Annotated in this window: 56 protein-coding genes and 1 other RNA gene (1 of these 57 running past the window's edge); 27 read left to right on the top strand and 30 right to left on the bottom strand. The window is 66.0% G+C overall.

What is annotated here, in order from left to right; genetic code table 11:
* The first annotated feature begins 208 nt into the window (after positions 1–208).
* The gene (locus tag U5A57_RS17320; protein ID WP_321912813.1) at positions 209–2212 is read left to right on the top strand and encodes an acyltransferase family protein; all 2004 of its coding nucleotides are present in this window, start codon (positions 209–211) and stop codon (positions 2210–2212) included.
* Positions 2213–2238: 26 nt separating this feature from the next.
* Here U5A57_RS17320 and ureG read toward each other — a convergent pair whose 3' ends face one another.
* From ureG to U5A57_RS17285, 7 genes are all read right to left on the bottom strand, one after another.
* The gene (gene ureG, locus U5A57_RS17315; protein ID WP_321912811.1) at positions 2239–2880 is read right to left on the bottom strand and encodes an urease accessory protein UreG; all 642 of its coding nucleotides are present in this window, start codon (positions 2878–2880) and stop codon (positions 2239–2241) included.
* Between the two features lie 14 nt (positions 2881–2894).
* Entirely contained in the window at positions 2895–3575 is a 681-nt protein-coding gene (locus tag U5A57_RS17310; protein ID WP_321912996.1) for an urease accessory protein UreF, read from the bottom strand.
* Positions 3562–4215, bottom strand: coding sequence for an urease accessory protein UreE (ureE, locus tag U5A57_RS17305; RefSeq protein WP_321912809.1), 654 nt, complete (start codon positions 4213–4215; stop codon positions 3562–3564). The genes U5A57_RS17310 and ureE overlap by 14 nt, the downstream gene beginning before the upstream one ends.
* Before the next feature lie 10 nt (positions 4216–4225).
* Positions 4226–5932, bottom strand: coding sequence for an urease subunit alpha (gene ureC / locus U5A57_RS17300; protein WP_321912807.1), 1707 nt, complete (start codon positions 5930–5932; stop codon positions 4226–4228).
* A 41-nt stretch (positions 5933–5973) separates the two neighbouring features.
* Positions 5974–6279 carry an urease subunit beta gene (locus tag U5A57_RS17295; protein WP_321912806.1) on the bottom strand — a complete coding sequence of 102 codons (306 nt, stop codon included), beginning with the start codon at positions 6277–6279 and terminating at the stop codon, positions 5974–5976.
* 17 nt (positions 6280–6296) lie between these two features.
* Positions 6297–6599, bottom strand: coding sequence for an urease subunit gamma (gene ureA / locus U5A57_RS17290; RefSeq protein WP_017773123.1), 303 nt, complete (start codon positions 6597–6599; stop codon positions 6297–6299).
* A 234-nt stretch (positions 6600–6833) separates the two neighbouring features.
* A complete protein-coding gene (locus tag U5A57_RS17285; protein ID WP_321912804.1) occupies positions 6834–7739 on the bottom strand; it encodes an urease accessory protein UreD in 906 nt (301 codons plus the stop codon).
* Between the two features lie 251 nt (positions 7740–7990).
* Here U5A57_RS17285 and U5A57_RS17280 point away from each other — a divergent pair, with 251 nt between their 5' ends.
* Positions 7991–9058, top strand: coding sequence for a purine nucleoside permease (locus U5A57_RS17280; protein ID WP_321912802.1), 1068 nt, complete (start codon positions 7991–7993; stop codon positions 9056–9058).
* Positions 9059–9125: 67 nt separating this feature from the next.
* Here the strand turns inward: U5A57_RS17280 and urtE are convergent, their stop codons facing one another.
* The 7 genes from urtE to U5A57_RS17245 form a co-directional block, all read right to left on the bottom strand.
* A complete protein-coding gene (gene urtE / locus U5A57_RS17275) occupies positions 9126–9821 on the bottom strand; it encodes an urea ABC transporter ATP-binding subunit UrtE (protein WP_321912799.1) in 696 nt (231 codons plus the stop codon).
* Positions 9822–9842: 21 nt separating this feature from the next.
* On the bottom strand, positions 9843–10694 hold the full coding sequence (urtD, locus tag U5A57_RS17270) for an urea ABC transporter ATP-binding protein UrtD (RefSeq protein WP_415774641.1): 852 nt from the start codon (positions 10692–10694) through the stop codon (positions 9843–9845).
* A gap of 26 nt (positions 10695–10720) precedes the next feature.
* Complete coding sequence (urtC, locus tag U5A57_RS17265; protein WP_321912795.1) at positions 10721–11938, bottom strand: urea ABC transporter permease subunit UrtC; 1218 nt, start codon at positions 11936–11938, stop codon at positions 10721–10723.
* Between the two features lies 1 nt (position 11939).
* Positions 11940–13580 carry an urea ABC transporter permease subunit UrtB gene (gene urtB, locus U5A57_RS17260; protein ID WP_321912794.1) on the bottom strand — a complete coding sequence of 547 codons (1641 nt, stop codon included), beginning with the start codon at positions 13578–13580 and terminating at the stop codon, positions 11940–11942.
* A gap of 109 nt (positions 13581–13689) precedes the next feature.
* Positions 13690–14994 (bottom strand): urea ABC transporter substrate-binding protein, encoded by a 1305-nt coding sequence (gene urtA / locus U5A57_RS17255; protein WP_321912792.1) that lies wholly within the window; start codon positions 14992–14994, stop codon positions 13690–13692.
* Positions 14995–15449: 455 nt separating this feature from the next.
* The gene (locus U5A57_RS17250; protein ID WP_321912790.1) at positions 15450–15773 is read right to left on the bottom strand and encodes a rhodanese-like domain-containing protein; all 324 of its coding nucleotides are present in this window, start codon (positions 15771–15773) and stop codon (positions 15450–15452) included.
* Positions 15774–15843: 70 nt separating this feature from the next.
* Positions 15844–16497 carry a protein-L-isoaspartate O-methyltransferase gene (locus tag U5A57_RS17245; RefSeq protein ID WP_321912788.1) on the bottom strand — a complete coding sequence of 218 codons (654 nt, stop codon included), beginning with the start codon at positions 16495–16497 and terminating at the stop codon, positions 15844–15846.
* A 284-nt stretch (positions 16498–16781) separates the two neighbouring features.
* Between U5A57_RS17245 and U5A57_RS17240 the strand changes: the two genes are divergently transcribed.
* From U5A57_RS17240 to U5A57_RS17205, 8 genes are all read left to right on the top strand, one after another.
* The gene (locus U5A57_RS17240; RefSeq protein WP_321912786.1) at positions 16782–17855 is read left to right on the top strand and encodes a LacI family DNA-binding transcriptional regulator; all 1074 of its coding nucleotides are present in this window, start codon (positions 16782–16784) and stop codon (positions 17853–17855) included.
* A 111-nt stretch (positions 17856–17966) separates the two neighbouring features.
* Positions 17967–19454: a sugar ABC transporter ATP-binding protein gene (locus U5A57_RS17235; RefSeq protein WP_321912784.1), complete on the top strand. Its 1488-nt coding sequence runs from the start codon at positions 17967–17969 to the stop codon at positions 19452–19454.
* Positions 19435–20457, top strand: a complete 1023-nt coding sequence (locus U5A57_RS17230; protein ID WP_321912782.1) for an ABC transporter permease — start codon at positions 19435–19437, stop codon at positions 20455–20457. Before U5A57_RS17235 ends, U5A57_RS17230 begins: the two co-directional genes overlap by 20 nt.
* A 102-nt stretch (positions 20458–20559) precedes the next feature.
* Positions 20560–21528: a substrate-binding domain-containing protein gene (locus U5A57_RS17225; RefSeq protein ID WP_321912781.1), complete on the top strand. Its 969-nt coding sequence runs from the start codon at positions 20560–20562 to the stop codon at positions 21526–21528.
* Between the two features lie 14 nt (positions 21529–21542).
* The gene (locus tag U5A57_RS17220; RefSeq protein ID WP_321912778.1) at positions 21543–22592 is read left to right on the top strand and encodes a sugar phosphate isomerase/epimerase family protein; all 1050 of its coding nucleotides are present in this window, start codon (positions 21543–21545) and stop codon (positions 22590–22592) included.
* Between the two features lie 25 nt (positions 22593–22617).
* A complete protein-coding gene (locus U5A57_RS17215; RefSeq protein WP_321912777.1) occupies positions 22618–23766 on the top strand; it encodes a Gfo/Idh/MocA family oxidoreductase in 1149 nt (382 codons plus the stop codon).
* A 163-nt stretch (positions 23767–23929) separates the two neighbouring features.
* Positions 23930–24253, top strand: coding sequence for a type II toxin-antitoxin system RelB/DinJ family antitoxin (locus U5A57_RS17210; RefSeq protein WP_321912776.1), 324 nt, complete (start codon positions 23930–23932; stop codon positions 24251–24253).
* Positions 24250–24537 carry a type II toxin-antitoxin system RelE/ParE family toxin gene (locus U5A57_RS17205; protein ID WP_321912774.1) on the top strand — a complete coding sequence of 96 codons (288 nt, stop codon included), beginning with the start codon at positions 24250–24252 and terminating at the stop codon, positions 24535–24537. Before U5A57_RS17210 ends, U5A57_RS17205 begins: the two co-directional genes overlap by 4 nt.
* Positions 24538–24567: 30 nt before the next feature.
* Here U5A57_RS17205 and U5A57_RS17200 read toward each other — a convergent pair whose 3' ends face one another.
* Together U5A57_RS17200 and U5A57_RS17195 are read right to left on the bottom strand one after the other, a co-directional pair.
* The gene (locus tag U5A57_RS17200) at positions 24568–25746 is read right to left on the bottom strand and encodes an ABC transporter substrate-binding protein (RefSeq protein ID WP_321912772.1); all 1179 of its coding nucleotides are present in this window, start codon (positions 25744–25746) and stop codon (positions 24568–24570) included.
* Positions 25747–25832: 86 nt separating this feature from the next.
* Entirely contained in the window at positions 25833–26774 is a 942-nt protein-coding gene (locus U5A57_RS17195; protein ID WP_321912771.1) for a CysB family HTH-type transcriptional regulator, read from the bottom strand.
* 246 nt (positions 26775–27020) lie between these two features.
* On the opposite strand from U5A57_RS17195, the gene U5A57_RS17190 reads away from it, so the two are divergent.
* The 6 genes from U5A57_RS17190 (at position 27021) to cobA (ending at position 33263) form a co-directional block, all read left to right on the top strand.
* Positions 27021–28700, top strand: coding sequence for a nitrite/sulfite reductase (locus U5A57_RS17190; protein ID WP_321912770.1), 1680 nt, complete (start codon positions 27021–27023; stop codon positions 28698–28700).
* Between the two features lie 30 nt (positions 28701–28730).
* The gene (locus U5A57_RS17185) at positions 28731–29267 is read left to right on the top strand and encodes a DUF934 domain-containing protein (protein WP_321912769.1); all 537 of its coding nucleotides are present in this window, start codon (positions 28731–28733) and stop codon (positions 29265–29267) included.
* Positions 29264–30031 (top strand): phosphoadenylyl-sulfate reductase, encoded by a 768-nt coding sequence (locus U5A57_RS17180; protein ID WP_321912768.1) that lies wholly within the window; start codon positions 29264–29266, stop codon positions 30029–30031. The genes U5A57_RS17185 and U5A57_RS17180 overlap by 4 nt, the downstream gene beginning before the upstream one ends.
* A 99-nt stretch (positions 30032–30130) precedes the next feature.
* Positions 30131–31093, top strand: a complete 963-nt coding sequence (gene cysD / locus U5A57_RS17175) for a sulfate adenylyltransferase subunit CysD (protein WP_321912767.1) — start codon at positions 30131–30133, stop codon at positions 31091–31093.
* Between the two features lie 26 nt (positions 31094–31119).
* Positions 31120–32436: a sulfate adenylyltransferase subunit 1 gene (locus U5A57_RS17170; RefSeq protein WP_321912766.1), complete on the top strand. Its 1317-nt coding sequence runs from the start codon at positions 31120–31122 to the stop codon at positions 32434–32436.
* A 53-nt stretch (positions 32437–32489) separates the two neighbouring features.
* Positions 32490–33263: a uroporphyrinogen-III C-methyltransferase gene (cobA, locus tag U5A57_RS17165; RefSeq protein ID WP_321912765.1), complete on the top strand. Its 774-nt coding sequence runs from the start codon at positions 32490–32492 to the stop codon at positions 33261–33263.
* A gap of 76 nt (positions 33264–33339) precedes the next feature.
* Here cobA and U5A57_RS17160 read toward each other — a convergent pair whose 3' ends face one another.
* The 3 genes from U5A57_RS17160 to lptF are packed head-to-tail and all read right to left on the bottom strand — an operon-like array spanning position 33340 to position 36041.
* Positions 33340–33717: a CbiX/SirB N-terminal domain-containing protein gene (locus U5A57_RS17160; protein WP_321912763.1), complete on the bottom strand. Its 378-nt coding sequence runs from the start codon at positions 33715–33717 to the stop codon at positions 33340–33342.
* A gap of 59 nt (positions 33718–33776) precedes the next feature.
* Positions 33777–34925: an LPS export ABC transporter permease LptG gene (gene lptG, locus U5A57_RS17155; protein ID WP_321912761.1), complete on the bottom strand. Its 1149-nt coding sequence runs from the start codon at positions 34923–34925 to the stop codon at positions 33777–33779.
* A 15-nt stretch (positions 34926–34940) separates the two neighbouring features.
* Positions 34941–36041, bottom strand: a complete 1101-nt coding sequence (gene lptF / locus U5A57_RS17150) for an LPS export ABC transporter permease LptF (RefSeq protein ID WP_321912759.1) — start codon at positions 36039–36041, stop codon at positions 34941–34943.
* Between the two features lie 134 nt (positions 36042–36175).
* Between lptF and U5A57_RS17145 the strand changes: the two genes are divergently transcribed.
* Genes U5A57_RS17145 through U5A57_RS17135 form a run of 3 tightly spaced genes read left to right on the top strand, consistent with a single transcriptional unit; the run spans position 36176 to position 38614 of the window.
* Entirely contained in the window at positions 36176–37687 is a 1512-nt protein-coding gene (locus U5A57_RS17145; RefSeq protein WP_321912757.1) for a leucyl aminopeptidase, read from the top strand.
* Between the two features lie 52 nt (positions 37688–37739).
* Entirely contained in the window at positions 37740–38156 is a 417-nt protein-coding gene (locus U5A57_RS17140) for a DNA polymerase III subunit chi (RefSeq protein WP_158757228.1), read from the top strand.
* A 59-nt stretch (positions 38157–38215) separates the two neighbouring features.
* Positions 38216–38614 carry a DUF2486 family protein gene (locus tag U5A57_RS17135; protein ID WP_321912754.1) on the top strand — a complete coding sequence of 133 codons (399 nt, stop codon included), beginning with the start codon at positions 38216–38218 and terminating at the stop codon, positions 38612–38614.
* Between the two features lie 58 nt (positions 38615–38672).
* Here the strand turns inward: U5A57_RS17135 and U5A57_RS17130 are convergent, their stop codons facing one another.
* Positions 38673–39032 carry a c-type cytochrome gene (locus U5A57_RS17130; protein ID WP_321912752.1) on the bottom strand — a complete coding sequence of 120 codons (360 nt, stop codon included), beginning with the start codon at positions 39030–39032 and terminating at the stop codon, positions 38673–38675.
* Positions 39033–39178: 146 nt separating this feature from the next.
* Complete coding sequence (gene ilvD / locus U5A57_RS17125; RefSeq protein ID WP_321912750.1) at positions 39179–40852, bottom strand: dihydroxy-acid dehydratase; 1674 nt, start codon at positions 40850–40852, stop codon at positions 39179–39181.
* A 170-nt stretch (positions 40853–41022) separates the two neighbouring features.
* Here ilvD and U5A57_RS17120 point away from each other — a divergent pair, with 170 nt between their 5' ends.
* Positions 41023–41982, top strand: a complete 960-nt coding sequence (locus tag U5A57_RS17120; protein WP_321912749.1) for a LysR family transcriptional regulator — start codon at positions 41023–41025, stop codon at positions 41980–41982.
* 234 nt (positions 41983–42216) lie between these two features.
* Positions 42217–43140, top strand: coding sequence for a prolipoprotein diacylglyceryl transferase (gene lgt / locus U5A57_RS17115; RefSeq protein ID WP_321912748.1), 924 nt, complete (start codon positions 42217–42219; stop codon positions 43138–43140).
* Positions 43141–43233: 93 nt separating this feature from the next.
* Here the strand turns inward: lgt and U5A57_RS17110 are convergent, their stop codons facing one another.
* The 5 genes from U5A57_RS17110 to U5A57_RS17090 form a co-directional block, all read right to left on the bottom strand.
* The gene (locus tag U5A57_RS17110; RefSeq protein ID WP_321912747.1) at positions 43234–43968 is read right to left on the bottom strand and encodes an SIMPL domain-containing protein; all 735 of its coding nucleotides are present in this window, start codon (positions 43966–43968) and stop codon (positions 43234–43236) included.
* A 176-nt stretch (positions 43969–44144) separates the two neighbouring features.
* Positions 44145–44603, bottom strand: a complete 459-nt coding sequence (locus U5A57_RS17105; RefSeq protein WP_201693722.1) for an EVE domain-containing protein — start codon at positions 44601–44603, stop codon at positions 44145–44147.
* A 102-nt stretch (positions 44604–44705) separates the two neighbouring features.
* Positions 44706–44887, bottom strand: a non-coding RNA gene (gene ssrS, locus U5A57_RS17100) — 6S RNA.
* A 116-nt stretch (positions 44888–45003) separates the two neighbouring features.
* Positions 45004–45318: a cell division protein ZapA gene (locus U5A57_RS17095; protein ID WP_042268772.1), complete on the bottom strand. Its 315-nt coding sequence runs from the start codon at positions 45316–45318 to the stop codon at positions 45004–45006.
* Complete coding sequence (locus U5A57_RS17090) at positions 45315–45668, bottom strand: ATPase (protein ID WP_321912746.1); 354 nt, start codon at positions 45666–45668, stop codon at positions 45315–45317. The genes U5A57_RS17095 and U5A57_RS17090 overlap by 4 nt, the downstream gene beginning before the upstream one ends.
* A gap of 397 nt (positions 45669–46065) precedes the next feature.
* Here U5A57_RS17090 and U5A57_RS17085 point away from each other — a divergent pair, with 397 nt between their 5' ends.
* The 5 genes from U5A57_RS17085 to cobC are packed head-to-tail and all read left to right on the top strand — an operon-like array spanning position 46066 to position 50428.
* Positions 46066–47124 carry an iron ABC transporter permease gene (locus U5A57_RS17085; RefSeq protein ID WP_321912745.1) on the top strand — a complete coding sequence of 353 codons (1059 nt, stop codon included), beginning with the start codon at positions 46066–46068 and terminating at the stop codon, positions 47122–47124.
* A complete protein-coding gene (locus U5A57_RS17080) occupies positions 47121–47966 on the top strand; it encodes an ABC transporter ATP-binding protein (protein ID WP_321912744.1) in 846 nt (281 codons plus the stop codon). The genes U5A57_RS17085 and U5A57_RS17080 overlap by 4 nt, the downstream gene beginning before the upstream one ends.
* Positions 47967–48010: 44 nt before the next feature.
* Positions 48011–49072 carry a nicotinate-nucleotide--dimethylbenzimidazole phosphoribosyltransferase gene (gene cobT / locus U5A57_RS17075; RefSeq protein WP_415765567.1) on the top strand — a complete coding sequence of 354 codons (1062 nt, stop codon included), beginning with the start codon at positions 48011–48013 and terminating at the stop codon, positions 49070–49072.
* 10 nt (positions 49073–49082) lie between these two features.
* A complete protein-coding gene (locus U5A57_RS17070; protein WP_321912995.1) occupies positions 49083–49856 on the top strand; it encodes an adenosylcobinamide-GDP ribazoletransferase in 774 nt (257 codons plus the stop codon).
* Complete coding sequence (gene cobC, locus U5A57_RS17065) at positions 49841–50428, top strand: alpha-ribazole phosphatase (protein ID WP_321912742.1); 588 nt, start codon at positions 49841–49843, stop codon at positions 50426–50428. Before U5A57_RS17070 ends, cobC begins: the two co-directional genes overlap by 16 nt.
* Before the next feature lie 21 nt (positions 50429–50449).
* Here cobC and U5A57_RS17060 read toward each other — a convergent pair whose 3' ends face one another.
* The 4 genes from U5A57_RS17060 to cobU are packed head-to-tail and all read right to left on the bottom strand — an operon-like array spanning position 50450 to position 53865.
* Positions 50450–51358: a cobalamin-binding protein gene (locus U5A57_RS17060; protein WP_321912740.1), complete on the bottom strand. Its 909-nt coding sequence runs from the start codon at positions 51356–51358 to the stop codon at positions 50450–50452.
* The gene (cobD, locus tag U5A57_RS17055; RefSeq protein ID WP_321912739.1) at positions 51358–52383 is read right to left on the bottom strand and encodes a threonine-phosphate decarboxylase CobD; all 1026 of its coding nucleotides are present in this window, start codon (positions 52381–52383) and stop codon (positions 51358–51360) included. Before cobD ends, U5A57_RS17060 begins: the two co-directional genes overlap by 1 nt.
* Positions 52376–53311: an adenosylcobinamide-phosphate synthase CbiB gene (gene cbiB, locus U5A57_RS17050; protein ID WP_321912993.1), complete on the bottom strand. Its 936-nt coding sequence runs from the start codon at positions 53309–53311 to the stop codon at positions 52376–52378. Before cbiB ends, cobD begins: the two co-directional genes overlap by 8 nt.
* Entirely contained in the window at positions 53311–53865 is a 555-nt protein-coding gene (gene cobU / locus U5A57_RS17045; RefSeq protein WP_321912738.1) for a bifunctional adenosylcobinamide kinase/adenosylcobinamide-phosphate guanylyltransferase, read from the bottom strand. The genes cbiB and cobU overlap by 1 nt, the downstream gene beginning before the upstream one ends.
* A 161-nt stretch (positions 53866–54026) precedes the next feature.
* Between cobU and U5A57_RS17040 the strand changes: the two genes are divergently transcribed.
* Positions 54027–55249, top strand: partial view of a cobyric acid synthase gene (locus U5A57_RS17040; RefSeq protein WP_321912737.1) — the 5' portion only. It continues 301 nt past the right edge of the window; only the first 1223 of its 1524 coding nucleotides appear in the window; its start codon is at positions 54027–54029; the stop codon falls past the right edge of the window.

The following is a 55249-nucleotide window of genomic DNA, read 5'->3' as shown; positions in this document are numbered from 1 at the left end:
GTATGGGCGCATGAAAGGGTCGCGCCTTTGCGTTGCTTGATACGAAACGATGCGTACGCGTGCGCACATACGCTCAATCCTGAGCGCAGGTGTACTGGGTTCACGTGGTTGATTTGCGTTCGAGCCACGTGTGCGTAAGGAACGCGTTGCTCAATATCGGTGTCATTGGTGTTCGACTCGCCGATATGCAGTCATCGAAGGACAGCCCATGTCACCGACGACTACCCCGCAAGTGCTGCCGGTTCCGTCCGCGACGGAGATCGTCGACAGATCGCCGGATCGAGCCGTGATCCGCAGCGCAGCGGCGCATGAATATCGTCCCCACGTCGACGGATTGCGAGCGATCGCAGTGATAGGAGTGATTCTCTTTCATGCGTTTCCAAGCCGAATGGCAGGCGGTTTTATCGGGGTTGATATTTTCTTCGTCATATCCGGATATCTCATTACCACCATCATCCTGTCCAATCTCGAGCGAGAAAAATTTAGCATTGCAGAGTTTTACGGGAAACGAGTTCGGCGAATTTTCCCGGCACTGCTTGTTGTGTTGCTCTTCTGTGCGTCTGCGGGTTGGCTTGTGCTCTTGCGTGACGAATACCGGCAACTCGGGAAACACCTTGTCGGTGGGACGTCCTTCGTCCAGAACTTTGTCTTGTGGGGCGAGAGCGGTTACTTCGATAGCGGCCACGAGGCAAAACCGTTGTTGCACCTCTGGAGTCTTGCGGTCGAAGAGCAATACTACATATTCTGGCCCCTGCTTTTGAGTTACGCATGGACGCATCGCTGGCGATTCACGGTCGTGAATGGCGTGATCATTGCAATGTCCTTTGGCATTAGCGTATGGCTTGCCTCGCGGGATCCGGTTGCTGCCTTCTACTCACCGCTTTCCCGCTTCTGGGAACTCATGGTCGGGGGCTCGCTTGCCTATATCGCTTTGCGTCGCCCGGAACTGATCGCCCGGCACGGCAACGTGCTCTGTGCGCTCGGAGCGGGTCTCTTGCTGTCGGGCTTCCTGCTGATCAATCACGAGCGCCCGTTCCCGGGATTGTGGGCATTGCTGCCGACGATGGGCACTTTCCTCGTCATTGCAGCGGGCTCAGGCGCGTGGATCAATCGCACGCTGCTATCGAGCCGACCCTTCGTGACTTGCGGTCTGATTAGCTACCCGCTTTATTTGTGGCATTGGCCATTGTTGTCGTTTGCGCATCTGGTCTGGCCGGATAATGGCCACCTCACGAAGATTGCGGTGGTGTTGGTTTCAGTCTTGCTGGCCTGGCTCACGCACCGTTATGTCGAGAGGACAATTCGCTGGCATCGCTCTGCGAATCGAATGGCGCTTCTCTTGTCCCTCGGCCTCGCGCTGATGCTGGCTAGCGGCGTGGCGATCAAGAACGCGCTCATCCAACCCCGCATCGACGCTGTCAACCTTGCAACGCGCACGGGTTGGGACTTCCTCGCGTCGCGGACACCCGATGGACAGGTTCGAGACGGCATCTATGCGTTGCACGACGACCGAAAGTCCACAACGCTTTTTCTCGGCGATTCGCATGTCGCTCAGTATGCCGAGCGAATCTACGACGATGAAGCGCGCAACGCTACGCGAAACGGCGCCGTCTTTGCCGTTGCTGCCGCTTGCCCGCCCATTGCGCATGTCTTCAATCACGATTTACCGGCGGATTCAGAATGCTGGTCGGTCCGGCGCGAGGCGCTGGAGCAGGCCGCGAATAGCCGGATTACGACGGTTGTGATCGGCGGGTATTGGAGTTACTACTTCAACACTGCGGCTTACTACGTGGCGAGCGGCCGGAGGGAAGTGAGTCTGGCTACGCCCGAAGGAAGGGCGGCAGCATTCGCCGAGCTTGATCGGGAAATCAGGGAGTTGCAGGCGCAGCACAAGCGGGTCTACGTGTTGCTCGACAATCCGATAGGTGACCCGTTTGACCCACATGTATTCCTGGCGAGAATCGGGCGTTTCGACCCAGGCCAGGCTGAGCAACGGGTAAAAATAGACGGTCTGCAACAGAGCGTTCGCAAGGAACTGATCGCGCTCGCCAAGCGCGATCACGCCTTGATCATCGACCCCGACGCAGACCTGTGTGTGGATGAGGCGTGCATCCGCGTGACGGGAAAATGGTCGGCACTCTATGAGGACAGGTCACACCTGAACCCGGACTGGATCGTAAAGAACGCCGCCTACATCGACCCGTCGATCTGAGAGACCGGCGGTGTTGCGTTAGCGTTTTATGCGACCAGGAGGCCGTGCTTTTCAATAAACGCGATCACCTGATCGAGTCCGTCGAGCGCCTTCAGGTTGCACATCACGAAGGGCCGCTCGCCGCGCATTTTCTTCGCGTCGGAGGCCATGATGTCGAGATTTGCGCCCACGAGCGGCGCGAGGTCGGTCTTGTTGATGACGAGCAGGTCCGACTTCGTGATGCCGGGGCCGCCCTTGCGCGGGATCTTTTCGCCGCCCGCCACGTCGATCACGTAGATCGTGAGGTCAGAAAGCTCGGGGCTGAAGGTCGCCGCGAGATTGTCGCCGCCCGATTCGATGAAGACGATGTCCGCATCGGGAAAGCGCGTGAGCATCTGGTCGACGGCTTCGAGGTTGATCGACGCGTCTTCGCGGATCGCCGTGTGCGGGCAGCCGCCGGTTTCCACGCCCATGATGCGCTCGGCGGGTAGCGCGCCCGCAACGGTCAGGAGGCGCTGGTCTTCCTTCGTGTAGATGTCGTTCGTAATGGCGACGAGGTCGTAGCGCTCGCGCATGGCCTTGCAGAGCATTTCGAGCAAGGTCGTCTTGCCGGAGCCGACGGGGCCGCCCACGCCGACGCGTAGCGGCGGCAGTTTCTTCGTTCGTTTGCTGGGTGCGTGCGAATTCATGGTTGGTATCAGGTTCAGGAGCGGAAAAGCCGCGAGTATTGCGATTCATGGCGCGCGGAGAGCACGCCGAGTTGCGGCGCAAACGTGTTGAGCGCCTCGGGCGGCGTGGCGAGCGCGCGCGCCACGGCTTTTTCGATTTCGGGCCGCAGCGCGACGATAATGCGCTGCCCCGCAAGCTGGCCGAGCGGCACCGCCTTGAGGGCGGCGGCCGTTTGATTTTCGATCCAGCTGAACGCGTAGGCGGCGAGCGCGGCGTCGGGCGCGGCCTCGTGCGCCCACGCTGCGAATGCGAAGGCTGTGGGTTGCGCAATGGGCGTCATCCGCTCCAGCGTGGCGCGCCGCTCTGCATCGCCCCATTCGAGCTGTGCGCAGAGCTGACGCAGCGACCAGCCCATCTGCGCGGTTTCGCGCCGCAGTTCCGCCGACTCGCGGCTCGCGACGAATTCGTCGTTCGCCACGATGAGCGCGTGCGCGTCATGCGTGCGCCAGCGTTCCATCTGGTGCGCCAAAAAGGGCAGCTCGCCGCAAGCGAGCACGTTCGCGAGGCCACCCGCTATCCAATGCGCGGCGTCGTCGCCGTCCTTCACGAGTTGCGCATCGATTGCGGCTTCGAGGCCCTGCGAGTAGCTGAACGCGCCAATGGGCAGTGCCGGCGAAGCCAGATGCAGCAGGGCAGTGAGTTCAGCGATGTTCATGGCTGTGGTCGTGCGCGTGGCCGTCGCAATGACCGTGATCGTGTCCGCATTCGTGGTCGTGCGCGTGATCATCGCCATGAGCGTGATGGTGCGCGTGACCCTGCGAATGGTCGTGAGAATGCGCGTGTCCGTGATGTTCGTCGTACACGCGTTGCGCAAGTGCGTAGTCGTCGGCGAAGGTTTCGTCGTGGCCGTGGCGGTGGCCGCCGCCGTACGCGCCCGATTCGGGCTGGAACGGCAATTGCACGCGCTCGACTTGCGCGCCGAGGCGCTTGAGCATGTCTTCGAGCACGGGGTCCGCTTCGAGCTTGAGTTCCTCCGCGCCGACTTCCACCGGGGTATGACGATTGCCGAGGTGATACGCAGCGCGCGTGAGCGTGAGGCGATCGGGCGCGCGTACACGCAGCACGCTCTCGGCCGCCGCGATCACGCGTACGAGGCCGCCGTCGTCGGCCACGAGCATGTCGCCGTCGCGCAGCACGGTGCCGCGCGGCATGACCACGCCCACTTCCTCGCCGGTGTCGAGCGTGGCCGCGAAGCGGCTCTTGCAGCGCGCGTCATAAGGCAGCGTGAGCGTGGGCGCGCGCTGCCTGAGCACCGGCGCGAGCTTCGCGTTGAGTCGTTTGTCGATCGTGCGCATGGCTAAAACTTTAGAACAGGAAGTAACGCTGTGCCATCGGCAGCACCGTGGCGGGCTCGCAGGTGAGCAACTGGCCGTCGGCGACGACCTGGTACGTTTCGGGATCGACGCTGATCGTGGGCTGCCAGGCATTGTGAATCATGTCGGCCTTCGTCACGCTGCGGCAGTTGCGGACCGCCACCACGCGCTTTTGCAGACCATAGCGCTCGGGAATGCGCTTGTCGAGCGAGAGCTGCGATACGAAGGTGAGCGACGTTTGCGCGAGCGCCCGCCCGCGCGTGGCGAACATCTCGCGGTAATGCACGGGCTGCGGCGTGGGAATCGAGGCGTTCGGGTCGCCCATCTGCGCGAGCGCGATCATGCCGCCCTTGAGGATGAGCGAAGGCTTGATGCCGAAGAACGCCGGCTCCCAGAACACGAGGTCGGCCCATTTGCCTGGCTCGAGGGACCCTACTTCATGCGCAATGCCATGCGTGAGCGCAGGGTTGATCGTGTACTTCGCCACGTAGCGCTTCACGCGGAAGTTGTCGTGGCGCGCGTTATCACCGGGCAGCGCGCCGCGCTGCACCTTCATCTTGTGCGCGGTCTGCCACGTACGAATGATGACCTCGCCCACGCGGCCCATTGCCTGGGAATCCGAAGAGAGCATCGACAGTGCGCCGAGATCGTGCAGGATGTCCTCGGCGGCGATGGTCTCGCGGCGGATGCGCGACTCGGCGAACGCAATGTCTTCAGCAATGGACGGGTCGAGGTGATGGCACACCATCAGCATGTCGAGATGCTCGTCGAGCGTGTTGATCGTGTACGGGCGCGTGGGGTTCGTCGAGGAGGGCAGGACGTTCGCTTCGCCGCACACCTTGATGATGTCGGGTGCGTGGCCGCCGCCCGCGCCTTCGGTGTGGTACGTGTGGATCGTGCGGCCCTTGAAGGCGGCCACGGTCGCTTCCACGAAGCCCGACTCGTTGAGCGTGTCGGTGTGAATGGCCACCTGCGTGTCCGTTGCATCCGCAACGGAGAGGCAATTGTCGATGGCGGCGGGCGTCGAGCCCCAGTCCTCGTGCAGCTTGAGGCCAATCGCGCCCGCGGCGATCTGCTCTTCGGCGGGCTTCGGCAGGCTCACGTTGCCCTTGCCGAGAAAGCCGAGGTTGATCGGCCAGCCGTCCGCGGCCTGGAGCATGCGCTCCATATGCCACGGGCCCGGCGTGCAGGTGGTCGCGTTGGTGCCCGTGGCGGGGCCGGTGCCGCCGCCCAGCATGGTCGTCACGCCCGAGGCGAGCGCTTCGTCGATCTGCTGCGGGCTGATGAAGTGAATATGCGTGTCGATGCCGCCCGCGGTGACGATCTGGCCTTCACCGGCGATCACTTCGGTCGAAGCGCCGATGGGAATCGTCACGCCCGGCTGCACGTCGGGGTTGCCCGCCTTGCCGATCTTCCAGATGCGGCCGTCCTTGATGCCGATGTCGGCCTTCACGATGCCCCAGTGATCGATGATCACGGCGTTCGTGACGACGGTGTCCGCAACTTCCGCGTGCGTGCGCTGCGACTGTCCCATGCCGTCGCGGATCACCTTGCCGCCGCCGAACTTCACTTCGTCACCATAGACGGTGTAGTCGCGCTCGATCTCGATGATGAGTTCGGTATCGGCGAGGCGCACGCGGTCGCCGGTGGTGGGGCCGAACATCTCCGCGTAGGCGCGGCGGCCGATCTTCAATGTCATGTCGGATTCCTGATGAATTCGCCTGAATTCGCTGGCCGCGCTCAGAGCGGGCCCATTACGCGGCCGTTGAAGCCGTACACGGCGCGCTCTCCCGCGAGCGCCACGAGCTCCACGGTGCGCTCCTGTCCTGGCTCGAAGCGCACGGCCGTGCCCGCCGCAATGTTCAGGCGGAAGCCGCGTGCGGCTTCACGGTCGAACGCGAGTGCGTCGTTGACCTCGTAGAAGTGGAAGTGCGAGCCGATCTGCACGGGGCGGTCGCCCGTGTTCGCCACCTTCACGGTGACGGTCTCGCGGCCTGCGTTGAGTTCGATTTCGCCGTCGTCGATCAGCATTTCGCCGGGGATCATGGCTGGCTCCTCCCGGCTCAGGGGATCGGATGGTGAACGGTGACGAGCTTGGTGCCGTCGGGGAAGGTCGCTTCGACTTGAATGTCGGGGATCATCTCGGGCACGCCTTCCATCACGTCGTCGCGCGTGAGCAGCGTGGTGCCGTAGTGCATGACCTCGGCGACGGTCTTGCCGTCGCGGGCCGCTTCCATGAGCGCCGCGCTGATGAACGCGACGGCTTCCGGGTAGTTGAGTTTGAGGCCGCGGGCGCGGCGCCTTTCGGCGAGCAGCGCGGCGGTGAAGATCAGGAGCTTGTCTTTCTCGCGTGGCGTGAGCTTCATCGTTCTGGGTCGGTTGGGGCAAGGCTGTCGGCCCAGCTTACGGGAGCCGGGTTACGCGCAGCTTGCGGCCTCGCGCGCGGCGCGCACGAATCGATGCAAGCTCACAGCAAGGTGTGTGCCAATGAAGGGGACAGCGTGGACGCACCAATTTAAAGGTGATTTTGCACCGCGTTGGCGTTGCTGCGCTGCGTTACTGTGCGTAAAGGTGCTAAAGCGCACCGCCGCGGTGCGCGCTCAGGTCGTCCACAAGCGCAGCGGCGCGGCCTTCACGCCATGCACGAACGGACGCAGCGCCGTCCAGCACTGCGTGAGCGTGTGCTGCAGCGGTTCCATCGACCGCGCGACCACGCGCACGAGCAGGACGCCCGGTACGATGCAGGTCGCGCCCGATCGTTGCGCGTCGTCGAAGGGCAGGATCGCGGCGAGGTCTTGCGCGAGCGCCTCGTTGCACGCCGGGCCAATCGCCCACAGCACGCCGAACGCGGGGTAGCCCGCGAGCCCTTGCGGTGCGTCGCGCAGCGGGTCGTTGGCGTCGATGAGCGCGCGTTCGAGCCACAGCAGTTGATCGTCGCCGTCGCTTTCCGGCGCTGCGCGCGTCACGCGCGTGAGCGCCCGCACCATGCCCGCCGACCAGCGCTCGCCCGCGGCCTGGCGGCCTAGCTGCGTCGCATCCCAGCCAATGGCCGTGGCCCCCGCGCCGAGCGTGAGCGCGAATTCGAGTTCGGCGTGGGCGTGATCGAACACGAGGTTGTTCTGCGGCAGCCAGTCGAGCTTCGCGCCGGCGCCCACGCGCACATTGATGCGCTGGCGCGCCACACGGCCGTTCGACTTGTACCACTTGGTCGCGCCCGGCGTGGTGAGTACAGCGTGAGCGCCATCGCCCACGTTCACGTCGATGTCGAGCCGGTCGCCGCCAGCAATCCCCGCGGGCGGATGCACGATCACCGCGTGGCAGATCGCATCGCCTTCTGGGTAGAGCGGCCGTTGCACGCGCAACGGACCCGCGTGCAGGCGATGGGTGAGCGCGGTGCGCGCGCCCTGGCGCTCGAAGCCGAGTTCGAGTTTCGCGGCCCATTCCTGATGCGCGGTGCTGCGAAACGTGGTGTTGGCGAGTGAGGCGTGATCGACGTGGAGCGTCATGCGTAGTGAAGGGGAAGAGGCGAACAATGGCGTGCAGGATAGCACGCTCGCCCACGCGCGCTGGTCACGCGCGAGGGCACTTGCGCGCCGGAAACGATGGCATTTTTTTCTCCGCCTATACTCACTTTCGCCTGCGCGGCTCACGCCCAGGCCCCACGCTGCACGCCGAAAAACAAGCATGACATCCGTCGACAACACGGCACGCGATTCACTTCTCGCAACCGCAGTTCTTAAACAAGGTGGGGCCTCTTATGCTAAATCGTGCTTTTGGTGCGGTGCTTTCGTCGCTATTCATGGCCGGCGCGGCCGTTGCGCCGGTCGTCGCGCATGCCGACGACAGCTTCTCGCAGGACGACGGCGGCTCGCATGGCCGTCCGGTCAAGGTGATGATCATTTCGATGTTCGGACCGGAAGGCCAGGTATGGCTCGATCATCTCGGACCGTGGCAGGACATTACGGTCGCCGGTCTGTCTCCTGACTACCCGGCCGTGCACTGCAATCGCCAGGACGTGTGCGTGATGACGACGGGCATGGGGCACGCAAATGCCGCCGCGTCGATCATGGCGCTGACGTTCTCGCCGCGTTTCGACCTGCGCCGTACGTACTTCATGGTGGCGGGCATCGCCGGTATCGACCCGGGTCAGGGCACCGTCGGTTCCGCTGCGTGGGCGAACTGGCTCGTCGACTTCGGCATTCAGTGGGAGATCGACGGACGCGAAATTCCCCAGGGCTGGAACACCGGCTATCTCGGCATCAACACGACGGGCCCGACGCAAAAGCCGCCGCTCGACTATCGCACGGAAGTGTTCCAGCTCAATCCGGCGCTCTCGAACGCGGCCTTCGCGCTGTCGCGCAGCGTGACGCTGACCGATGACGCGCAGGCACAAGCCGCCCGCGCCAAATACAGCTATGCGCCCGCGAACCGACCGCCCACCGTCCTCCAGTGCGACACGCTTGCGGGCGATACCTGGTGGTCGGGCACGGACCTCGGCGAGCGCGCGCGGCAATGGACGAAGATCCTGACCGACGGCAAGGGCACCTATTGCACGACGCAGCAGGAAGACAACGCCACGTTCGAGGCGCTCACGCGCGCGGCGACCGTGAAGCGCGTCGACCTGAACCGCGTCGCGGTGCTGCGTGCGGGGTCGGACTTCGACCGGCCGTACGCGGGCCAGACGAGCGCCGACAATCTGCTCAACTACGCATCGCAGGGCGGCTTCTCGATCGCGATCGGCAACCTGTACCTCGCGGGCAATCCGCTCGTGCAGGACATCGTCACGCATTGGGGCGAGTGGCGCGACGGCGTACCCAAGCGGTAGCGCGTTCGCGCGTGCCATCCTGTCTGCCTGGCAAAAGACAGGATGGCAGCACAAACCTTGATGTCCCTTATACGGCGATCAACTCCCGCACGCCATCCGCATCCATGTTTGCCCCGGCGCCGCCCGCCACGATTTCGCCTCGGCTCATCACCCAGTAGCGGTCCGCAATGGCCTTGGCGAAGTCGTAGTACTGCTCGACCAGCAGCACCGTCATGTGCATCTCTTCCACGAGCCTGCGCAGCGTGCGGCCGATGTCCTGGATGATCGAAGGCTGAATGCCTTCGGTAGGCTCATCGAGAATGAGCAATTGCGGATCGCTCATCAGCGCGCGGCCGATGGCGAGCTGCTGCTGCTGGCCGCCCGAGAGGTCGCCGCCACGCCGCGCCTTCATGTCCTTGAGCACGGGAAAGAGTTCGTAGATATGCGCGGGCACGGCGGAAGGCATGCGTTTCTTGCTCGCCGCGCCCACCAGCAGATTCTCTTCGACGCTCAAACGCGGAAAGATATCGCGCCCTTGCGGCACGTAAGCGAGGCCCTGCGCCACGCGCGCATGTGTGGGCAGCTTCGTGAGCGCCTCGCCGCGCCAGGCGATCGCGCCGTTTTTCGTCGGCACGACGCCCATGAGGCAGCGCAGCAGCGTGGTCTTGCCCACGCCGTTGCGCCCGAGCAGCACGGTGAGTTCGCCCTCGGGCACCGTCATCGAGACATTGCGCAGGATGTGGCTGCCGCCGTAATACTGATTCAGCGATTCGATAGTTAGCATGGCTGATATTGTCGATGTGGCCTAGCGGCCCAGATACGATTCGATCACCGTCTCGTCGCGCTTGACTTCGTCGAGCGTGCCGTGCGCGAGCACGCTGCCTTCGGCCATCACCGTCACGCGGCCCGTTTCGCCCGCGAGCGCCGCGACGAACTCCATGTCGTGCTCGACCACCATCATCGAGCAGGTGCCGCGCAGGCGGTTGAGCAGCGTGGCGAGTTCCATGGTTTCGTCGTCGGTCATGCCTGCGGCGGGCTCGTCGAGCAGCAGCAGTTGCGGCTTTTGCATGAGCAGCATGCCGATTTCGAGCCGCTGCTTCTGGCCGTGCGAAAGCTCGCCCGCGAGGCGCCGCGCGTCGCTCTCGAGCCGGATCACTTCGAGCGTTTCCTCGATCTTCGCCTGCGCCTCGCGCCCAAGGCGCGCGCGCAGCGTGGCGAACCAGCCCTTGTCGGCTTTCATCGCGAGTTCGAGGTTCTCCCATACGGGATGCTGCTCGAACACCGTGGGCTTCTGGAACTTGCGGCCAATGCCCGTGCGCGCGATGGCGGGCTCGTTCATACGCGTGAGGTCGAGCGTCTGGCCGAGGAACACCTTGCCCGAGTCGGGCGAGGTCTTGCCGGTGATGACATCCATCATCGTGGTCTTGCCCGCGCCGTTCGGGCCGATCACGCAGCGCAGCTCGCCCACGTCGATTACGAGCGACAGCTTGTTGAGCGCCCGAAAGCCGTCGAAGCTCACGGTCACGTCTTCGAGGTAGAGGATCGTGCCGTGCGAGATATCGATCGCGCCGGGCTCGACTACGTGCCCGAGATCCGCCACACCCGAGAGGGCGAGTTCGTCGTGCTTGAGGGCGTCGTCGAACGGGTTGTGGTTCAGCGGGTCGTTGAGCAGGATATGTCCGTTCATGGGCGTTCGCTCCGCGAGGTGGTCCGCGCATGGGTCCGGTCAGAGATCCGGTTCCGGATGAGTTCGATGAGACCCATGATGCCGTTGGGCAGCAGCAGCGGCACGAGCACGAACATCAGGCCGAGGAAGAACAGCCAGTACTCGGCGAAATGCGCGGTGAAGAAGCTCTTCGCGCCGTTCACGGCGAAGGCGCCGATGATCGGCCCGATCAACGTGCCGCGTCCGCCCACGGCCACCCAGATCGCCATTTCGATCGAATTGCCGGGCGACATCTCGCTCGGGTTGATGATGCCGACCTGCGGCACGTAAAGCGCGCCCGCAATGCCGCACAGAATGGCCGAGACGGTCCACACGAACAGCTTGTAGCCAAGCGGGCTGTAGCCGAGAAACATGAGGCGGGTTTCGCCGTCGCGCACGGCGGTCACCACGCGCCCGAGCTTCGAGGTGACGATGGCCCGCGCGCCGAGAAACGCGAGTACGAGCACGGCGAACGTCAGCAGGAACAGCACGGTGCGCGTGCCTGGATGCGTGATCGGCATGCCCGCAATGCGCTTGAAGTCGGTGAAGCCATTGTTGCCGCCGAAGCCCGTTTCGTTGCGGTAGAACAGCAGCATCGCGGCGAACGTCATGGCCTGCGTGATGATCGAGAGGTAGACGCCTTTCACGCGCGAGCGGAACGTGAAGAAGCCGAATACCCACGCGACCATGGCGGGCACGAGCACGACGAGCAGGAGCGCATACCCGAGGTGCTCGGTGCCCTGCCAGTACCACGGCAGCGCGTGCCAGTCGAGAAACACCATGAAGTCGGGCAGGTCGCTGCCGTACTTGCCGTCGTGACCGATTTCGCGCATGAGGTACATGCCGATGGCGTAGCCGCCCAGCGCGAAGAACAGGCCGTGACCGAGGCTCAGAATGCCGCAATAGCCCCACACGAGATCGAGCGCGAGCGCCGCGATCGCGTAGCACATGAGCTTGCCGCCCAGCGTCATGGCATAGGCGGAAAGATGCAGCGCACTCGATTGCGGCAGCACCAGCGCGCAAAGCGGCACGCCCACGCCGATCGCGAGGATCAGCACGATGAGCGCGAGCCATGCGCGCGGCGAGAGCAGGGCGGGGCGCGCGGGCAAGCCGAGGGCGAACGTTTCCGCGTCGCCGCCAGGGCCATGCGATGCGCCCAGCGTGTGACGCGCGGAAGAGGAAGTGACGCTCGTCATGTCATGCCTCCGCGCTGCGGCCCTTGAGGGCGAAAAGCCCCTGCGGACGCTTCTGGATGAAGAGCACGATCAGCACCAGCACGGCGATCTTCGCGAGCACGGCGCCCCAGAACGGCTCGATGGCCTTGGAGACGAGCCCGAGGCCGAAGCCGCCGATCACGGTGCCCGCGATCTGCCCGACGCCTCCCAGCACCACGGCCATGAACGAATCGATGATGTAGCTCTGGCCCAGATCGGGACCGACGTTGCCGATCTGCGAGAGCGCGCAGCCGCCGAGGCCCGCCACGCCCGCGCCGAACGCGAAGGCCCACGCATCCACACGCGCGGTGCGCACGCCCACGCACGCGGCCATGCGGCGGTTTTGCGTGACGGCGCGCACGAAGAGGCCGAGACGCGTTTTCGTGAGCACGGTCCACGCAATGCCCACCACGATCAGCGCGAAAGCGAGGATCGCGAGACGGTTATACGGCAGGATGAGGTTGGGCATGACGGTCACGCCACCGCTCATCCACGAAGGGTTTTCGACCTGCACGTTCTGCGCGCCGAAGATCATGCGCGTGGCCTGAATGAGAATGAGGCTGATCCCGAACGTGGTGAGCAGCGTTTCGAGCGGGCGGCCGTAAAGATGGCGGATCACGAGCCGCTCGATCACGGCGCCGACGAGCGCCGCGGCGACGAACGAAGCGGGAATCGCGAAGAGCGGATACCAGTCGAACGCGCCGGGCGCATAGCGCTGCACGAGCGTTTGCACGACATAGGTTGCGTACGCACCGATCATGAGGAACTCGCCGTGCGCCATATTGATGACGCCGATGAGCCCGTAGGTGATGGCAAGACCGAGCGCCGCGAGCAGCAGCACGCTGCCGAGCGACAGGCCCGCGAACAGCGTGCCGAAGATCTCGCTGCGGCGCTGGATCGAATCGAGCGCGTCGATGCCTTGCTGGGCGGCGGCGCGCACATCGGCATCGGGCTCGTTGTACGCGCCGCTCGCGTTCTTCGCGACGAGCGGGCGCAACAGTTCGTACATGTCGAGGTCGTGCCGCGCCGCGACGAGCTTCGCCGCTTCGAGACGCGTGGCCGTGTTCGGATCGTGCAGCGCCGTCATGGCCCAGAGCGTGTCGAGGCGGCGCTTGAGGGTGGGGTCGGTTTCCTGCGCGCGCGCGGCGTCGATCATCGGCTTCATGGCCGGGTCGGGGTTCTTCAGCAGTTCCGCGATGGCGGCTCGACGCGTTTCCAGGTCTGGCGAGGCGAGTTGCAGGCCCGACACTGCGCCCGCCACCTTCGAGCGCAGGATGTTGTTCAGCGTGATGGGCTGCGCGCTCGACGCGACGTTTGCGGCGACGGGCTTGCCCGTTGCGGCGTCGCGCGCATTCTCGCCATCCTGCACGAGCACTTCGCCGGAATCGGTCGCCGTGACGTTGTCGTCAGCGAGCGCTTTCAGGAGCGCCAGCGAGGCGGCGTCATGCGTGGCGATGAGCTTGTCGATGGCCGCGGATTTCGCGTCGAAGTCGTCGCCGCCAAGCGGCGCGACGTCGGCTGCATCGAGTGCGTGTGCGCCAGTGCATAGCGCCGAAAAGAGCGCAGCCGCGGCGAGCGCGTGGCGCAAGCCCGCGCGCGCGTACCTCGGGAGTGAGAGAGCCATGATGTTTTCTTTTGGTGCGGACCGCGGCAACGGTCAGGCCGTTACGCCGCGTGTCCGTAGACAGAGCACGCAAGCGCACGCCGCGGTGCGGCGCTTGCGAAGGGCAACGTCAGGCTACGCGCGAGCGGCGCAGGAAGGCGGGCAGTGTGGTCGAGGTGACCACGTCAGGCTTGCCTTCGTTGCCGGCGATGAACGGGCTCCACGGTTGCGCGCGGATGGCGGTCTTCGTTTTCCACACCACATTGAACTGACCGTCGCCGCGAATCTCGCCGATCATGACCGGCTTGTGCAGGTGATGGTTGCCGTCCATCGTGAGCGTGAAGCCCGAGGGCGCCGCCACGGTCTGGCCGATCATCGCCACGCGCACCTTGTCGACGTCGGTGCTCTTCGCCTTTTCCACGGCTTGCTTCCACATATGGATGCCCACGAAGGTCGCTTCCATCGGGTCGTTGGTCACGCGCTTGGCGCCGCCGGGCAGGTTGTTCGTCTGCACCCAGGCTTCGAACTGCTCCTTGAACTTCGTGTTGCTCGCGCCCTTCACCGACATGAAGTAATTCCACGCCGCGAGGTGTCCCACGAGCGGCTTCGTGTCGATGCCGCGCAGTTCTTCCTCGCCCACGGAGAACGCGACCACGGGCACGTCGGTCGCCTTGATGCCCTGATTGCCGAGCTCCTTGTAGAACGGCACGTTCGAGTCGCCGTTGATGGTCGAAACGACGGTGGTCTTGCCGCCTTGCGAGAACGTCTTGATGTTCGCGACGATGGTCTGATAGTCGCTATGGCCGAACGGCGTGTAGACCTCCTGAATATCGCTGTCGCTCACGCCCTTCGAGTGCAGGAACGCGCGCAGGATCTTGTTGGTCGTGCGCGGATACACATAGTCCGTACCGAGCAGGAAGAAGCGCTTCGCGCCGCCGCCTTGCGCGCTCATCAGGTATTCCACTGCGGGAATGGCCTGCTGGTTGGGCGCGGCGCCCGTATAGAACACGTTGCGCGACATCTCTTCCCCTTCGTACTGCACGGGGTAGTAGAGCAGGCCGTTCAGTTCCTCGAACACCGGCAGCACCGACTTGCGCGACACCGAGGTCCAGCAGCCGAACACGCAGGCCACCTTGTCTTGCGTGAGGAGTTGACGCGCCTTTTCGGCGAAGAGCGGCCAGTTGGAGGCCGGGTCGACCACCACGGGCTGGATCTGACGCCCCATCACGCCGCCATTCTTGTTGATGTCGGCAATCGTCATCAACGCGGTGTCTTTCAGTGAGGTCTCCGAAATGGCCATCGTGCCCGAGAGCGAATGCAGGATGCCGACCTTGATCGGCCCGCTGCCGGTGTCCGCGTGAGCGAACGGCATGCGCCCCGCTGCCGCGAGTGCGCCCGACATCGTCCCGAGTTTCAACAGACTGCGACGTTTCATTTTTGTGCCTCTTGTCCGTGAGTGAGTCGTGGGCCGTGGCGCGTGGTGGTTTGTCGTCTTGCGCGCCGCCCGGTGTGTGTGGCCTGTCTTGCGCACACCCTTCTGCAAGCGTTGTGCCAGCGCGAGGGGAAAGCACGAGGCTTGCCCCATAAGGCACGCGGCGATGCGAAGCGCATCGGTGCACGTGCGGCGGGCGGGCGATTGTGGTGCAGCGAGATGCATGTTCGGGCGCGCTGCATCGTGTCAGTGCGCGCCTGCATGAAGCGGGCCGACCGGGATCGCCAGGCACGCTGCATCGTTGTGCATGAGCGCAACGCTGGTGCTGCGCGAGGTGGACTGCGATGGAACGGAGGGGGAACTGTGCGGGAACGGAGTGGGAACTGGGCGAGCGGCCCAGAAATGACAAAGGGCGCGGCCTAAGCCGCGCCCTTTCGTCAAAGCTGGCGTGCGCCGGCTTAGTACGTTGGCACCTTGGGGTCGACCTGACGCGACCAGGCGTCGATGCCGCCTTGCAGGTTGAACACCTTCGTGTGGCCACGCGATTCGAGGAACATCGCCACCTGGGCGCTGCGCGCGCCGTGGTGACAAATGCAGACGATCTGCGCCTCGTCGTCCAGTTCCTCGCTGCGCGCGGGGATCTCGCGCATGGGGATCGACATGCTGCCGGCGATCTTTGCCGTTTCGATTTCCCACGGCTCGCGCACGTCGAGCAGCACGGGGGCCTCGCGGGTGGTGTCGGCAAGCCATTCGGCGAGGGCGGGGGCGGTCAGATTCTGCATGGAAGACTCGATCGGGTAAAAGGCCGGGCAACCATGAAAGACACCCGGCGATACAACGGGTTGGCTGCGCTCAGAACTTGAAGCGCGGCGGATGCACGGCGTTCTGCAGCGCTTCGACATACGTCTCGAATACGCCCGCAATGCGGAACTGCTTCTCGTCGATGCGCGTGATGATCTGCGCTTCCATGACCGGCGCGCCGCCCACGAAAGCGGCGAGACGCCCGCCCACCTTGAGCTGCTCGAGCAACTCCTGCGGCACGACCGGCAGGCCGCCGGAGACGCAGATCACGTCATACGGCGCATTCGCGGCCCAGCCGCGCGCGCCGTCGCCGACCACGACTTCGGCGTTCAGCACGCCGTTCTTGACGAAGTTCGCGCGTGCGAATTCGGCGAGTTCCGTATCGATTTCCACGGTCAGCACCTTCTGCGCGCGGTGCGCGAGCAGCGCCGCCATGTAGCCGGAGCCCGCACCGATTTCCAGCACGCTCTCGTGCTTCTTCACCGCGAGCTCCTGCAGCACGCGCGCTTCGACGCGCGGCGCCAGCATGTGCTGGCCGTTCGGCAGCGGCAGTTCGAGGTCGGCGAACGCGAGGGCGGTATAGGCCTCGGGGACGAAATGCTCACGCTTGACGATCGCGAGCAGGTTCAGCACGTCCTGGTCGAGCACTTCCCAGGTGCGAATCTGCTGTTCGATCATGTTGAAACGCGCTTGTTCGATGTTCATGGTGACTCGGCGTTGTGGTCGGGATCGGTTCGTATCAAAGCCCGGCAAAAAAGGCGTCGGGCAATCGGAGAATTGTAGCAAACCGGCTTCCGGCCCGGCCGCGCCACCGGCAGCGGGCGGGCGTTGCGGGGGCGCTAACGGATCGGTGTTTGTCCTGGCTTCGTGAGCCTTGCGATTTTGCGGTTCTCGTACCAAAAATGTAATCGATTACATCCGGCCGCGCCCGAAGGCCCCGCGCCTGCGCCGCCGCGCCGTTCCGAACCGGTCACGATCGCTTCTCGCCCATGCCCGCTCGCTCGTCCCGATCGCCGCAAGCGCAACACGAAGACGCCAGCGCCGCCAGCGCCGCCACCGCCGCGCGCGGCGGCTCGATCGCGGCGGTGGCGCAGCGCGCGGGCGTCTCGGTCGCGACGGTCTCGCGCGTGCTCAACGGCCACGCGAACGTGCGCGCCGCGACGCGCGAGCGCGTGCTCGCCGAAATCGAGACGAGCGGCTATCGCGTGAACGAACTCGCGCGCAACCTGCGCACCGCCGAAAGCCGCCTGCTGCTGACGATGGTGCCCGACTTCGGCAACCCGTTTTATGCGGAGATCGTGCGCGGCATCGACAGCGTGGCGCGCCAGCACGGCTTTTTCCTGCTGCTGTGCGACACGGGCGCCGACGCCGGCCGCGAGCGCAGCTACTTCGACCTGCTGCGCCGCCACCGCGCGGACGGGGCGATCTGCCTCGACCCGGCCACCGTCCAGCACGCGCTTGCGGCGGAATCGACGGCGTTGCCGTGGGTGGCCTGCTGCGAGTTCGATCCGGACGTGGGCGTGCCGTATGTGGGCATCGACAACTACCGGGCCGCACACGACGCCGTGCGGCATCTGATCGCGCGGGGGCGGCGGCGTGTCGCGCTGATCAACTCCGACGAGCACTATCTGTACGCGCAGCAACGCCGCGACGGCTGGCGCGATGCGCTCGGCGAAGCGGGCATCGCAGTGCGCGACGCCTGGCGCGTGAACGTGAACTGCCTCGACTACGACGCGGGCGCGCAGGCCGCCGCCGCGCTCATGCAGTTGCCCGCAGGCGAGGCGCCCGACGCGATTTTCGCGGTGTCGGACACGCTCGCGGTGGGGGTGCTCAACGGCTTGCGCGGCGCGGGGCGGCGCGTGCCGCAAGACGTCGCCGTGGTCGGCTTCGACGATATCGCGCTTGCCGCGCAGATCGATCCGCCGCTCACGACGATCGCGCAGCCCATGCGGGAGCTGGGCGAGACGGCCGCGCGGCTGTTGCTGCGGCGTTTCGCCGACCCGCGCGCGAGCGTGCCGGGCGTGCTGCTGCCGCACAGGCTGGTGGTGCGCGAGAGCGGGTGAAGTCGGCAGACGTCAGTGAACACATAGCAGGGGAGACCAGCGGAGCAGAGGCTGACGGCGCGAGCCGTCAGCCAAAACCCGCAGACAAGGCCACTGGAGGAGTGCACGCGCATGAGCGTCGCCGTGAAGTTCAACGACATCCGCAAGGACTTCGGTCCCGTGCGCGTGCTGCACGGTGTGAGCTTCGAGCTTGCGCCGGGTCGCATTCACGGGCTGCTGGGCGAGAACGGCGCGGGCAAGTCCACGCTCATGAAGATCCTCGCCGGCTACGAAGAAGCGAGTGCGGGCGAGATGCTGGTGGACGGCGTGCCGCGCCGCTTCGAAGGCTCGCGCGAAGCCGAGGCCGCCGGCATCGTGCTGATCCACCAGGAGTTCAACCTCGCCGAGCACCTGACGATCGCGCAGAACATCTTCCTCGGCCACGAAAAGCGCAAAGGCTGGCTCGTGGACGACGCCGCCATGCGCCGCGAGGCGCGCGAACTGCTCGCGCAGGTGGGGCTCGCGCGCGACCCGGGCGTGAAGGTGCGCGAGCTGATCGTCGCCGAAAAGCAGCTCGTGGAGATCGCCAAGGCGCTCTCGCGCCACGCGCGCCTGCTCATCATGGACGAGCCCACGGCCACGCTCACGCCCGCCGAAACCGCAGGGCTTTTCGCGCTGATGACGAAGCTGCGCGCCGCCGGCACGACGCTCGTCTACATCTCGCACAAGCTCGACGAAGTGGAGCGCATCACCGACGACGTGGTCGTGATGCGCGACGGGCGCTTCGTGGCCGCGAGCGCGACGGCGGGGCTCGCGCGCCAGCAGATGGCGAACCTTATGGTGGGCCGCGACGTCTCCGACATGTTTCCTGAGAAAAGCGCAGCGAGCGCGGATGCGCCTGTCGCGCTGCGCGTGACGAATCTCGCCGTGCCGGGCTGGGTCGAGGATCTCTCCTTCGAGGTGCGCGCGGGCGAGATTCTCGGCTTCGCGGGGCTCGTGGGCGCGGGGCGCAGCGAGGCGTTCGAGGCGATCGTGGGCTTGCGCCACCGGCACGCGGGCGAGATCGAGATCGACGGCCGCGCCGTGACGCTGCGCCACCCGCGCGACGCGATGCGCCACGGCCTCACGTACCTGAGCGAAGACAGAAAAGGACGCGGCCTGCACATGAACCTCACGCTGCAGGACAACCTCACGCTCATGACGCTCGAGCGCTACGGCCATCCGCTGCTCGACCTCAAGGCGGCCCGCCGCGCGCTGGAAAAAGCGGTGCGCGAATTCGGCATCCGCACCGGCGACCTCGACAGCCGCGCGCGCATGCTCTCGGGCGGCAACCAGCAGAAGCTCGCGCTCGCCAAGTTCCTGCAGCCCGACCCGCGCGTGATCGTGCTCGACGAGCCCACGCGCGGCGTGGACGTGGGCGCGAAGCGCGACATCTATTTCCTGATCCAGCGGCTCGCGGCCTCGGGGCGCGCGGTCGTCGTGATCTCGTCCGAACTGGTCGAGCTGATCGGCCTGGCGCACCGCGTGGCCGTGATGCGCGCGGGCCGGCTCGTCGCCACGCTCGGGCGCGAACATCTGAACGAAGAGGAGCTGATCGCTCATGCAACCGGCACCCACTGATGCACCGTCCGAAGGCCGTGGCGCGCGCTCGGCCGCAGCGCGTTTCGTGCATCGGCTCGCGGGCGTCGGGCCGCTCATCGGCCTGATCCTGCTGTGCGTGCTCGGCACCCTGCTGAACCGCGATTTCGCCACCGCCGGCAACCTGCTCAACGTGCTCACGCGCACCTCGTTCATCGGCATCATTTCCGTGGGCATGACGTTCGTGATCATTTCGGGCGGCATCGATCTTTCGGTCGGGTCGATGGCCGCGCTCATCGCGGGCGTGATGATCTGGGTCATGAATACGCTGGCCGCGAGCGACCATGCGTTTGCCCCTTTGGCCATCGTCGCGATCGGCATTGCGATTGCGCTCGTGCTCGGCGCGGTGTTCGGGCTCGCGCATGGTTTGCTGATCACGCGCGGGCGCATCGAGCCGTTCATCGTGACGCTCGGCACGCTCGGCATCTTCCGCTCGGTGCTCACGTGGCTCGCCGACGGCGGCGCGCTCACGCTGCAGAACAATCTCGTCGATCTGTACGGCCCGGTGTATTACGCGAGCCTCTTCGGCATTCCGGTGCCCGTGTGGGTGTTCGCGCTCACGGCAGCGGGCGGCGCGCTCATTCTGAACCGCACCGCGTTCGGGCGGCACGTGCAGGCGATCGGCTCGAACGAGCAGGTCGCGCGCTATGCCGCGATCCGCGTCGATCGCGTGAAGTGCGCAACCTACGTGCTGCTGGGCGTGTGCGTGGGCGTGGCGACCGTGCTCTATGTGCCGCGCCTCGGCTCCGCCACGCCGACGACAGGCTTGCTGTGGGAGCTGGAGGCGATCGCCGCCGTGGTGGTGGGCGGTACCGCGCTCAAGGGTGGCGAAGGGCGCGTTGCGGGCACCGTGGTCGGCGCGGTGCTGCTCTCGGTCATCGCCAATATTCTCAATCTCACGAGCATCATCAGCGTGTATCTGAATGCGGCGGTGCAGGGCGTGGCGATCATCGCCGTGGCCTTCCTGCAGCGCGGCAGACGATAAGGATGGCGAAGCAGATCTGGCAAGGCAGTCGGGAAGTCGAAGGAGGCAGCGAAAACTCAACGCAAGAACGGGCGTGGGCCCGCACGAAAAGGAGACGGCATCATGAAGAAGATGATTCGAACGATGTGTGCGGGCGCGCTGGCGCTCGGCGTGGCGGCGACGGTCGGTGCGGGCGCGGCGCGCGCTGACGACAAGGTCACGCTGGGCGTGGCCATTCCCACCGCCGACCACGGCTTCACGGGCGGCATCGTCTGGTGGGCGAATCAGGCGAAGAAGGATCTGGAGAAGGCGCACCCGGACCTCAAGGTCATCGTCAAGACGGCGGCGAACGCACCCGATCAGGCGAACCAGTTGCAGGACCTCGTGACCGTCAACAAGATCAACGCACTCGTGATCTTCCCGTATGAATCGGCTTCGCTCACGCAGCCGGCGGCACAGGTGAAGAAGCAGGGCGTGTACGTGACGGTGGTCGATCGCGGTTTGACCGACACGAGCGCGCAGGACGCTTATGTCGCCGGCGACAACACGGCGTTCGGCAAGATCCCCGCCGAATATCTCGCCAAGCAACTGGGCGGCAAGGGCGATATCGTCGCGCTGCGCGGCATCCCCACCACGCTCGACAACGAGCGCTGGACCGCGTTCACGTCGGTTCTGAAGAACTATCCGGACATCAAGATCCTCGACGCGAAGTACGCGAACTGGAACCGCGACGACGCGTTCCGCACGATGCAGGACTACCTCACGCGCTTCAAGCACATCGACGCCGTCTGGGCCGCCGACGACGACATGGCCGTGGGCGTGCTCAAGGCCATCGACCAGGCCAAGCGCAACGACATCAAGATCGTGTTCGGCGGCGCGGGATCGAAGGAGATGGTCAAGCGCGTGATGGACGGCGATCCGCTCATCAAGGCCGACGTGTCGTATTCGCCGAAGTTCATCTACGACGCGATCAAGCTCACGGCCGAAGCGCGCTTGCAGGGCAAGTCGCTGCCGCCTACGACGATCATCCCTTCCGTGCTGATCACCAAGGAAAACGCGAAGCAGTTCTACTTTCCCGATTCGCCGTTCTAAGGACGGGGCTTGCGATGAAGACGATCAAAGGCCCGGCCATATTCCTCGCGCAGTTTCTCGGCGACGACGCGCCGTTCGACAGCTTCGCGCACATGGCCGGCTGGGCGGCCCAGCTCGGCTACAAGGGCATCCAGGTGCCCACGGATGCGCGCCTCGTCGATCTCGCGCAGGCGGCGTCGAGCACCGCGTACTGCGACGACCTGCGCCAGCAGGCCGACGACGCGGGCGTGGCGATCACCGAGCTTTCCACGCATCTGCAGGGACAGCTCGTGGCCGTGCATCCCGCCTACGACACGCTGTTCGACGGCTTCGCGCCGCCGCAGGTGCGGGGCAATCGCGAGGCGCGCACGGCGTGGGCCATCGAGCAGTTGATGCTGGCCGCGCGCGCCTCGAAGAATCTGGGGCTCAGCGCGCACGTGACGTTTTCGGGCGCGCTGGCGTGGCCGTACTTCTATCCGTGGCCGCAGCGGCCGGCGGGTCTCGTCGAAACCGCCTTCGACGAACTCGCGCGCCGCTGGCGGCCGATCCTCGATGCGTTCGACGCGGCGGGCGTGGACGTCTGCTACGAACTGCATCCGGGCGAGGACCTGCACGACGGCGTGACGTTCGAGCGCTTTCTGGCGGCCATGGACGATCATCCGCGCGCGAACATCCTCTACGACCCGAGCCACTTCGTGCTGCAGCAGCTCGATTACCTCGCGTTCATCGACCTCTATCACGCGCGCATCAAGGCCTTTCACGTGAAGGACGCCGAATTCCGCCCCACGGGCAAGCAAGGGGTGTACGGCGGCTACAGCGGATGGGTCGAGCGTGCGGGGCGCTTTCGCTCGCTCGGCGACGGGCAGATCGACTTCGGCGCGATCTTCTCGAAGCTCACGCAGTACGGCTATCCGGGCTGGGCCGTGCTCGAATGGGAGTGCGCGCTCAAGCATCCCCACGACGGCGCGCGCGAGGGCGCCGAATTCATCAAACGGCACATCATCCGCGTGGCCGAGCATGCGTTCGACGACTTCGCGGGCAGCGGCGTCGATGCGGCGCAGGTGAAGGGCGTGCTGGGCCTCTGAACGCGTTTCTCACGGGAGCCAGGCAATGACACGAAGACTCAGGCTCGGCATGGTCGGCGGCGGCGAGGGCGCGTTTATCGGCGCGGTGCATCGCATCGCGGCCCGTCTCGACGATTGCTGGGAGCTTGTAGCGGGCGCGCTGTCGTCCGATCCGGCGCGCGCGCAGTCGAGCGCCGAGGCGCTCGGTCTCGCGCGCAGCTATGACCACTGGCGCGAGATGGCGAGCGTGGAAGCCGGGCGCGAGGATGGCATCGACGCGGTGGCCATCGTCACGCCGAACCATCTGCACGCGCCGGTCGCGCATGCGTTCATGGATGCGGGCATTCACGTGATCTGCGACAAGCCGCTCGCGGTCTCGCTCGCCGAGGGCGAAGCGCTTGCGCGGCACGCGCGCGACGCGAATCTCGTGTTCGCGCTCACGCATACGTATTCGGGCTATCCGCTCGCGCGGCACGCACGTGAGCTGGTGGAGGCGGGCGAGATTGGCGATGTGCGCATCGTGCAGGTCGAATACGCGCAGGACTGGCTCGCCAACCCTGTCGAGCGCGGCGGCGCGAACCGCCAGGCGGCGTGGCGCACCGATCCGGCGCTGGCGGGGCCGGCGGGGTGTCTGGGCGACATCGGCACGCATGCGTATCAGCTGGCGGCGTTCGTGAGCGCGCTCGTGCCGGAATCACTTGCTGCCGAAGTGCATACCTTCGTGCCGGGCCGCCGCGTGGACGATCACGTTCAGGCCATGCTGCGCTATGCCAACGGCGCGCGCGGCATGTTGTGGGCGAGCCAGGTGGCGAGTGGTGCGGAAAACGCGTTGCGGCTGCGCGTGTATGGCACGAAGGCGGGCCTCGCGTTCGATCAGGAGGAGCCCAACGTGCTGTGGTTCACGCCCCAGGGCGGCGAGGCGCAGCGCCTCACGCGCGGCCGCGTGACGGGGGCCGCCGCGCTGCACGCCACGCGTGTGCCGCCGGGGCATCCGGAAGGCTATCTGGAGGCGTTCGCGCAGCTCTATCGCGACGCCGCCGCGCAGATCCGCGCGCGCGAGGCGGGCGTTGCGGCGCCGCCCGAGAGCCGGCTGCTGACCACGGTCGACGACGGCGTGGAAGGGTTGCGCTTCATCGAGGCCGTGCTGGCGAGCAATAAGGCTGGCGGCGCGTGGTGCAGCATCGTGCGGCCGTGATTGGCCATTCGGATGAATTGAGCGCGCAGGGCCAGGCAACGAAACTTGCGACATGTTTAACCCGCTTCAAAGGTAGAGCATGTCTAATGTCATTCAATTGAATTACACTGCGTATTCGACGAGGCCGGCCTCAAGGCTAACGGCCAAACCAGGGAGTGAGTCGATGAACGCAAACGCATTGGTACAGGTTCGCATCGATCACGCGCTCAAACAGCGCGCGGCCGAAGTGCTCGACAACATGGGGCTCACGGTATCGGACGCCGTACGCATTCTGCTCACGCGTATTGCGAACGAGGGCGCGTTGCCGTTCGATTTCGCCGTCGATCCGGTGGCGCACGACGCGTGGTTCCGGGCCAAAGTGCGCGAGGCGCTGGAGGACCCGCGGCCGGCGGTGGCGGACGAAGCGGTGGAGGCGCACTTCGCGAAGCGGCGCGCGGCGGTGGCCGGCGAGCCTGAGCGTGCGCGCAAGCGCCAGGCGAAAAGTTGAGGGTAGGCTGGTCGCTGCTCGCGCTGGCCGACCGCGAGGCCGCATTCAACTTCACCGTGACTAGCAACCCGCGCCGGGCTGTCGTGTGGGACGAGCGGATTTCGGCGTCCGTCCGACGGTTACGACTTTTCCCCAACCTTGGCCGGGTCGGCCGCGTGAGCGGCACGCGGGAGCTGGTGGTCGAGTCAACGCCGTTCGTGCTTGCCTACCGGTACGAGAACGAAGCGCTCACGATATTGCGCGTCCTGCACAGCGCGCGCCGCTGGCCGGACGCAGTCGACTGAGCGGCGGCAGGGCGCCGCCGCTCGCGCAACTTATTGGCTCAGATACACGAACTTGCCGCCGCGTACCGTGCCCATCACGCTCGCGCGCTGGTCGAGGCCCACGTGGTCCGTCGGGCTCGTGTTGACCATGCCATTGGGCACGACCACTTCGTGCGCGTGCTCCAGTTCGCTGCGCAATGCCACGCGGAACGCTTCCGTGCCCGGCTGCGCGGTCTTGAGCGCGCGCGCAACGGCGTCCTGCAAGCGCGGATACACCCCTGCCGCGTCACCCGCGAACTGCGTGACCGTGCCCGGGCCGTACTTCGCCTCGTAGGCATCGACGAAGGCGAGCGCCGCCTTCTGCGCCGGCTGGTCGGCGGGCAGCGTGCGCGCCACCACCACGGGCTGGGTCGGGAACAGGGTGCCTTCCACGTCCTTGCCGCCAAGCTTGATGAATTCAGGCGTGGCGATGCCGTGCGTCTGGTAAATCGGCCCCTTGTAGCCGCGCTCGATCAGCGTGCGTTGCGGCAGCACGGTCGGCGTGCCTGCGCCGGCAATCAGCATCGCGTCGGGTTTGGCCGCCATCAGCTTGAGGATCTGGCCCGTCACGCTCGCGTCGGTGCGGTTGTAGCGCTCGGTCGCCACGATCTGGATGTTGCGTTCCTTCGCGTACTTCGTGAATTCATTGAGCCAGCTGTCGCCGTAGCTGTCGGCAAAGCCGATGAAGCCCACCGTCTTCACGCCGTGCGCGGCCATGTAGCGCGTCATGACGTCGGCCATGGCGGCGTCGGTCTGCGCCATCTTGAACGCCCACACGCGCGCGCCCTGCTGCGGTTCGACCACCGAGCCCGAGCCGACCAGCGTAATCATCGGCGTCTTGCTTTGCGCCACCGGGTCGAGCGCCGCGAGCGCCGCCGGTGTGATGTTCGGCCCGACGATCACGTCCACGTGATCTTCGTTGATGAGCTTGTGGATGTTGCGCACGGCGGCGCCCGGGTCGGAGCCGTCGTCGAGCACGATGTAGTCGGCCTTCTGTCCCGCGATCGTGTCGGGCCACATCAGCATGGCGTTCTTGCTCGTGATGCCGATGGCGGCTGCCGGACCCGTGCTCGAGAGGTCGATACCGACCTTGATGTCGGCATGCGCGACAGACGCGCAGGCGGCGGCAGCAAGGGCGGCGGCCACGACGAGCGGGCGCAGGGACTGCACGAAAGTAAAGCGCGGCTTCATCCGTTGAATCTCCAGGCGAGAAGTGATGTTGTTGTATTGCGGATTTTGTCTGATCTTTCTTCCGGCACCGATCCTGCAACGGGCCGCTACAGCTCGTAAGTCTCGTGCTCGCCCTTGAGCGCCTGCTCGATCAGCTTGCGGTTCAGGCTCGGCGAAAGCAGTTCGACGAGCGTATACACATAGCTGCGCAGGTAAGCGCCCTGCTTGAGCGCCACGCGCGTGACGTTGCTGCCGAACAGGTGACCTACGGGCACCGCGCGCAGGTGCCGGTCGCGCTCGGCATTGAAGGCGATGTCGGCCATGATCCCCACGCCCAGACCCAGCTCGACATAGGTCTTGATCACGTCGGCGTCGATGGCCTCCAGCACGATGTCGGGCGAGAGGCCGCGCAGGCGAAACGCGTCGTTGATCTTGGTGCGCCCGGCGAACGCGTTGTCATAGGTGATCAGCGGATATTGGGCCAGATCGTCGAGCGAGAGCGGCTTGCGCTCGAGCAGCGGGTGGTCGGGCAGCATCACCGCCACGTGGTGCCAGGTGAAGCAGGGCAGCGACACCAGTTCCTTGTAGCCCGAGATGGCCTCGGTCGCGATGCAGAGATCGGCCTGGTCATGGAGCACCATTTCCGCGACCTGTGTGGGGCTGCCCTGCAGGATCGAAAGGTGCACCTTAGGGAAGCGCCGCTTGAATTCGGCGATGGCGGCCGGCAGCGAGTAGCGCGCCTGCGTGTGCGTGGCGGCGATGGTCAGGTTGCCCTGGTCCTGTGCGGCATAGTCCTTGCCGACGCGCTTCAAGCTTTCCACTTCCTGCAGAATGCGCTCCACCGAGGCGAGGATGATCCGGCCCGGCTCCGTGAGCGAGCGCACGCGTTTGCCATGGCGTGTAAAGATTTCGACCCCAAGCTCGTCCTCCAGCTCGATGATCGCCTTCGAGACGCCCGGCTGGCTCGTATACAGTGCCTTGGCCGCTTCCGTGAGGTTGAAGTTCTGGCGGACGGCCTCGCGGACGAAACGGAACTGGTGCAGGTTCATAGATAACCCTTATAACCTGATTGCATATCGACCTGATTTTTGAGTCGTTTGAAATATAAAGCGAGTTTATTACCATTCCTCCAACTTTTCCAATATGGATATCTGTTTTGGTCATTAGCAAATGACCGGCGCGATTGAAGGCGCGGCCGCCTCGAGCAGGCAAAACAGTGCGGAAAGAACGAAGTCGAGAAGTCGGAGCGCGGCGTAACCGGAACGCCGCGATTGAACCAACCCTGGGGTCCCCGAATGTACCAATACGATCAGTACGACCAGACCATCGTCGACGAACGCGTCGCGCAATATAGCGACCAGGTTCGCCGCCGCCTGTCGGGCGAATTGAGCGAAGAAGAGTTCCGCCCGCTGCGTCTGCAGAACGGCCTGTACTACCAGCGCCATGCCTACATGCACCGCATCGCGATTCCGTACGGCAATCTGCGCAGCGACCAGCTGCGCATGCTCGCCACGATCGCGCGCGAGCACGACCGCGGCTACGGCCACTTCTCGACGCGCTCGAACATCCAGTACAACTGGATCAAGCTTGAAGAAACGCCGGAAATCCTGCGCAAGCTGGCCTCGGTCCAGATGCACGGCATCCAGACGTCGGGCAACTGCATCCGCAACATCACCGCCGACCAGTTCGCGGGCGTCGCGCCCGACGAAGTCGTCGACCCGCGTCCGTGGTCCGAAATCCTGCGCCAATGGTCGACGTTCCACCCCGAATTCGCGTGGCTGCCGCGCAAGTTCAAGATCGCTGTCTCGGGCACGAAGGAAGACCGCGCCGCCGTGCAGATCCACGACCTGGGCGTCTACCTCGACCGTAACGAGCAGGGTGAAGTGGTCGCGAGCATCCTCGCGGGCGGCGGTCTTGGCCGCACGCCGATCGTCGGCGCCATCATCAAGCGCGACCTGCCGTGGCAGCACCTGCTGACCTACTGCGAAGCCGTGCTGCGCGTGTACAACCGCTACGGCCGCCGCGACAACATGTACAAGGCGCGCATCAAGATTCTCGTGAAGGCGCTCTCGCCGGCGAAGTTCGCCGAGCAGGTCGAAGAAGAGTGGCAGCACCTGAAGGACGGCCCTTCGACGCTCACGCAGGAAGAAGTCGACCGCGTCTCGCAGTACTTCGTGCCGCCGGCGTATGAAAAGATCGCCGACACGGACACGTCGTACGAAAAGCATCTGCTGGAAAACCGCGCCTTCGCGCGCTGGGTCGAGCGCAACGTGCGTCCGCACCGCGTGACGGGCTATGCGTCGGTCACGCTCTCGCTCAAGCCGCGCGACATCGCGCCGGGCGACGCCACCGACGCGCAGATGCAAGCCGTGGCCGACTGGGCCGACGAGTACTCGTTCGGCCAGATCCGCGTCTCGCACGAGCAGAACCTGATTCTCGCAGACGTGAAGAAGCGCGACCTCTTCGCACTGTGGGAAAAGGCGAAGGCGCAAGGTTTCGCGACGGCGAACATCGGCCTGTTGACCGACATCATCGCGTGCCCGGGCGGCGACTTCTGCTCGCTCGCCAATGCGAAGTCGATCCCCATCGCGCTGGCGATCCAGGAGCGTTTCGACAACCTCGACTTCGTCTACGACCTCGGCGACCTGTCGCTCAATATCTCGGGTTGCATGAACTCGTGCGGTCATCACCACGTCGGCAACATCGGCATTCTGGGCGTGGATAAGGACGGCTCTGAGTGGTATCAGGTGTCGCTCGGCGGCGAGCAGGGCAACGGCGCCAACGGCGCGCGCCTTGGCCGCGTGATCGGACCGTCGTTCTCGGCGGAAGAAATGCCCGACGTGATCCAGAAGGTGGTCGACACGTTCGTCGAGCTGCGCATCGACGGCGAGCGCTTCATCGACACGTACGACCGCGTCGGCATCACGCCGTTCAAGGAGCGCGTGTACGCATCGCGCCAGCCGGCCCACGCTTAACCGCACGCAACGAGAGACGAGATTCGAGCAATGGCATTGATCATCAAAAACCGCGAGATCGTTGAAGACAACTGGCAAATCGTGCGTGCGGCCGAAGACGGCGCGCTGCCCGAGGTGTCGGCGCTGCCCGCAGGCAAGGTGCTGGTTCCGCTCGCTTACTGGCAGGCGCAGCGCGACGCGCTCGTCGCCTCGCGCGGCAAGGACGAACTCGGCGTGTGGCTCGCGCCGGACAGCGAACCGGCCGATATCGCCGCCGACTTCGACAAGCTCGCGCTGATCGGCGTGGATTTCCCCGTGTTCCGCGATGGCCGTGGCTTTTCGATCGGCCGCCTGCTGCGCGAGCGCTATGGCTACAAGGGCGAACTGCGCGCGATCGGCGACGTGCTGCGCGACCAGCTGCGCTTTCACGAGCGCTGCGGCTTCGACGCGTTCGCCGTGCGCGCCGACAAGGACATCCACGACGCGCTCAAGGCGTTCACCGAGTTCACGGTGCAATACCAGGGCGCATTCGACGAGCCGTCGCCGCTGTTCCGCCGCCGTCTGGCACAGCAAGGCGCAGCAGCATGAGCACCGCTTTGACAACCCCAGCGACCGAAATCACGGCTGACCTGCAGGCGAAAATCGAGCGCCTCGATGCGCTGCTCGACTCGATCGCTGCGCGTCACGCCAGCGTGAAGCTGGCCAGCAGCCTCGCAGCCGAAGACATGCTGCTCACCCACGCGATTCTTTCGCGCGGCGTGAAAATCGGCATCTTCTCGCTGAACACGGGCCGTTTGCACGCGGAAACGCTCGGCATGCTCGACGCTGTGCGCGAGCGCTACGGCTACGAGATCGAGCAGTTTCATCCGCAACAGGACGCGGTGGACGAGTACGTCGCCCAGCACGGCCTGAACGCGTTCTACGAGAGCGTGGACCTGCGCAAGCGCTGCTGCGAAATCCGCAAGGTCGAGCCGCTGAACCGCGCGCTTTCCGGCGTTTCCGCCTGGGTCACGGGCCAGCGCCGCGAGCAGTCGGTCACGCGCGCGGAACTGCACGAGGAAGAGCGCGACGAAGCGCGCAACATCGACAAGTTCAATCCGCTCGCGGATTGGACCGAAGCCGATGTCTGGGCTTATCTGGGCGCCTTTGAGGTGCCGGTGAACCCGCTGCACGCACGCGGCTACCCGAGCATCGGCTGCGAGCCCTGTACGCGCGCCATCCGTCCCGGCGAGGACAGCCGCGCCGGCCGCTGGTGGTGGGAGTCGCGCGACACGAAGGAATGTGGCTTGCACATTACGTCCGTGTCAGCCATTCCGGTCGTCGAAGTGTCGTCGATCCACCAGGCGAACTAAGATTGAGTTTTGCCGCGCCGTCGTGAAGACCGGCGCGCTACCGTATACCGAGTACCGCGTGCCCCGTAAAAGGGGTGCGAATAAAGGAAGGATCCGAACATGAGCACCACGCTCGACTCAGCAGTGAACGCGCCGCTCCAGGTCACGGCGAACCGCATGGACCATCTCGACTGGCTCGAAGCCGAGTCGATCCACATCCTGCGTGAACTCGTCGCCGAATGCAGCAAGCCGGCGCTGCTGTTCTCGGGCGGCAAGGACTCGGTCGTCGTGCTGGCGCTCGCGCTGAAGGCGTTCGGCCTTGGCGCGAACCGCAAGACCGCGCTGCCGTTTCCGCTCGTGCATATCGACACGGGTCACAACTACGAGGAAGTGATCGACTTCCGCGATCGCCGCGCGGCCGAAATCGGCGCGGAACTCGTGGTCGGCCATGTGGAAGATTCGATCAAGAAGGGCACCGTGCGCCTGCGCCGCGAAACCGATTCGCGCAACGCCGCGCAAGCGGTCACGCTGCTCGAAACGATCGAGCAATACGGCTACACGGCGATGATCGGCGGTGCGCGCCGCGACGAAGAGAAGGCCCGCGCGAAAGAGCGCATCTTCTCGTTCCGCGACGAATTCGGCCAGTGGGACCCGAAGGCGCAGCGCCCGGAACTGTGGAGCCTCTACAACGCGCGCCTGCACAACGGCGAGCATCTGCGCGTGTTCCCCATCTCGAACTGGACGGAACTGGATGTGTGGCAGTACATCGAGCGCGAGAAGCTCGAGCTGCCGTCGATCTACTACGCGCACCAGCGCGAGATCGTGCGCCGCAACGGCCTGCTCGTGCCGGTCACGCCGCTCACGCCGATGAAGGAAGGCGAAGTCAGCGAAATGGCGCAGGTGCGCTTTCGCACGGTGGGCGACATCAGCTGCACGTGCCCGGTGGCGAGCGACGCGGACAACGTCGAGAAGATCATCGCCGAGACGGCCGTGACCGAGATCACGGAACGCGGCGCGACACGCATGGACGACCAGGCGTCGGAAGCGGCGATGGAACAGCGCAAGAAGCAAGGTTATTTCTAAAGAGCACGCGAGAGGAAAGATTAGACATGGTTACGACGCATCAACCTGAAGACCTCGGCGTGCTGCGCTTCATCACGGCGGGCAGCGTGGACGACGGCAAGAGCACGCTGATCGGCCGTCTGCTGTACGACAGCAAGGCGGTTCTCTCGGATCAGCTCTCGGCGCTTTCGCGCGCGAAGAACAAGCGCACGGTGGGCGACGAGATCGACCTGTCGCTGCTCACCGACGGCCTCGAAGCCGAACGCGAGCAGGGCATCACGATCGACGTGGCGTACCGTTACTTCGCCACGGCCAAGCGCAAGTTCATCATCGCGGATACCCCTGGCCACGAGCAGTACACGCGCAACATGGTCACGGGCGCTTCCACGGCGCACGCCGCGATCATCCTGATCGACCCCACGCGTGTGACGGTCGAGAACGGCGTCACGCAATTGCTGCCGCAAACCAAGCGCCACAGCGCCATCGTCAAGCTGCTGGGCCTGCAGCACGTGATCGTCGCGATCAACAAGATGGATCTGGTCGAATACAGCGAAGCCACGTTCAATCTGATCCGCGAAGCGTATGTCGCGCTCGCGCGCCAGCTCGGCCTCAATGACGTGCGCTTCGTGCCGGTCTCGGCGCTCAAGGGCGACAACATCGTGGCCGCGAGCGAGCGCATGCCCTGGTACGCGGGCGAGCCGCTGCTCGACGTGCTCGAGCAACTGCCGGTCGCGCAGGCCACGGGTGAAGCGCTGCGCTTCCCGGTGCAGTGGGTCGCGCGCCAGGACGGCTCCAGCGCCGACGACTTCCGCGGTTACATGGGCCGCGTCGAAGCGGGCGAAGTGAAGCTCGGCGACGCCATCACGGTGCTGCCGGCAGGCCGCAGCGCAACGGTCGCGGAAATCATCGCGCCCGTGCCGGGCGGCACGGCGCAGGTCGACCGCGCGTTCGCGGGTCAGACCGTCACGATTCGTCTGACCGAAGACGTGGACGTCTCGCGCGGCGACACCTTCGTGCCAGCGTCGGACAACGCGCAGCCGGCGAAGAAGCTCGAAGCGGACCTCTGCTGGTTCGACGACGAGCCGCTCTCGCCGCAGCGCAAGTACCTGCTCAAGCAGACCACGAGCACGGTGTTCGCGAAGATCGGCGCGGTCAAGCAGGTGCTCGACGTGCATACGCTCTCGCACGCCACCGACCGCCACGAACTCGCAATGAACGATATCGGCCGCGTGGCGCTCTCGCTGCAGAAGCCGCTCGTCTGCGACCTGTATGATGCGAATCTTGGCACCGGCGCGTTCGTGCTGATCGACGAGGCGACGCATCACACGGTGGCCGCGGGCATGATCCGCGCGTTCTCGGCCTAAGGCGTCGCGCGACGTTGCGGCCGCGCGCGGCCGCAATAATGGATTCGAAGCAAATGGGTAAGGTATATCTGATCGGCGCGGGACCGGGCGCAGCGGACCTCATCACGGTGCGCGGCGCACGGCTGCTCGCGAGCGCCGACGTCGTGCTGCACGACGCGCTCGTCGAGCCGGCCATGCTCGAGTACGCGCCGCCAACCGCGAAGTTCATCGCGGTCGGCAAGCGCTGCGGGCAGCGTTCCACGGCGCAGCACTTCATCAACAAGCAACTCGTCGACGCCGCGCGTGAGCATGGCGTGGTCGTGCGCCTGAAGGGCGGCGACCCGATGCTGTTCGGCCGTGCCGACGAGGAAATGCGCGCGCTCGAAGCGGCCGGCATCGACTTCGAAGTCGTGCCGGGCATCACGGCGGCGCTCGCCAGCGCGGCGACGCTGCAACGCTCGCTGACGCTGCGCGGCGTGGCCCGCAGTGTTGCGCTCGCCACGTATTCGCGCGCGGCGGGCAGCGAGGAGATTCGCGAGCACGTCAACGCCGATTCGCTCGTGTTCTACATGGGCCGCGACAGCGCGCCCGAGATCGCGCGCCAGCTCATCGAAGCGGGCCGCGCGGGCGCCACGCCGGTGGCGATCGTCGAAGCTTGCAGCACCGCGCGCGAGCGCACGCTCACGCTGACGCTGGCGGGCCTCGAAGCGGGCGAGGCGCAGGACTGGCTCGACCCGGCGCAGCCAAGCCTGCTCATGATCGGCGACGCGTTCGCCGAACGCGCAGGGCAGGTGCAGCGCGAGGATGAAGTGCAAGGCGATCGCCAAAACCGCCGCGCCGCCGCCTGAGCGCCACACGATCAAGGCCAGGAAAGCAAAACGGGCTCGCTGAAAGGCGAGCCCGTTTTTTTATGCGTGCGCGTTGTCAGTCGCGTTCGTTGTCGATGCAAAACCGCACGATCGCATCGAGCACCGCGTCGTCCTCGCCGACGGCGCCCGCGCAACGCAGGCGCACACCCGGATGTTCGCTCTGGCATTGCGCGATCAGCGCGGGCAGGTCGCGCCGCACGTGGCCGCCCTGGCCGAAGAACACCGGTATGACCGTAATCGTGTCGCAGCCCGCCGTGGCCTGTGAGGCGATGGCATCAGGCAGGCTCGGGGCCATGAGTTCCAGGAAGGCGAGGCTGACCGGACCCGCATCGCCGCGCGCGGCGGCGAGCTTTGCGGCCAGGCGCTGAAACGGCTCTTGCCAGCGCGCGTCGCGCGCGCCGTGGCCAAAGAGAATCATGCCGTGCGTGCCCATGCCTGCGAGCCTGTGCGAATCAGCGAATTGGACGAGCTAGCGGACGAGGGCGCCCGGCATCAATGCCGGTCAACCCATTTGAGCCCGATCAGCCCGACCGCGAGATAAATGAGCCCCGGTGTCGCCGCGGTAAGCGGCGCAGGCCAGGTGTTCAGTGTACCCACGTGGGAGAACAGCGTGTTGACGAGCTGGAAGCTCATGCCGAGCATGATCCCGCCGAACACCTTCATGCCCACCACACCGGCGCGCGTATGCAGATACGCGAACGGCAGCGAGAGCACGAGCATCACGAACACGGCGAACGGGTAGAGCAGCTTGCGCCAGAACGCGATCTGGTAGCGCTGCGCGTCCTGATGGTTCTCGGTCAAGTGCTGGATATAGCGGAACAGGTTGAACATCGACATCCGGTCGGGCGAAACGAGCAGCACCGAGAGAATGTTCGGCGTGAGCTCCGAGCGCAGCGAGTATTCGGGCGCCGAGGTCTGTTCTGCGCGATAGACCGGATTGAGCGCATCGACAGGCTGGTTCTGCGGCGGCGGCACGCTGATGAGCTGCGTATCGGTCACGTCCTTGAGCAGCCAGTGACCCGGCGGCTGGAACGTGCCGCTCTTCGCCAGGCGCACGTTGGAGAGCCGGAACTTCGAATCGAATTCGTAGATGCGCACGTTCGTGATGGTCGCATTGGGCAGCAACTCGCCGACGTTCACGAAGCGCGTGACCTGTTCGCCGTCGGCGCGCGCGGTGAGCGTGTCTTTCACCCACACACCCGACTGGAAGTTGCTCGACACCGCCGAGCCCAACGCCTCGAGACGCACGCGCTCGGAAAGCTGGTCGGTGTAAGGGCCGACCACTTCGCCGATCAGATAGGTCAGCAGCACGAGCGGCACGCCGATCTTGAGCAGCGAGCGCAGCGCCTGGTTCGTGGCGAGGCCGGACACACGAAAGATCGTGTACTCGGAATTCGCCGCCATTTGCGCGAACACGTAGATCGCGGCGATGAGCGCTGCGACCGGGATGATCTCGTAAAGCCGCGAGGGCGCCTGGAGCGCCACGCGCAGCACCGCGTACTGGAACTTGTAGTTGCCGTGCCCGACCGAATTCAGCTCGTTGATGAGGTCGAAGAAGAAGAACAGGCCGGAGAAGGCAAACAGAATGAAGATGAACGTCAGGTAAACCTGGCGAGCGAAGTATTTTTCGTAGATGCGCATCGGTCAGTTTTCCTCTCAGTTTCCTGAAGAGGCGCGCCGGAACATCGCACGTGTGAAGAGCGGCCGGTTGCGCACGCGTATCCAGAAGATGAACACGACGAGCGCGAGCACCACGGTGTGCAGCAGCACGAGGCCGACGCCGAACGGCATCTTGCCTTGCTCGATCTGCGACTGCACGACGTTGAGCAGGTTCGAATAGGTGAGGTAGATCAGCACCGCCATCACGAGGTTGATCGTGCGGCTGCGGCGCGGGTTCTGGTACGCGAGCGGAATGCCGAGCAGCATCAGGTTGATCGCGATGAGCGGCAAGCCGGCGCGCCAGGCGAGCTCGCCCAGGTTGTCGTCGGTGGGATGGCGCAACAGGCCCGGTGTGGACGTGGTGCTCGCCGAAGGCGTGTTGACGAGCGGCTGGCTCGTGATCTTCACGCCATAGCGCTGGAACTCGCTGATGCGAAAGTCCGGGTGACCCGGCTCGCCGTCGTAGCGGCGGCCGTTTTCGAGCACGACGAAGCGGTCGCCGCTCTGCATGGTTTCGGTGTGGCCCGTCTTCGAGACGATCACGCTGACCTTGCCGTTTTCCGTGCTCGTGACGAATACATTCTCCACGCGCGCCTGGTCGGGGCTCATGCGCTCGATGAAGAACACGCGGTGCGTGGTGGGCGATTCGCGGAACTGGCCAGGCGCGAGCAGCGACACTTCATCGCGCTGCTGAAAGCGCGCGCGAATGAGCTTGCTTTGCGCGTTCGACCACGGCCAGCCGATGAACGCGAAGAACACGATAAGCAGGATGATCGGCGCGGAGAAGGTGGCGACCGGCTTGATCAGGCGCGTGAGGCTCACCCCGGAGGCGAGCCATACGACCATTTCGGAATCCTTGTACCAGCGCGTGAGGACGAACAGGATCGACACGAAGAGCGTGACGATGAGCATGACGGCCATGTAGCCGATCACGGTCAGTCCGATCAGCACCAGCACGTCGCGCGGGTCGATCTGACCGGACGCGGCGAAGCCGACGATGCGGATCATCATCGTCGTCAGCATGATCGTGAGCAGAACCATGAACACGGCGCCGGCCGTGTACGCGAGTTCGCGCTGCAGGGAACGTTCGAAGATCATTCTTGATGGGCAGGGCGGGCGGCCCGTGCCGGGAGGCGCGCAGCTCGCGCAACCGCCCAGGAGCCGCCGCGGGAAAAATAGCGGATAATTGCGGCTTTCATCCTAAGCCCTGATTTTATCCGAGGACAAGCGCGATGGACTTTAGCATAAAAGCCTGTGACTGGAGCAAAGGCGGGGAAGGCTCCTTCCTGACCGGCAAGTCGGATTGTGTCGTAGTCGGCGTGTTCGAGGCGCAAACCCTCTCGGGCCCGGCGTTCGCGATCGACAGCGCCATTGGCGGCGCAATCGCGCGCGTCGTCAAGGCCGGCGACATCGATGGCAAGGCCGGCTCCACACTGTTTCTGCCGGAAGTGAGCGGCATCGGCGCCTCGCGCGTGCTGCTCGTGGGTCTCGGCAAGCAGGACTCGTTTAGCCAGAAGGCTTACGGCGACGCGGTCAAAGCCGCATGGCGCGCGATCCTCGGCACGAAGATCGCACAGGTCACGTTCACGCTCGCGCAACTGCCGGTGAAGGAGCGCACGGGCGAATGGGGCGTGCGCGCCGCCATTCTCGCGCTGCGCAACGAGACCTACCGCTTCACACAGATGAAGAGCAAGCCCGACGTCGCGCAGCGGGCGCTCAAGCGCGTGGTCTTCAGCATCGACGCCGCCGAAGAGAAGGCAGCGAAGGTCGCGGCGAAGCAAGCCGTCGCGCTCGCCAACGGCATGGACCTCACGCGCGACCTCGGCAATCTGCCGGGCAACGTCTGCACGCCCACCTATCTCGCCGCCACGGCCAAGAAGCTCGCGCGCGACTGGAAGCTCAAGGTCGAGGTGCTCGGCCAGCGTCAGATCGAGACGCTCAAGATGGGCTCGTTTCTTTCTGTAACAAAGGGCTCGGTCGAGCCGCCGCAGTTCATCGTGCTGCACTACCAGGGCGCAAGCGCCAAGGCCGCGCCCATCGTGCTGGTCGGCAAGGGCATTACGTTCGACACGGGCGGCATCTCGCTCAAGCCGGGCGAGGGCATGGACGAGATGAAGTACGACATGTGCGGCGCGGGCTCGGTGCTCGGCACGATCCGCGCGGTCGCCGAAATGGGGCTCAAGCTCAATGTGATCGGCATCATCCCGACCTGCGAGAACATGCCCGCGGGCAACGCCACGAAGCCGGGCGACATCGTCACGACGATGGCGGGCCTCACGGTCGAAGTGCTCAACACCGACGCCGAAGGCCGCCTCATCCTGTGCGACGCGCTCACTTACGCCGAGCGCTTCAAGCCGGCCGCCGTGGTCGACATCGCCACGCTCACGGGCGCGTGCATCATCGCGCTCGGTCATCACAACAGCGGCCTGTTCTCGAAGGACGACGCGCTCGCGGGCGAACTGCTCGACGCTTCGCGCGAAGCGGGCGACCCGGCCTGGCGCCTGCCGCTCGACGACGAGTATCAGGACCAGCTCAAGTCGAACTTCGCCGACCTCGCCAACATTGGCGGGCGTCCGGCGGGCAGCGTGACGGCGGCGTGCTTCCTTTCGCGCTTCACCGAAAACTACCCGTGGGCGCACCTGGACATCGCGGGCACGGCCTGGAAGAGCGGGGCGGCGAAGGGCGCAACGGGCCGTCCGGTGCCGCTGCTCGCCCAGTTCCTCATCGACCGCGCGGCGCAATGAAGGCAGGCATGACGATTGCTGCATGCCAGGCGGCGTGTAAAGTGGTGTGGGCATGACGCGTATCGATTTCCACACGAACGTCGGCGACTCGCTGCTGTATGCGTGCCGCCTCGTGCGCAAGGCGTATCAGGCGGGCCAGCAGGCGGTGGTGCTGGCCGAGCCCGCGCGCCTGCGCGCGTTCGACGAAATGTTGTGGACCTTTTCGCCGCTCGACTTCGTGCCGCACTGCATGGCGGAGAGCCCGCATGCGGGCGAATCGCCCATCGTGCTGGCAACGGATCTCGAGCGTGCGCCGCATCATCGTGTGCTGCTCAATCTCGGCGCGCAGGTCCCGCCTCAATTCGCACGCTTCGAGCGCCTGCTCGAAGTGATTGGCGATGCGCCCGACGAACTCGCGTCGGGCCGCGAGCGCTATCGTTTCTACCGCGACCGCGGTTACGCGCTCAACAACTACAAGCAGGGCGGCTGAGGCCGGACGCGCGAGGCGTACCGGCGCGAGGCCGACTGCCCCGATCGATGGAGGTGAACATGTCCGGCATGCACGATCCGGAAGAGGCGATCCCGCTCTTGAGCGAGGTGATGGTGGCCGGCAATCCGCTGCGCGCGCACAACGTCGAAGAGGCGAAGAGCGCGACGGCCGCTGCCGTGAAGGCGGCCGTGGCCGAACGCGAGGAAGGCCTCTTTGCGCACGACGCCGACGCGCTCGTCGAGCGCCTGCGCGGGCGCTGCCTCACATGGCTCACCGGCGAAGGCCGCGCCGTGATCGAGGCGCGCTGCAGCGCGGCGATGCAGGAACATTCGAACTGGCTCGTGGGTCAGGTGTCGCGCGAGATCGGTCTCGCGCTCGAAACGGAACTCAACAACTGGGTGAAGGCCGCCGTGCGTGAGGAACTGGCTGCGCGCGCGGGACACCCGCCTTCGGCCTGATTCCGCGGTGGGCGCGGCGGCCGGAGGTCACCCCGCGCCGCGCCGTACACCGTACGCCTCACTTGAGCGTGAGGATCCAGCTCGCGAGCTGGGCCGCCTGGCCTGGGTTGAGCTGTGTATTGGCCGGCATCGGCACGGTGCCCCACACGCCGGTGCTGCCTTCGAGAATCTTGTGCGAGAGATAGGTCTGCGCGTCGGGCTTGCCTGCATATTTTGCGGCGACATCACGTAGGGCCGGACCCATGAAATTGCGCGTGACCGAATGGCAACTCATGCAGTTCTGCTGCTGAGCGAGCGCGAGGCCGGCGGGTCCATGCTGCGCGCGGGCCGGGGCTGCCCCGAGTGCGCCGGCAATGCCGATGGCGAGCGCGGCGGCGAGCGTCGCTGTCTTGTTCCTGGCTTGCGACTTACTGTTCATACAGGTCTCCGCCCGCGTGTGCGCCGGCTGTGTCGTCGCATTATAAAAGCAAAGGGCGCACGTTCCGGACGTGCGCCCTTTGCTTTATCGCAGGCGAAGGTTTGAGCGGCGTCTAGCCGCGCTCGGCCGCGCCGTTAGCCGCGCCGTTAGCCGGTTACCGCGCCCTGATTCGCCGGGCGCGCGAGCGCTGCGTACTTCGCCATTACGCCGCGCGTGTAACGTGGCGCCGGTTGCTTCCACGCCGCGCGGCGGCGCGCGAGTTCGGCGTCGTCCACGTTCAGTTGCAGCAGGAGCTGGTGCGCGTCGATGGTGATCGAGTCGCCTTCCTGCACCAGCGCGATCGTGCCGCCTTCAAACGCTTCCGGCGCGACGTGGCCCACCACCATGCCCCAGGTGCCGCCCGAGAAGCGCCCATCGGTGATGAGCCCAACCGACTCCCCGAGCCCCTTGCCGATGATCGCCGAAGTCGGCGCGAGCATCTCCGGCATGCCGGGCCCGCCCTTGGGGCCGAGGTAGCGCAGCACGACCACGTCGCCCGCCTGGATCTTGTCGGCGAGAATCGCGTCCATCGCGCTCTGCTCGTCGTCGAAAACGCGTGCGGGGCCCGTGATGACCGGATTCTTCAGGCCCGTGATCTTGGCGACCGCGCCTTCTGTCGCGAGATTGCCCTTGAGGATCGCCAGGTGGCCTTCCTTGTACAGCGCCTGGCTGATGGGAAAGATCACCTTCTGGTCGGCGCGCGGCGTGGACGGCACGTCCTTGAGCTCTTCGGCAATGGTCTTGCCGGTGATGGTGATGCAGTCGCCATGCAGCAGGCCCGCATCGAGCAGGATCTTGAGCACCTGCGGAATGCCGCCGGCCGCGTGCAGGTCGGTCGCGACGTATTGGCCCGAGGGCTTCAGGTCGCAAATCACCGGCACCTTCTTGCGCATGCGCTCGAAGTCGTCGATGGTCCATTCGATTTCCGCGGCATGTGCGATGGCGAGATAGTGCAGCACGGCGTTGGTCGAGCCGCCCGTCGCCATGATGAGCGCCACCGCGTTCTCGATCGACTGCTTCGTGATGATGTCGCGCGGCTTGAGGTCCTGCTTCACGGCTTCGACGAGCACACGCGCCGATTCCGCCGCCGAGTCGACTTTCTCCTCGTCGGGGTTGGCCATCGTCGATGAGTACATGAGCGACATGCCAAGCGCCTCGAACGACGAGCTCATCGTGTTCGCGGTGTACATGCCGCCGCACGAACCCGTGGAGGGGCAGGCGTTTTTCTCGACGCCTTCGAAATCCTCTTCGGTCATGCGGCCCGCAGTGAATTCGCCAACGGCCTCGAAGGCCGAGACGATGGTCAGCGCTTTGCCCTTCCAGTTGCCCGGGCGGATCGTGCCGCCGTACACGTAAATGCCGGGCACGTTGATGCGCGCGAGCGCGATCATGCCGCCGGGCATGTTCTTGTCGCAGCCGCCGATCACGACCACGCCGTCCATCCACTGGCCCTGCACGCAGGTCTCGATGCAGTCGGCGATGACTTCGCGCGAGACGAGCGAGTACTTCATGCCCTCCGTGCCCATCGACATGCCGTCCGAGATCGTGGGCGTGCCGAACGTCTGCGGGTTCGCGTCGGCGCGCTTGATGGCCTCGACGGCCGCGTCGGCGAGGCGCTGCAGGCCGGCGTTGCACGGCGTGATGGTCGAGTGGCCGTTCGCGACGCCGATCATCGGCTTGTCGAAGTCGGCCTTCTCGTAGCCGAGCGCGTAATACATCGAACGGTTGGGCGAGCGGGCAACGCCTTGCGTGATGTGCTTCGAACGACGGTTATAGGACATGGGGACCTCCGGTGGAATTCGTCTCGGATGCCGGGTGGGGGTTCTGGTTTGGCGAGCGCCGGCACGTCTGTCGAAGCATGCGATTTCGCGAGAACGCTGTCCAATATATTATTCGTGGTCTATTGAGTCGAAAAAAGAATCAACAAGATAACCGCGCGAGACCGCTGCCGATGAACCCGACTATCCCCGATCTGCGTCAGCTTCGCTATTTCGTTGCCGTGGCCGAAGAGCAGCATTTCGGCCGCGCGGCGGCACGCCTTTCGATGACACAGCCGCCGCTCTCGCAGGCCATTCGCGCGCTGGAGGAGACGCTGGGCGTGGAGTTGTTCGCGCGCACGCGCCGGTCGGTGGAGTTGACGGCCGTGGGCACCGATCTGTTGCCCGAGGTGAGGCGCCTGTTGGCGAGCGCCGAGGCGCTGCGGCCGCTCGCGCAGAGCCTCGCGCGCGGCGAGGCGGGCGTGCTCGCGCTGGCCTTCGTTTCGACCGCCGATTACGGCTTGCTGCCGCTTTTGCTGCGCGATTTCGGCGCACGTTATCCGCGCGTGCGCTTGCAACTCGCCGAAGCGACGAGCGACGTGCAGGTGGAAGAGCTGGTGGCGGGACGCATCGACGCGGGCCTCGTGATCGCACCCGTGCCGCCGCGCTACGCGGCTCAGCTTGCTTACCAGCCGATCGCACGCGAGCCGCTCGTGGTCGCAATGCCGTCGGCGTTGTCGGCGCGCCTTGGCGGGCCGGCCGCCGATGACTGGCACGATGAGCCCGTGAGTCTGCGCGACCTCGCCGCAGCGCCGCTCGTCGTCTTTCCGCGCCATCTGGCCCCTGGTTTCTACGACACCATCATGGACTGCTACGGCGCGGCGGGCCTCGCGCCGCTCATCGGGCAGGAAGCGATCCAGATGCAGACGATCGTGAGCCTCGTCTCAGCCGGCATGGGCGTGGCGCTCGTGCCGCAGTCGCTGCGCCATTTGCGGCGCACGGGCGTCGTGTACCGGCCGCTTGCCGGGGCACTGCCGGCCATCGAAACGGGGCTCGTCTGGCGCTCGGCCGAGGTGAGCCCGGTGCTCGCGGCGTTTATCGAGATCGTGCGGGCGCATGCAGCGACGGCGGGTTTGCACAGGCGCGAGGGCTAGCGCGAAGGAGAGCATGCCGGCTACGTCATCTGTCACCGTTATACTCGCGGCGCATCGCCCAACGTGCATTTTGGTTCGCGCCTACTCGCGTCGGCGATAATGTCACGCCATGACACGCCGGCGGCGAACCTCGCCGCTTTGCAAACGTCCAACGCCCTTTGCCTGTTTAGCCAGTGGCGCGTAACTGCTTACAACCCGATTTCAACTGATATCGCCGACAAGACTTCATCCACGATGCTCATCCACCCGAACTTCGACCCCGTCGCCATTCATCTGGGGCCGCTCGCCGTGCGCTGGTACGGCCTCATGTATCTCGTCGGCTTCATTCTGGCGATCGTGATCGGCCGTCTGCGCCTGCGTCTGCCTTACGTGGCCGCCCAGGGCTGGACCGCGAAAGACATCGACGACATGCTGTTCTACGGTGTGCTCGGCACGATTCTGGGCGGGCGCCTCGGCTACGTGCTGTTCTACAAGGCGAGCTGGTATTTCGCGCATCCGCTCGACATCTTCAAGGTGTGGGAAGGCGGCATGTCGTTTCACGGCGGCTTCCTCGGCGTGACGTTCGCGATGGTTCTGTTCGCGTGGCAACGCGGCCGCACCTGGCTGCAGGTCACGGACTTCGTCGCGCCGATGGTGCCCACGGGGCTCGCCTTTGGCCGGCTCGGCAACTTCATCAACGGCGAGTTGTGGGGTCGCGTGACGTCGCCCGACTCGCCGTGGGCCATGCTGTTTCCGGGCGCTGCGAACGACGACGCCGCGTGGCTTGCCGCGCATCCGCAACTGGCCGCGCAGTGGCATCTGAACGAAGTGTTCGCGCAGTACCACCTGCTTCCGCGCCATCCTTCCGAGCTGTATGAAATCGCGCTGGAAGGCATCGCGCTTTTCATCGTGCTGATTCTTTTCGCGCGCAAGCCGCGCCCCGTTGGCGCGATTTCGGCCATGTTCCTGATCGGCTATGGTCTTGCGCGCTTCACGGTTGAATTCGCCCGCGAACCCGACGACTTCCTCGGCCTGCTCGCGCTCGGCCTCTCGATGGGCCAGTGGCTCTCGCTGCCGATGATCATCGCGGGCATCGGCTTGATGGTGTGGGCGTATCGCCGCGCCAATCGAAACAAGAACGGCAACGACAGCGCGCAGGTCGCGGGCGCGAAGAGCTGACACGCGCATACGCTCCACGCGTTTTAGCCCATGAAAAAGGCCACGGTTTTTACCGTGGCCTTTTTTGCTTGCGTGTTGCTTGTATGGCGCGCGTTACTTCATCTGCACCGAGCCGGAGACATTGACCGTCACCGTGGATGTGCCGCCTTCGAGCGGCACGGGCGACGACATCTTCGCGTCAGCCGAAGCGGCGCGCGCGCTCATCATCATCATGGGGCGCGGCATCACGCCCGAGTGCCCCACGTTCACGTCGCGAATCGTGTAGCTGTTGTAGCCGAACGCGCGCGTGGCCGAGAGGGCCTGGTCGCGAAACGAGGCGATGGCCTGGCCTTGAAGCTTTTGCTCGGCGGCACGCTGCGCTTCGGGCGACAGCGAGAACTGCACGTTGCCGACCTGCATGATCGACGAGAGGTCACCGGCGAGCTTCGACGCCGCCGCGAAATCATGCGACTCGAGCACGACTTCCGTGCGTCCGCGCCACGCGGAGATGCGCCCGTCGCGATCGGTGGAAGGGAAGATCGAGAACTGGCCCGAGTGCGCGGTCACGCCCGCGACGCCTCTTGCGCGTTGCAGCGCGGCGTCGGCGCGCTGATTGAGCGTGGCCGTGAGCGAGGCGGGATCGCTCGCTTCCTGTTCATAGAACAGCGTAATGTTGACGACGTCTTGAGGCACTTCGGCGCTGGCCTGCGCGGAAAGTGACAGCACGCCCGAGGGTTGCTGGAAACGCGCGTCGCTCTGTGCGAACGCGGCGCCCGGCGCGAGCGTCATGGCGAGGGGGAGGGCGGCTGCGAATGCGGCGGCGAGCGTGACGGCGGTTTTTCGGTTCATTGAGGCTCCTTGCAGAACTTGCGTCGCGCGCGAGCTGCTCGTGCGGCATCGTAACGCCGACGCAATGGCAACGTAACGGCAACGAAACAACGACGTAACAGCGCGCGACTGTGCGCGATTGTGCTTGAAGTCGCGCGCGGATGCTGTGTGCGTGCCCGGTCCGCGTCAAAGCCGCATCACATCAGATGTTTCGTGATGAAGTTCCACTCGGCCGTGGTGACCGGTGTAATCGACAGGCGATTGCCTTTGGCGAGCACGCGCATGTCCGCGAGTTCCTCGTGCTCGCGCAACGCGGCCAGAGCGATCAGCGGGCACTTCTTCTTGAACACGACGTCGACGAGCATCCAGCGCGGATTCTCCTGCGTCGATTTCGCGTCGTAGTAAGGGCTTTTCGGATCGAACTGCGTAGGATCGGGGTATGCCGTGGACGACACCTGCGCGATGCCCGCGATGCCTGGCTCGGGGCAGCTCGAGTGATAGAACAGCACGCCGTCGCCTTGCTGCATGGTGTCGCGCATGAAATTGCGCGCCTGGTAGTTTCGTACGCCGGTCCAGGGCAGCGTGCGCTGCGGCGCGTTTGCGAGGTCGTCGATGCTTGCTTCGTCGGGTTCGGACTTCATCAGCCAGTAGCGCATGAGTCGAAGTTCACGTCGAAAGGGGAGAGGGGCAGGCATGCACGCGCAATTCGTGCCGCACAATGGAAAACGGCATCGGACTGTGGTCCGATGCCGTTTGAATAGGTCCCCGCCATAGCCGCTAGGCCGGCATCCTGAACCGAGGGTTCAGAATTGGTCGCAGTTAGCAGCACTTCGGGTACATCAGACTGTGTGACGCGCACGCCCGTGCTACAAATTTCCGCAACCGTGCACATGGCATTGGTTCAAGGAATATATGACCTTGGCGAACCAGGCAGGGAAGCTGACTAAACTGTTTGGCAGCTGTGTTTGGAAACACGCGTTTCTAAACAAATCAACGCTACCGATGAACAACATCATACCGCACGTTAGCTCTTACAACCGCAGCGTACTGCAGCGCTTATTGCACACCGTACTGGTGAATCACCGCGCCCAGTTGTTCATTCATTTGGCGCATTGTACGACGGATTTCTTCGGCTGGGAATGCTTCTCCGTGACGCACGCTCGTTTGCAGGCGCAGCAGTTCCGAAGCGAGCGAGAGCGCGGCCATGACGGCAATGCGATCGGTGCCGCGCACGTTGCTGTGATTGCGGATCTTCGACATTTCGGCGTCCACGCGCGCCACGGCTTCGAGCAGCGCCTGTTCCGTTTCCGGCGAACAGACGAGGCGATAGGTTTGGCCGAGTATCGTCGCTTCGATCTGCTTGGTGGTCATGCGTTTTCTCCGTGGCGGGCCGCGTTGCTGTCGTCGTCGTTGCTCTGCGACGGTTCGAGCAGATCGAGCTGGTTGTCGCGCTCGTTACCAGCGCGTGCGCGTGGCAGCTTTTCGAGGATCGCGTTCAGACGCACCTGCGCATCGTCGATCTTGGCCGAGAGTGCGTCGCGCTCTGCTTGCAGCGTGGCGCGCTCTTCGCGGACCTGTTCGAGTTCGGCGCGTGTTTCGTCGCATTGCGCACGCAGCTGCGCGAGTTGCTCTTCGAGTGCGAGGCGTGCTTCGTGTTGGCGCTGATTAATCTCGATCAGCCGCCCGATGTTTTGTGAGAGTGTTTCGAGTTCGTTGAGCATGTGCTGCGTCCTCTAAAGACAGGCATTCTAGCGCGGATTAACGCGTATTTTGATGATTGTGTCGTTTCCAGACGTAACAACCCGGCTTCTTACCCGAATCAGGCACGAATCCCTCGCTACGTGTGCTGCATAGGCCGGGCGGGAACGCAATTTGCCACGGCCGCGCGCAGCGCGTCGTCTCGCTCAGGGTCCGCGCGTTATAACATCACGGATTCATGATCCATTGCCAGTGCTTTTGTGAACGGCATTTGCCATGCCGCTTTTGCCACGCTCTGCCACACATCATGCAGAATCCTTAGCGACAAAAATACTGCACGCTGTCGTGGCCTGCGATATCCCTGCTGTCTTTCTGTGTGAGTTTGATTGAAACCCGCTGCTGAGTTCCTCGATGCGTTCCATGAGCCGCGATGAGTCCCATGCTGTGCCGCCGTTGCACGCGCTGCCGCGCCGCGCGATGAGCGCACGCCGCGCGTGCATGATCTGGGGCGCGCTCGCTGCGGCCGCGCTCGCGGTGTTCGTCGCATCGCTTGCAACCGGCAGCGTGAGTGTGACGTTTGCCCAGGCGCTCGCGGCGCTCACCCCTGCGCACGGCGCCCCCGACATGGCGATTGAAATCGTGCGTACGCTGCGCTTGCCGCGCGCGTTGGCGGCCTTTGCTTGTGGCGCGCTGCTCGCGCTGGCGGGTGCGCTGTTGCAGGTGCTGTTGCGCAATCCGCTCGCGGAGCCCTATGTGCTCGGTGTTTCCGGCGGCGCTGCCGCGTTCGCGCTGGTGGCGATGATCGCGGGCGTGGCGTGGTGGGGCGTGCAGGCGAGCGCATGTGCGGGCGCGTTCGTTTCGATCCTGCTCGTGCTCGGCCTCGCGCGCCGCGAGTTGTGGCGCGGCGAGCCGCAGGACAGCTCGCCGCGGCTTTTGTTGACGGGCGCGGTGACGGCGGCAGGCTGGGGCGCGCTGATCACGCTGCTGCTCACACTCGCGCCCGACACGCGCCTGCGCGGCATGCTGTTCTGGCTCACGGGCGACCTCAATGGCGCGGGCGCGCCATGGCCTGCGCTCGTTACGCTTGGCGTGGTCCTTGCGTGCATCGTGCCGGCCGCGCCGATGCTCAACGTGTTGCCGCGCGGCGACGCCGCTGCGCAGGCGCTCGGCGTGCCGGTGTTGCGTCTGCGCGTGGGCATTTATCTTGCCGCCTCGCTCGCGGCGGCCGCCGCCGTGACGACGGGCGGCACCATCGGCTTCGTTGGGCTCGTCGTGCCCCACATGCTGCGCCTCGCGTTCGGCAACGACCAGCGCATGCTCGTGCCCGCCGCCGCGCTCGCGGGCGGCGTCGCCGTGATGGGCGCTGACCTCGTCGCGCGTACGGTGGCTGCGCCCGCGCAGTTGCCGGTGGGCGTTGTGACTGCGCTCGCGGGCGTGCCCGTTTTCCTGTGGATGCTACTCGCGAGGCGCGCACGATGAGCGGCACACTTCCACCTCTTCTCGCGGTCCACGCGCTCACGTTGCGAGCCGGCGCGCGCACGCTTGTCGAATCGCTCACGCAAAGGTTTGCCGCCGGCGAAATCTGGTGCATCGCGGGCGCGAATGGCGCGGGCAAGACTACGCTCATCGGCGCGCTCGCGGGCCTGCGCGAGCCTTCGGCGGGAAGCGTGGAAGTGGAGGGTATCGCGCTCGCACACTGGCAGCCGGTGCGCCTCGCGCAGCGCCGCGCGTTGATGCCCCAGGACCAGCGCGACGCATTCAGTGCGAGCGTGCTCGACACCGTGCTGCTCAATCGCTATCCGCATCTTTCGGGCTGGGGCTGGGAGGGCGACGCCGATCGTGCCGCCGCGCACGCCGCGCTCGCCATGCTCGGCCTCGAAGCGTTCGCCGCGCGCGATGTGCTGTCGCTCTCGGGCGGCGAGCGACAGCGCGCCGCGCTGGCAGCCGTGTTGTGTCAGGGCGCGCCGCTGCTGCTGCTCGATGAACCGCTTGCGCATCTCGACCTGCATCATCAGATTGCGTGCCTTGAAGCGCTCTCGCGCTGGGTGCGAAGTGAGGCGCGCGCCGTACTGTTTTCCTGCCACGATCTCAATCTCGCGCGGCGTTTCGCGACGCACGCGCTCCTGCTCGACGGCCGCGGCGGCTTTCACGCGGGCCCCGTGCGAGAGGTGCTCACGCCGCAGCGCGCGAGCGCTGCATTCGGCCATCCGCTCGTGCTGATACGCGAGGGCGAGCACGAGGCGCTTGTGCCCGCGCTTTCGCCAACTCTCGGATCGACTTCTTCCCTTTTGCATTCGCCGGGCGCGAACGGCGCGCACTAACGCGCCGTTCGCGCCCGCATCACTTCGAAACGAAACACACCATGATGTCATCGCTTACCGAACTGCTCGCCGTCGAACCGCTCGACATCTCGTTGCGCGACGAACTGCAACGCCTCATCGACACGAAGACCAAACCCCCCGGCAGTCTTGGCCGCCTCGAAACGCTGGCGCGCCAGCTTGGCATGATCCAGGGCACGACGCGCCCGAGCGTCGCGCGTCCCGTGATGATCGTGTTCGCGGGCGACCACGGCATTGCCGCTGAAGGCGTGAGCCCGTACCCGCAGGCCGTGACCGCGCAGATGGTCGCGAACTTCGTGGCGGGCGGCGCGGCCATCAACGCGTTCAGCGGTGTGGCAGGGCTCACGCTCGAAGTCGTCAACGCAGGCGTGGCGACGCTGCTGCCGCCGTCGCCCGCGCTCGTCGATGTGCCCATCGCGCAAGGCACACGCAACTTCGCGCGCGAGCGCGCCATGACACGCGACGAAGCACTCGCCGCGCTCGCGGCGGGCGCGGAGCGCGTTCGCCACCACGCGGCGCTCGGAACGAACGTGATCGGCTTTGGCGAGATGGGCATTGCGAACACGTCGTCGGCAGCGTGCCTGATGAGCCGGCTGTGCGGCGTGCCGATCGATGAATGCGTCGGGCGCGGCACGGGCCTCGACAATGCAGGCCTCGCGAAAAAGCGCAACGTGCTCGCGGCGGCGCTCGCGCATCATGCCGACGCGCGTGAGCCGCTCGACGTGCTCGCCGCGTTCGGCGGCTTTGAGATCGCGATGATGGCGGGTGCGTACCTCGAAGCGGCGCGCTCGCGCATGGCGATTCTCGTGGACGGCTTTATCGCGACCTCGGCGCTGCTCGTGGCCGACTCGCTTGCGCCAAACGTGCGCGACTACTGCGTGTTTGCGCATGCATCGAACGAAGCAGGGCACCGCCGCATGCTCGATCACTTCGGCGCGCGCGAACTGCTGACGCTCGATCTGCGTCTGGGCGAGGGAACCGGCGCGGCGCTCGCCGTGCCGCTGCTGCGCGCGGCGGTGGCGTTCCTGAACGAAATGGCGAGCTTCGAGTCGGCCGGCGTCGACGATCGCAGTGACCGACACGCCTGAGCGCCGCGCGATGAACCCGCTTGCGGAACTGCGCTATTTCTTCACGGCGTTGGGCTATTTCACGCGCGTGCCGGTGCCGCGCTGGGTTGGCTTCGAGCCAGCGTGGCTCAATGCGGCGGCGCGCTACTTTCCGCTCGTCGGCGCGTTGATCGGCGCGCTCGGGGCGCTCGTCTATCTCGCCGCCTTGCGCGTGTTTCCCGCGAGCGTGGCCGTGCTGCTGTCGATGGCGCTCACGCTGCTCGCGACGGGCGCCTTCCACGAGGACGGCCTTGCCGACTGCCTTGACGCATTCGGCGGCGCGTACACACGTGAGGACGTGCTGCGCATCATGCACGATTCACGCATCGGCGCGTTCGGTGCGATTGGGCTTGTGGTGGCGCTGGCGCTGAAGTGGCAGACGCTTGCCGCGCTGCCCCCCGCGCGCGCCGCGATGCTGATGATCGCCGGTCACGCGGCGAGCCGTGCGTGCGCGATCAGCTATCTCGTCTCGCTCGAGTACGTGCGCCCCGAGGGCAAGGCCAAGCCCGTTGCGCAGCGCATGAGTGCGTCCGCGTGGCTGTGCGCGTGTGTGTTCGGCTTGCCGTGGCTGTTCTGGCCGTGGTCCGGTGCGCCTGACTGGCGCGCGGGCGTGGCGACGCTCGTCGTGCTCGCCGTGCTGCGCTACGCGCTCGCGCGCTACTTCGTGCGCCGCATTGGCGGCTATACGGGCGACTGCCTCGGCTTCGCGCAGCAGGTGTTCGAGATCGCCATCTACCTCGTGGGGCTCGCATGGATCTCGTTCTGATCCGCCATCCCGCCGTGGCTGTGGACGCGGGCGTGTGCTACGGCGCGAGCGACGTGGCGCTCGCGGGCGACGCAACGCAGCAGGCGGCGCTGCTGGCCGAGCGGCTTGCTGCGCTCGGCGTGCGCGAACCGCAACGGATTGAAACGAGCCCGCTCACGCGCTGCGCGAGCGTGGCGGCCGTACTTGCCGGCGTGCGCGGCCACACGCCGCAAGCCGAAGCACGCCTGGCTGAAATGGATTTCGGCGCGTGGGAGATGCAGCGCTGGGACGCAATCGAACGCGCGCAAATCGACGCATGGGCCGCGAATTTCGAGCACGCGCGCGAACACGGCGGGGAGAGCGTTGCGCAGTTCGATGCGCGCGTGAGCGAGTGGTTCGGCGCGCTCGAGGCGCACGAGAAGTCCACCGTCTGGGCCGTGACGCATGCGGGCGTGATACGCGCGGTCACGGCGCGCGCGCTCGGCACGCCGCTCGCGCGCTGCGTGCGCTGGCCGCTGGAGATGGGCGCCATCGTCTGCCTGCGCTACGACGCTTCTAGCGCACAGTGGCTGCTTTCGCGCTGGAACGCGTAGTAAATCGCTTCGGAGATCGAATCAATGCGCCGTGGCGTCGCGCGAGCGGGCGAGGTCGAGATCCTTGCACAGTTGTGCCGCGCCCTGGGCGATGCGCGGCGCGGGGCGCGTGAGCAGATCGCCGTCGATGGCGAAGAGATCGCCGCGTGCAACAGCGGTGAGCGCGGGCCAGGCGCGCCAGCGCTCGAGGCCCGGCAGCGGGCGGTCGGGCGAAGTCGCGCCTTGCGAAGCGGTGACGATTGCCTCCGGATTGGCGGCGAGCACGGCTTCCGTGGAAACCGTCGGCACGAGCGGATCGAGTGTCGCGAACACGTTGCGGCCGCCGCACAGCGCGATCACGTCGCTGATCATGTGCGAACCGTTGATCGTCATCAGCGGCTGATCCCAGACTTCGTAGAACACACTCACGCTCGCGCGCTGCGCATAGCGTGCGCGTAGCTGCGCGATATCGCGCCGGTAGGTGCTTGCCGCAGCCTGCGCCGTGGATTCGGTGCCGAGCAACACGCCAAGGCGCGTGAGCGAGGTCGCGACATCGTCGAGCTTATGCGGCTCGCTGAAAAAGAGCGGGATGTGCAGATCGCGCAGACGATCGAGCTGTTGCTGCGCGTTGCCGTGACGCCAGACCACGATGAGATCCGGCTTGAGCGCGGCGATGCGTTCGAGGTCGAGCGCTCGATTGTCGCCTACGCGCGGCACCTTTTGTGCTTCAGGCGGGTAATCGCTGTAAGCCACGGCGCCGACCAGTTTCGTGCCGCCGCCCGCGGCATAGAGCAGCTCGGTCACGTGAGGCGCGAGGCTCACCACGCGTTGTGCGGGAGCCGCAAGGGTGACGGTGTTGCCTGTGTCGTCGATGGCGGTGACGGTTGCATTTGCGGTGCAGGGTCCGAGCGCCGCGACGGCAAGCGATAACGCGAGGATCGCCGCGCGCATCAGCCGATCGCCCGTACGGCCTGTTCGAGCGCACTTTCGACGCGTTGCCACTCGTCTTCGGAGGCGGGCAGGCCAAAGCGCAAGCTGGCCGGCGCGTCAAAACGGCGCGTCCACACCGCGCGTCGCGCGAGCGCGTCTTGCAGCGCTGCCGCGCGCGAGTCTGTGATCCACGCGAAAAGCGGCGTGGCGTGCGGCGCGAAGCCGTGAGCGCGCAACAGCGCAACGAGGCGTGCGCTCTCGGCGGCGAGCCACACGCGCATTGCGTTTTGCCACGCACTGTCTTCGAACGCATGGGTGACGGCGTGGCGTGCGGGTCCGCTCACGGTCCATGCGCCCAGATGCGCCCGTAGCGCGGCCAGCAGCGCGGGTGCGCCGAGTGCGAAACCACAGCGCACGCCGGCGAGCCCGAAGAATTTGCCCGGCGAGCGCAGCACGACGAGTCCATCGCGATTGGTTGCGTGCGCAAGCGTTTCGGATTGCTCGTGCCCGAACGCATCGGCAAACGCTTCGTCGACGATCAACGTACCGCCGCGCGACGCGAGTTGCGCATGCCAATGCAGCAGGCGCGCGGCAGCAAGGTGCGTGGCCGTCGGATTGTTGGGGTTCACCACGACGGCATGCGTGACGCTATCGGGCAGCGTGTCGTGCACGACGTCGAGCGGCACGATTTCATGGCCCGCGCGCGCGAACGCCGGCGCGTATTCGCCGTAGGTGAGCGGCGCGATCGCTACACGCGCAAGCGGCAGCAACGCGGGCAGCGCGCGGATTGCGGCCTGGCTGCCCGCCACGGGCAGCACATGGTGAGCGTCTGGCGCGCCGTAATAGCGCGCGGCGCACGCGGCGAAGCCGTCGCCGTCGTCGGGCAGACGCCGCCATGCTGTTGGCGGCACGGGCGGCACCGGATAGCCATGCGGGTTGATGCCGGTGGAGAGATCGATCCAGGCGTCCCACGCGATGCCGTAACGCTCGGCGGCTTCGTGCAGATTGCCGCCGTGTGCGACGAGAGCGGCGGGATGCTCAGACATGGGTCGCCACGCTCACGAAGGCCAGTGCGAGCAGCGCCGCGAGCCACAGGATGGTGGTGCGCTCGACGAGCCGTAGCGCCGCATCCACGTGCTGCGCGCGCGGCGGCGAGCCCGCGCCGAGCGCCGGGCGCTCCTCCAGCGTGCCGTGATACACGGCCGCGCCGCCCAGCAGTACGTTCAGGCTGCCCGCGCCCGCGGCCATCACCGGGCCCGCGTTCGGGCTCTCCCAGCGATGCGCCTGCTCGCGCCAGCAGTGCAGCGCCTGGCGTGTGTCGCCGAGCAACGCGTAGCTCGCGGCGGTGAGGCGCGCGGGAATCCAGTTGAGCACGTCGTCGATACGCGCGGCCGCCCAGCCAAAGCGCAGGAAGCGCGGCGTGCGGTAACCCCACATGGCGTCCAGTGTGTTGGCGAGACGGAACGCGAGCGCACCGGGGCCGCCCGCGATCGCGAACCAGAACAGCGCGCCGAAGATCGCGTCGTTGCCGTTTTCGAGCGCCGATTCGACGGCGGCGCGCGAAAGCGCTGTGGCGTCCGCGCCCGCTGTGTCGCGCGAGACGATGCGGCCCGTCAGCTCGCGCGCGGCGGCGAGGTCGCGCCGCGCCAAAGCGGCGCCGATCGGCGCGATGTGTTCCGTAAGACTACGCGCGCCGAGCGCGAACCAGAGCAGCGCGACATGCAACGCCCAGGCGAGCGGCCAGGGCAGCAGCGCGCAAAACAGCGCGGCGACGATGACGGGCGGCGCGACGGCGGCGAACCATGCGACCAGGCCGAGCGGACGGCCGCGGCGGCCGGTGTTCAGGCGCGCTTCGATGCGGTTCGCGTAGCGGCCGAAGGCGACGAGCGGATGTGCGCGGCGCGGCTCGCCGAGCCAGCGGTCCACGGCGACGCCGGCCACGGCGAGCGCGGCGGTAACGGGTAGCGTGAGCATCATGAGGCCCCGTGCGGCGCCTTGAGCGCGAGAGGCAGGCCCGCGACGACGAGCGTGGCGCGGTCGGCAAGCGCCGCGATGCGCTGATTGAGGCGGCCGAGCTCGTCCACGTAAAGGCGCGTGGCCGCGCCCATCGGCACGACGCCCATGCCGATCTCGTTGCTCACCACGAGCACCGTGCCTTGTGCGCGCTCGCAGGCGGCAGCGAAGGCGTCGAGGCGCTCGCGCCAGTCGGGCAGCGGCGAGTCGGAGTCGGCGGGGCACAGCAGGTTCGCGAGCCACAGCGTGAGGCAGTCGATCAGCACGCATTGGCCGGGCGCCGCCGCTGCGTCGAGCGCGAGCGCGAGATCGAGCGGCGCTTCGGCGAGCGCCCAGTGCGCGGGCCGGCGTGCGCGATGGTGGCCAATGCGCTCGGTGAATTCGATGTCGTCCGTCACGCGCGCGGTGGCGATATAGGTGACCGGCAGGCCGCTTGCGGCGGCGAGGCGTTCGGCGTGCGCGCTCTTGCCCGAGCGCGCGCCGCCGACGATGAAGGTGAGATCGCGCGAATTCATCGCGTGATTGTAACGGCTGAAGTCGGACGCACCGTCATCCGTTCGGCCAACGTCGCGCTAGGGTTCTGCAGGGCGCGGCGGGGCGATGGGATAATGCGCGTTCGCTTTCCCGTGTCTTTCAGGCCCACCGAAGGACCAACCCAGGCCCACGTATTCGCTTCATGACCGCCACGCTACCCGCCGTGCCTCGTGTACCCACCGGCACGTTGATGATCCAGGGCACGACCTCCGACGCCGGCAAGAGCACGCTCGTCGCCGGCTTGTGCCGCCTCGCGCGCCGCGCGGGCGCGCGCGTTGCGCCGTTCAAGCCGCAGAACATGGCGCTCAACAGCGCCGTGACCGTGGATGGCGGCGAGATCGGCCGCGCCCAGGCGCTGCAGGCTGTCGCCGCCGGCATCGAGGCGCACACCGACCTGAATCCGGTGCTGCTCAAACCCAATAGCGATCTTGGCTCGCAGGTCATCATCCACGGCAAGGCGCGCATGAATCTCAACGCGCGCGCGTACCAGGACTACAAGCCGCTCGCGCGCGAGGCCGTGCTCGAATCCTATGGGCGTCTGCGCGCGCGCTACGACACGGTGTTCGTGGAAGGCGCGGGCAGTCCCGCCGAAGTCAACCTGCGCGCCAACGACATCGCGAACATGGGTTTTGCCGAGGCGGTCGATTGCCCGGTCGTGCTCGTGGCCGACATCGACCGTGGCGGCGTGTTCGCGCATCTGATCGGCACGCTGGCCTGTCTTTCGGAGAGCGAGCGCGCGCGCGTCAAAGGTTTTGTCATCAACCGTTTTCGCGGCGACCTCACACTGCTGGAACCGGGCCTCGCCTGGCTCGAGCGGCAGACGGGCAAGCCGGTGCTGGGCGTCGTGCCTTATCTGCACGGCCTCACGCTCGACGCCGAGGACATGTTGCCGGGCGCGGCCCACAGCGGCGCGCTGGCCGAGGGCGAGACGCTGCGCGTCGTCGTGCCGGCGCTGCCGCACATCAGCAACCACACCGACTTCGACGCGCTGCGCGCCCACCCGCAGGTCGATTTCACGTATGTGCGCACGGGCGAAGCGCCTCCCGCCGCCGATCTCGTGATCCTGCCGGGATCGAAGAACGTGCGCGACGACCTCGCGTGGCTGCGCGCCCAGGGCTGGGAGACGGCGCTTGCGCGGCATCTGCGGTATGGCGGGCGCGTCATCGGCATTTGCGGCGGCATGCAGATGCTCGGGCGCGCGATTGCCGATCCGCATGGCGTGGAGGGCGAGCCAGGCGCGGTTGAGGGCTTCGGCTGGCTCGACTACGAGACCGTGCTCACGCGCGAGAAGACGCTGAAGAACGTGACAGGCGCGCTCGCGCTGGAAGGCGCGCACGCGGCGCTTGCCCGCGTGGCGGGCTACGA

It is taken from the genome of Paraburkholderia sp. J11-2 (assembly GCF_905220185.1).
Taxonomy (GTDB): Bacteria; Pseudomonadota; Gammaproteobacteria; order Burkholderiales; family Burkholderiaceae; genus Paraburkholderia.
This window is presented reverse-complemented; position numbering and strand designations above follow the sequence as displayed.

Bases quoted from the DNA above. Each gene is read 5' to 3' on its own strand.
- U5A57_RS17320 (WP_321912813.1), top strand. From the start codon at position 209: ATGTCACCGACGACTACCCCGCAAGTGCTGCCGGTTCCGTCCGCGACG.
- ureG (WP_321912811.1), bottom strand. From the start codon at position 2,880: ATGAATTCGCACGCACCCAGCAAACGAACGAAGAAACTGCCGCCGCTA.
- U5A57_RS17310 (WP_321912996.1), bottom strand. From the start codon at position 3,575: ATGAACATCGCTGAACTCACTGCCCTGCTGCATCTGGCTTCGCCGGCA.
- ureE (WP_321912809.1), bottom strand. From the start codon at position 4,215: ATGCGCACGATCGACAAACGACTCAACGCGAAGCTCGCGCCGGTGCTC.
- ureC (WP_321912807.1), bottom strand. From the start codon at position 5,932: ATGACATTGAAGATCGGCCGCCGCGCCTACGCGGAGATGTTCGGCCCC.
- U5A57_RS17295 (WP_321912806.1), bottom strand. From the start codon at position 6,279: ATGATCCCCGGCGAAATGCTGATCGACGACGGCGAAATCGAACTCAAC.
- ureA (WP_017773123.1), bottom strand. From the start codon at position 6,599: ATGAAGCTCACGCCACGCGAGAAAGACAAGCTCCTGATCTTCACCGCC.
- U5A57_RS17285 (WP_321912804.1), bottom strand. From the start codon at position 7,739: ATGACGCTCCACGTCGATCACGCCTCACTCGCCAACACCACGTTTCGC.
- U5A57_RS17280 (WP_321912802.1), top strand. From the start codon at position 7,991: ATGCTAAATCGTGCTTTTGGTGCGGTGCTTTCGTCGCTATTCATGGCC.
- urtE (WP_321912799.1), bottom strand. From the start codon at position 9,821: ATGCTAACTATCGAATCGCTGAATCAGTATTACGGCGGCAGCCACATC.
- urtC (WP_321912795.1), bottom strand. From the start codon at position 11,938: ATGACGAGCGTCACTTCCTCTTCCGCGCGTCACACGCTGGGCGCATCG.
- urtB (WP_321912794.1), bottom strand. From the start codon at position 13,580: ATGGCTCTCTCACTCCCGAGGTACGCGCGCGCGGGCTTGCGCCACGCG.
- urtA (WP_321912792.1), bottom strand. From the start codon at position 14,994: ATGAAACGTCGCAGTCTGTTGAAACTCGGGACGATGTCGGGCGCACTC.
- U5A57_RS17250 (WP_321912790.1), bottom strand. From the start codon at position 15,773: ATGCAGAATCTGACCGCCCCCGCCCTCGCCGAATGGCTTGCCGACACC.
- U5A57_RS17245 (WP_321912788.1), bottom strand. From the start codon at position 16,497: ATGAACATCGAACAAGCGCGTTTCAACATGATCGAACAGCAGATTCGC.
- U5A57_RS17240 (WP_321912786.1), top strand. From the start codon at position 16,782: ATGCCCGCTCGCTCGTCCCGATCGCCGCAAGCGCAACACGAAGACGCC.
- U5A57_RS17235 (WP_321912784.1), top strand. From the start codon at position 17,967: ATGAGCGTCGCCGTGAAGTTCAACGACATCCGCAAGGACTTCGGTCCC.
- U5A57_RS17230 (WP_321912782.1), top strand. From the start codon at position 19,435: ATGCAACCGGCACCCACTGATGCACCGTCCGAAGGCCGTGGCGCGCGC.
- U5A57_RS17225 (WP_321912781.1), top strand. From the start codon at position 20,560: ATGAAGAAGATGATTCGAACGATGTGTGCGGGCGCGCTGGCGCTCGGC.
- U5A57_RS17220 (WP_321912778.1), top strand. From the start codon at position 21,543: ATGAAGACGATCAAAGGCCCGGCCATATTCCTCGCGCAGTTTCTCGGC.
- U5A57_RS17215 (WP_321912777.1), top strand. From the start codon at position 22,618: ATGACACGAAGACTCAGGCTCGGCATGGTCGGCGGCGGCGAGGGCGCG.
- U5A57_RS17210 (WP_321912776.1), top strand. From the start codon at position 23,930: ATGAACGCAAACGCATTGGTACAGGTTCGCATCGATCACGCGCTCAAA.
- U5A57_RS17200 (WP_321912772.1), bottom strand. From the start codon at position 25,746: ATGAAGCCGCGCTTTACTTTCGTGCAGTCCCTGCGCCCGCTCGTCGTG.
- U5A57_RS17195 (WP_321912771.1), bottom strand. From the start codon at position 26,774: ATGAACCTGCACCAGTTCCGTTTCGTCCGCGAGGCCGTCCGCCAGAAC.
- U5A57_RS17190 (WP_321912770.1), top strand. From the start codon at position 27,021: ATGTACCAATACGATCAGTACGACCAGACCATCGTCGACGAACGCGTC.
- U5A57_RS17185 (WP_321912769.1), top strand. From the start codon at position 28,731: ATGGCATTGATCATCAAAAACCGCGAGATCGTTGAAGACAACTGGCAA.
- U5A57_RS17180 (WP_321912768.1), top strand. From the start codon at position 29,264: ATGAGCACCGCTTTGACAACCCCAGCGACCGAAATCACGGCTGACCTG.
- cysD (WP_321912767.1), top strand. From the start codon at position 30,131: ATGAGCACCACGCTCGACTCAGCAGTGAACGCGCCGCTCCAGGTCACG.
- U5A57_RS17170 (WP_321912766.1), top strand. From the start codon at position 31,120: ATGGTTACGACGCATCAACCTGAAGACCTCGGCGTGCTGCGCTTCATC.
- cobA (WP_321912765.1), top strand. From the start codon at position 32,490: ATGGGTAAGGTATATCTGATCGGCGCGGGACCGGGCGCAGCGGACCTC.
- U5A57_RS17160 (WP_321912763.1), bottom strand. From the start codon at position 33,717: ATGGGCACGCACGGCATGATTCTCTTTGGCCACGGCGCGCGCGACGCG.
- lptG (WP_321912761.1), bottom strand. From the start codon at position 34,925: ATGCGCATCTACGAAAAATACTTCGCTCGCCAGGTTTACCTGACGTTC.
- lptF (WP_321912759.1), bottom strand. From the start codon at position 36,041: ATGATCTTCGAACGTTCCCTGCAGCGCGAACTCGCGTACACGGCCGGC.
- U5A57_RS17145 (WP_321912757.1), top strand. From the start codon at position 36,176: ATGGACTTTAGCATAAAAGCCTGTGACTGGAGCAAAGGCGGGGAAGGC.
- U5A57_RS17140 (WP_158757228.1), top strand. From the start codon at position 37,740: ATGACGCGTATCGATTTCCACACGAACGTCGGCGACTCGCTGCTGTAT.
- U5A57_RS17135 (WP_321912754.1), top strand. From the start codon at position 38,216: ATGTCCGGCATGCACGATCCGGAAGAGGCGATCCCGCTCTTGAGCGAG.
- U5A57_RS17130 (WP_321912752.1), bottom strand. From the start codon at position 39,032: ATGAACAGTAAGTCGCAAGCCAGGAACAAGACAGCGACGCTCGCCGCC.
- ilvD (WP_321912750.1), bottom strand. From the start codon at position 40,852: ATGTCCTATAACCGTCGTTCGAAGCACATCACGCAAGGCGTTGCCCGC.
- U5A57_RS17120 (WP_321912749.1), top strand. From the start codon at position 41,023: ATGAACCCGACTATCCCCGATCTGCGTCAGCTTCGCTATTTCGTTGCC.
- lgt (WP_321912748.1), top strand. From the start codon at position 42,217: ATGCTCATCCACCCGAACTTCGACCCCGTCGCCATTCATCTGGGGCCG.
- U5A57_RS17110 (WP_321912747.1), bottom strand. From the start codon at position 43,968: ATGAACCGAAAAACCGCCGTCACGCTCGCCGCCGCATTCGCAGCCGCC.
- U5A57_RS17105 (WP_201693722.1), bottom strand. From the start codon at position 44,603: ATGCGCTACTGGCTGATGAAGTCCGAACCCGACGAAGCAAGCATCGAC.
- U5A57_RS17095 (WP_042268772.1), bottom strand. From the start codon at position 45,318: ATGACCACCAAGCAGATCGAAGCGACGATACTCGGCCAAACCTATCGC.
- U5A57_RS17090 (WP_321912746.1), bottom strand. From the start codon at position 45,668: ATGCTCAACGAACTCGAAACACTCTCACAAAACATCGGGCGGCTGATC.
- U5A57_RS17085 (WP_321912745.1), top strand. From the start codon at position 46,066: ATGAGCCGCGATGAGTCCCATGCTGTGCCGCCGTTGCACGCGCTGCCG.
- U5A57_RS17080 (WP_321912744.1), top strand. From the start codon at position 47,121: ATGAGCGGCACACTTCCACCTCTTCTCGCGGTCCACGCGCTCACGTTG.
- cobT (WP_415765567.1), top strand. From the start codon at position 48,011: ATGTCATCGCTTACCGAACTGCTCGCCGTCGAACCGCTCGACATCTCG.
- U5A57_RS17070 (WP_321912995.1), top strand. From the start codon at position 49,083: ATGAACCCGCTTGCGGAACTGCGCTATTTCTTCACGGCGTTGGGCTAT.
- cobC (WP_321912742.1), top strand. From the start codon at position 49,841: ATGGATCTCGTTCTGATCCGCCATCCCGCCGTGGCTGTGGACGCGGGC.
- U5A57_RS17060 (WP_321912740.1), bottom strand. From the start codon at position 51,358: ATGCGCGCGGCGATCCTCGCGTTATCGCTTGCCGTCGCGGCGCTCGGA.
- cobD (WP_321912739.1), bottom strand. From the start codon at position 52,383: ATGTCTGAGCATCCCGCCGCTCTCGTCGCACACGGCGGCAATCTGCAC.
- cbiB (WP_321912993.1), bottom strand. From the start codon at position 53,311: ATGCTCACGCTACCCGTTACCGCCGCGCTCGCCGTGGCCGGCGTCGCC.
- cobU (WP_321912738.1), bottom strand. From the start codon at position 53,865: ATGAATTCGCGCGATCTCACCTTCATCGTCGGCGGCGCGCGCTCGGGC.